The following is a 57,671-nucleotide window of genomic DNA, read 5'->3' as shown; positions in this document are numbered from 1 at the left end:
TATCATTATTTACAAGCCCTAGAAACAAGATGAACTTCGCTAATAGTGTCAGAGTTGTGACGAAAGAAAAGAAGATGTTTTCCTTAAGCCAAATTAATCCGGCTTTCCAGCGACTCCCTTGTTTATTTGCTAAATAACCCGTTGGAGACGTTAAGCGTGATGGATTGAAAGCTAAGTTGTCGTCATTTTGTGTCAGAAGGCACCAATCCTCTACATGAATTTATGAAACTTTATTTTATTCGATAACTATCCGCTAAATCCTTTTTTTAGTTCTATATTGTGGATCACTTAATTGTCTAATGTTTTATTCTTACTCCATTTAAAGATGATGACATGTAAAATAGCAAAACGGGAGCCAAACGGAGGTGTTTAGACTCATATACTTCCTCCTGTTTGGCTCCCATTCTTCCATTCTCATGATTTATCCCATTAAGGTATGGGCTTGATCTTCGAAAACTGTTTTAAAATTCTCGTTCTCAATGATCTGTGTAATTAATTCTTTCTTTTCTTCCTCCGAATACTCGTAAAAAATAGGATTTAGATCCCAGTCACGGCTTGCGGGATAATACCTTAAATTGGCCCTTACAGTTTTTTCATTTCCGTTGTTTTGAAAGACGAGAGTTAGAGCATAGTTGTTAAAGTTGTATTCTGGATCAAACCCTGAACCGTTAACTGTAACATCGGAAATTTCCATTCGTTTCATCCCCCCGTTAACCGACGTTTTGTCCATAGTATGTTGCTGCAACAATCTACTTATTCAAGATTTCTCTCGCCGAAAGATCAAACTTCTAAAAAATCCCCACCGTATAATTGTTTTGCAAAACTGGTACCCACTGTGTTCCAGCTTTTGCTCGGGACTCAGTTTTAAGGTTTTTCATCTCAAGTTTTGTAACATTACCGTCCATTTGAAGAATGTTGAAGCACATCCTCCTCTTTGGCTTGAACGATTCCAACGATGAAGCCAATCTCATCAGGATTTACTTTAGCAATCATTATTCCCTTCCCGGCTCGACCTTGGGGTTTAAACTCTTCGAAGGACGTTCGTTTGATAAATCCTCGTTCAGTGAGAGTTACCAGGTCGCCTTGAGGAATTTCAGGTAACATTGTTAATACTAAGGCATCGACAACCCGGTCGTTCTCATTCAAGGTGATCCCCTTGAGGCCACGAGCTTTACGCCCCATAGGATTGATATCCGCCAGTGGGTAACGAATCGCTTGCCCTTTATAGGTAGCAAGGAATAATTCCTCTTGATCAGTACTTAAAATTACCTTTACTAAAGCATCTCCTTCTTTTATTCCCATGCCTTCGGTATTACGCGCGTTAACAAAATCACTGACCGGACTCCTCATAACTAATCCATCTTTGGTTACAAAAATAAAGTAACTCTGGTCCGTTCCCTCTTTTAAAGAAACAATGGAAATAACAGTTTCTTTCGCAGGTAGTTGGAGTAAATTGTTCAGCGAGCTTCCTTTCTCTTTTGGCCCTGCTTCTGGAACTGTTTTAGCTTTTATACTGTAGAAATTTCCCGACTGAGTAAAGAAATAGAGTGTTTCCCGATCCGTGGCAGAGATTCTGGCAGCTAAACTGTCGCCATCCTTGAAAGTCAGCGAAGAAGTTGTTTTGGCTTTCTTGAGTGACAGCGGAATTCGTTTAATAAATCCTTGTTTGGTAAGCAGGACCTCAAAGGGGTGTTCAGCTTCCTCAAAGGAACTTAGGTCAAACTCTTCCCTCATTTCTTCCGGTAAAATAAGGGTCCTTCGTTCATCCCCATGCTTTTCGGCAATCTCTTTTAGTTCATTTTTAATAATTTGGTAGACCTTAGATACGTCGGCAAGTATCCCTTCTAATTCCGAAATAAGTCGTAAAGTTTCTGCGTGCTCTGCACGTATCCCCTCAAGCTCATAATTTGTGAGGGTCTGGAGCTTCATATCAAGGATTGCTTGGGCCTGAACTTCCGAGAATTCAAAACGCGTGATGAGTGCTGCTTTAGCCAATGCTGGTGTTTTACTGGAGCGAATAATGGCAATCACTTCATCGAGATGATTTATGGCAATCACTAAACCTTCAAGGAGATGGATCTTATGACGAGCCTTTTCTAAATCGAACTCTGTTCGTTTGGTAACTACTATTTTGCGATGTTCGATAAATGCTGCATTAATTTCTTTTAGCCCTAGGACTTTCGGTGTTCCATCAGCTGTGATTACAAGATTGATGATTCCAAAAGTCTCTTCCATTTGAGTGAACTTATAAAGGCTGCGCAAAATAACAAGGGGATCTACATCTTTGCGGCATTCGACAACAAGTCTGATTCCTTCACGATCCGATTCATCTCGGACCTCACTGATCCCGTTGATCTTTCCGGAATCGGCAAGAGCCTCGATCTTTGCAGCTAAGGTTGATTTATTAACTTGAAAAGGGATTTCAGTAATAATGATAGAATTTTTGCCATTTCTGCTTGGTTCAATCACTGCCTTACCACGCATCGTAACCTTTCCGCGTCCAGTTGTATAGGCGTTGACAATTCCCTCGCTGCCAATAATCAACCCACCAGTGGGGAAATCTGGTCCTTGGACCTTCTCTAAGAGGTCTTCGATGTTCACTTCAGGCCGATCAATTTGCAGAATAACACCGGCAACAACTTCTCGTAAATTATGTGGTGGGATGTTCGACATCATTCCAACGGCAATTCCTGAGCCCCCATTGATTAAAAGATTGGGGAAAGGGCTCGGAAGAACGACAGGTTCTTTCAGCCGTTGATCATAGTTGGCTTTGAAAAGAACAGTATTTTTATCAAGGTCTTGAGTCATTAGTTGAGATAAGGGAGTCATTCTCATTTCTGTATAACGCATGGCTGCTGCATTATCTCCATCAATCGAACCAAAATTTCCTTGCCCATCGACTAAAGGATATCTTATGGCCCAGGGCTGAGCCATGCGAACTGCAGAATCATAGATGGACGAGTCACCATGAGGATGGTATTTCCCCATACAATCTCCAACCAGACGAGCGGACTTGCTGTAAGGCTTGTCCGCAGTCATCCCAATTTCATCCATTGAATAGAGAATTCTGCGATGCACAGGTTTAAGCCCATCTCGAACATCCGGAACTGCCCTCTGCAAAATCACATGTTTTGAATAGCCTAAATATGCCTCAGGCAGAACTTCTTCCAATGGGCGTTGACTAATTGTTTCTTCTATCGTATTCATTGGGTGTTACTCCCCTTTTCACATCACATATCATCGTCGGTAAAGACGATATTCTCCATTAGAAAATCACGCCGAGGTTCAACTTGTTCACCCATCAGAATTCTGAGTTTGCGTTCCGCCTCTAAGGTATCGTCTATAGTTACTTGAACCATGCGTCGGTTTGCAGGATTCAGGGTTGTTTCCCAAAGTTGTTCAGGGTTCATTTCTCCAAGTCCTTTATAGCGCGAAATCTTCGCCGTTTTTCCCAATTCCTTAAGTTGTTTCTTTAACTCCTCATCATCGAAAGCGTAACGAGTAATCTTACCGCGTTCTTTTTCAACTTTGTAAAGAGGCGATTGAGCAATATAAACCCGGCCGTTTATAATTAGCGGTTTCATATAACGGTAGAAAAATGTCAACAACAGACACCGGATGTGCGCTCCATCAATATCAGCATCTGTCATGATGCAGACACGAGCATAGTTGCCCTTCTCTAAATCAAACTCTTTGCCAATCCCCGAACCCACCGCTGTAATAATACTTCGGATTTCTTCGTTTTCCAGAACCCTGTCTAATTTAGCCCGGTAGGTATTGATAACTTTCCCACGCAAAGGAAGTATGGCCTGAAAACGTCGGTCCCTACCCATTTTAGCTGAACCGCCAGCGCTGTCTCCTTCAACTAAAAAAAGTTCATTGCGGGCTTTATCTTTACCGCTGCAAGCTGCTAATTTACCGCTTAAAGCTTTAACCTCAGCATCACGGGCTTTCTTTTTAAGTTCTTTGGCCTTTTTCGCAGCAAGTCTGAGCAAGCAGGTCGTTAAGGTTCGGTTAATCACTTGTTTGGCCAGAGAGGGGTTTTGTTCCAAGAATTGACTTATCCCCTCATTGGTAAGAGATTGGACAATTCCCTCAACTTCAAGATTGGAAAGTTTTGTTTTAGTCTGCCCCTCAAATTGAGGATCTTTCACTTTCAGGGATAGTATACATGTCAAGCCATCTCGAAGGTCGTCCCCGATAAGACTCTCATCTTTTTTAAAGAGATTATTTTTTCGGCCGTAATTATTAAACGCCTTTGTTAAGGCTGTGCGAAATCCAGATTCATGAGTGCCTCCCTCGTCGGTCGGGATGTTGTTGACATAAGAGTGCAATGATTCATCCTCTCCATCATTATACTGAAGGGCACACTCCACAATGACATCCTCTTTCTCGCCCATAAAATAAATTGGTTTTTTATGGACAGATGAAACTCCGGCCTCCATGATTAAATGCTCAACAAAACCAATAATTCCCTGTTGCTGAGAAAAAGTTTCCGACTTCATCTCCCCTCGCTGATCCGTAAGGATTATCGTTAGTCCTTTATTAAGAAACGATAACTCCATCAAACGGCTTCTCAAGGTGGCATATTTAAAAATGGTAGTTTCTTTAAAAATTAAAGGATCCGGCTTAAAGACCACAGTTGTTCCAGTTCCTTTTATCTTTTTCCCTACGATTTTCAGATCAGACTTTAATTCCCCGCCATGAACATATTCCACTCGATAAAGCTTGCCATCGCGTTTAATCTCTACAGTCAAAGACTCGGACAGCGCATTGACAACGCTGGCCCCGACACCGTGCAGCCCCCCAGACGTCTTATAAGTATCTCCGTCAAACTTACCACCAGCATGGAGCGTTTCAAAGGCTAAGCGCACTGCTGAAATATTTTTTCCTGTATGAATATCCACAGGAATCCCTCGGCCATTGTCTTCAATGGCAATTGATCCGTCTCGATTTAGAGTAACAGAAATGCGATCACAAAATCCTGCTCCTGCTTCATCGATAGCATTGTCAATAATTTCATAGGCGAGATGGTGAAGCCCTTTGCTTCCGGTAGACCCTATGTACATGCCAGGACGTCGACGCACGGCCTCCAGGCCCTCTAATACTTGTATGGATGCAGCGTTATACTGATTTGAAGACAAACAATTCACCTCCGAAGTGTTTTACTCTACATTTGACATTATGTACAATATCACCTGTCTCTCCTCTTTGTCTAGTTACTAAATATAAAAATCCTCTCCAAGTGAAGCGACAGCACATTTTGCATACGCCCTCAGAGGGGATAATTTGGCATATTTTGGGGTATTCATGGACATTTATGGATACTTAAGGATATTTAATATAAATCAAAAACTTGTTACTTAACAATCATCACAGGACAGCTCGCTTTACCTAAAACCCTCTGACTGATGCTTCCAAGCAATGAGCCCGATATAGGTCCATACCCACGACTTCCCATAATAACTAGATCATAATGTCCACTCTCAAGCTCCTTTAGGATAGCAGCGGCAGGATGCCCCGGCAGTTGTTTTGGCATAATCTCTATGTTCCCAGTGTCAATTCCAGCGAGGGCTGCTGTCAAGGCTTCTCTCCCGTAGATGCTTATTTCTTCCTGGGGTACGGCAACTCCGCTTGATAACGTATAACCTAAAGCCTCTGGAGTATAAACCACGTGCAGGAGAACAATCTGAGAACCAAGCTCTTGGGCAATTTCCAGAGCTGTCATTAAGGCACGCCGGGCTGATTCGGAAGCGTCTGTCGGAACCAAAATAGTTTTGAACATACGTTCTCCTTTCTCGGTATCTAATTGGAACGTTAAAACCAATACCTGGGATAATGTCGATTGGGAGAGAGATTATTGACGAGTAATCCGATCATAACCATAGTGATTGCTCCCAAGGCAATTGGAGTCAGGATGTAAATAGGATGGGCTTTGCTTAATACGGCAAATAACGCTGTTGCACCTCCAGGTGGGTGTGTCGTTTTCGTGAGCATAATCGCCACCAAAGCCAATGCCGTACCCAAAGCCGGGGACCACCATGTTAAGCCAAACGTCATGTAGGTGGCAACCCCAATTGTGGCAGAAATTGTATGTCCGAGAATAACGTTTCGAGGCTGAGACAATGGCGCGTCAGGGACTCCATAAATTAGCACCGCTGAGGCACCAAAGGAAGCCACAATCGGCAAATCAAACTGATGGGATAATAAGACAATGGCAATTATTCCCGAAAAAGCACCTAACCAAGTAATCATCATATCCAATGGTGGAGGAGATTCCAAAGGGGTTGTTCTTTTGTAGCCTTTCATTTTAGATATGTAGCGGGTCAATAATTCCAATACCACACCCCCTGCTCTTCTTTGATACTTATTATAGGAATTCCGAAGCAGAGGCGCTGTGAAATGTATCACACTTTTCCAGGAACATCCTCAATAGATCGATAAAAACCAGTTGGAATTAATAACTGAGGCCTGATTAAATCACACCTCAGCTATTGATGCTTAAAGTTGCTGATATTTAAAGCTTATGAGACACCAAACTGTCAGCGTGAGTGATCTATTTTAAGACATGCGTCCTTTTTCTTGGGCCATACGCTTTAATTTTTCCCGACCGTTCTCAGGTGGAACCAATAAAATAGGTCGACGGGTCATAGTCATAGCGCCGCTTGGACAAGCAGAAGAACAAACTCCGCAGCCAATGCAAAGGTCAATGTTTACAATAGGCTGTTCCATTCCATTTGCTTGTTCTGTCAGAGAGATCGCCTTGATGTGACATTTATCAACACATAGGCCACATCCAATACATTCTTCTGCATTAACTATAGGCATGAAATTGCTGGGGTGAGTGGCAAAGATTTGTTGCTCATTGATTCCGCGGAGAACTTTACAGCAACAGCCACAGCAGCTGCAGATATAAGTGGGCTTATTCATAACGTTATCACAGAGGTGAACCAATCCTAGGTCTTCCGTTTGTTTTAGGATTTGCAATAAATCTTCCACACTAGCGGGTTTTCCCAGACCTTTGCGCACAATCCATTCAGCAGCTCCTCCAAGGGACATACATACTTCAAGAGGCGCATCACAAGCAGTTCCCAAATGAGAGGCCTCATGACGGCAGGCGCACATCGTAATAGCCCCGCCACCAGCTTGCTTTATGATTTCTGAGGCTCGCTCGTAATCTAAGACTTCAGTTTCCACCGCTAAGGGCAGAAGATTTTCATAAACTAGTGCACGCATGACTTTAGTGTCATAACCCGCGATCTCCTTCAGGACACCTTCACTGTGGAAATACGTTTCAAATAACTCGGCTAACTCTTTTAAGGTGAGGTGATCTCCTGTCCGCATAAAGGTGTACTCAAAGAATCCTACGAGCATAGGGGACAACATGTAGTAAATCGTATTCTTGCGGGGAATGTCCAACACTAGCCCCTTATCCGACATGCCCTCAAGAATTAGCTTGAGCTCTTGCACCTCAATTCCCGTGATCTCAGAAACTTTATCCAAGGTCATTGGCAGAGCAGGAAATTGGCTGCCCACCAGCGCTTCAGCTTCAGTGTATAGCCGATGAAGTATAGCCATTAAGTCTTCGTTAATCGGTGCACCTTCTGGTGTCCTGCTGAGTCTTTCTGCTAAAGCTTGATAGACCTCTTCTTTGGTATTGATCAAGTGTCCCATAATAACCCTCCTTTAAAAACTTACTGATGAATAGCCTCTGCATAAGCGTTGTGAATAGCATCTAAAGCTTTCCGGGGATTCACGGCATCTCCTATGATTATCAATTCCTTAACTCTTCCCTCAAGGGCTAGGTAAAGCTCGTTTCGAGATCGCGAGCCTATAGCAAAGATCACTGTGTCAGCGGGTAGTAAGTTTTGTCCCCCTGCGCCTTCCACTAAGACCCCATCTGAAGATACCTCTGCCACTTTTGTTTCATCCAAGCACTTGACTCCGTAGCGCTTCAAATCGGCTAACATTGACCAGCGAGTACTAGGACCAATATCTCGCCCAATTCCTTTGGCCATTTCTAAAATGGTTATTTTTTTATTTCCTTGGGTTAATAGGCGGTAAAGTTCTTTTTCTGATTCCGCGTGCTCCAGCATGAGGAAACGGAGGGTTTCATTGTCTAAGGTGCTTGCTTCCGCTAAGTAGAGAGCTGTCTCTACTCCAACGGCTCCGCCGCCCACGATCAGGATGTTTGATCCAGTTTTTTCATGGCCTTTAAGAACATTCCAGGCCTGAAGAATTTTAATCGTTCCCTGATTTGGAATAGAAGGGATGATGGGGTATGATCCTGTGGCAACAACAACCTTATCAAAGACTCCTTCTTCAACTGCGGTTATGATACTTTCCGGAGTAGCTGTGATTCCGTAGTGAATCGTTACTCCCAACTGCAAACAAGCCTTCTCCAAGTACTTTCCAAGATAGAGAAAATCCTTCCGTCCTGGAGGGGCTGCGGCTAGGGTCAACTGTCCTCCTGGCTCTTGTTGTTCCTCCCATATAGTGACCATATGTCCGCGCAGTGCGGCAACTCGAGCATATTCTAATCCGGAAACCCCAGCACCGATCACTAAAAGCTTTTGGGGACTTGAAGTTGGCTCAAGTGAGCCTAGCTCGACTTCTCGTCCCGCTTCAGCATTCACTAAACAGGCTACCGGTTTTAGCCGAAAGACATTGTCGAGACATCCTTGATTACAGCCGATACAAGGACGAATAGTTTCGAAATTCCCACCCATTGCTTTATTAGGGAGTTCAGGATCTGCCATGAGCTGTCGGGCCATGCCAATGAAATCTGCTTTTCCCTCTTGAAGAATTTTCTCGGCAAGCTCGGGTGTGTTGATTCGATTGCAGGCGATGACAGGAATAGAAACAACTTGCTTAATTCCAGAGGCCAAATAAGTGTAAGCTCCGAGAGGTACATTCATAGTCAGTTGAGGTACAGAAGTTTCATGCCATCCCCCTGTCACATTGAGCGCATTCACTCCAGCTTTCTCAAGGGCTTGACAAAACAGGCACGCTTCCGTATTCGTGTGACTGCCGGGCATAAAGTCATTTCCGGCTACCCGAACAATGATAGGATAATCTGGACCGACAGCACGACGAACGGCTCCAACCACTTCCAGTCCAAACGTCATCCGAGCCTGAAGGTCTCCGCCATAGCGATCTGTGCGATGGTTTGTCAAGGGGGAGAGGAACTGAGATATCAGGTAACCTGCGCTGGCTAAAATTTCAACGCCATCAAAGCCCGCTGTCTGGGCACGTTTAGCAGCACTTTCATAGGAAGCAATGATTTCAGATATTTTCTCTTCAGTCAATTCCACAGGCGTTTGACCGGTAAGTCGAGAAGGAATTGGTGAGGGAGCTACACAAGGTTGACCGGTATGCGCTGAATGGGCATATCGGCCAGCCTGGTAAAGCTGGGGAACAATTTTCGCACCTTCTGCGTGAACGGCGTCCACCAATTGACGCAGCCCTGGAATGCAGCGATCATCATCGAGTTGAGTCATGCCAAAGGCATTACCAATCTTATCAATACCGCATCCACCGACAATGATCAGCCCTACTCCTCCACGGGCCCGAGCACGATAAAACTCGATCAGTCGGTCAGTAACTTCTCCTTCAGGACTATACCCTAAATGCATAGGAGTCATAATCAAGCGATTGCGCACTCGAAGAGTGCCTATCTGGGCAGGAGAAAATAATAGGGACATCAAAATATCCTCCTCTTTGTTGTTCTTTTTCATCATTATATTTTCTTCTGACGCTTTCTCTTCGAACAGTCTAAATGATATGTTTGATTTTCTAATCTTGAAAAAGCCTTTCAAGAACGTTCTCAAAAGTAGCATACTCTTCTTCCGAAAAGCGTCCCTTTATTCCTTGATCCATTTTCTCGGCGAGGTAAGTAATCTCGGATATGTTCTCCAGAGCTTTCTGTTTCAGAAACACCAAGAGCGAGCGTCTGTCTTCGGGATCGTCCCTCCTCTCTACCAGATCCTGCCGCTCCATGCGATCCAAGATGGAGGTAAGCGTAGATCCATCCATTTCTAAACGTTTCGCAAGATCTTTAAACTTAAGTCCGTCATGTTCCCAAACTACGCTTAATACGTAGAATTGCGACGGCGTAAGTCCATAATGTGAGAGGTTGCTTTCGTAATAACGGTTGATTTTTCTCATGACACGACTGAGTTTATAACAGATATATTTAGAGGGACTAGTTTCGTTATCAGTGTACGTTTCGTCCATTCAGGCACCTCATAAATTTTATTTGTGTTCGTATTAATGGTATACAAACATTTTTAATAATAGTATATCCGAATTTCTTCTTTGTTTCAATATACATTATATTGAGAATTATAAAAAATTTCTAATCTAGGACAGATGTCAGCGACTCAGTTCAGTGGTCCCATGTATTCATCACCCATGCCTAGCCCACATAAAAGGGGGGCGTTGCAAAACGAACTAAAATAGTTCGTAAGCAACGCCCCTTTTTCCTACTAGAAACAAAACTGCAGGTCCCAAAGAACCCGCAGTTGTCGTATAATTTGAGTTATGCTAACAACCAAATTACACTCTAAAAATTATACTGAATTAAGTGGACACTATCAATTAGTTCTACCATTTAATTTTGATGTGTTAATACCGGAGGATGACTCAGTTCGACTGCTAAGCCACATTTTGGAGGGATTGAATTACGAAGCGTTGTATCAGGCCTACTCTTCCACTGGAAGAAAACCTGTAGTCGAACCCAAAATCCTGTTCAAAGTAGTAGCCTATGCCTATATGAACAACATTTACTCAAGCCGCAAGATTGAAGTTGCTTGTAAAAGAGACATTAACTTCATGTGGTTGTTGGAAGGATGCAAGGCACCAGACCACAGCACCCTTGCTCGATTTCGGAAGAACTATTTAAAGGAATCCATAGAAGACCTCTTTTTCCAAATGGTGACGTATTTACACAAGCTTGGGGAAGTAGAGTTTAAGAACCTTTTTGTCGATGGAACAAAAATTGAAGCCAATGCTAACCGTTATACGTTTGTCTGGAAGAAAGTCGTTACTAAGAATGAGACCAAAATGTTCTTGAAAATTCAATCCTGTCTTGAGGAGATCAATTTGACCTATCTAAAGGACTTCAAGGCAACCAAAGAAACGTTACTTAAGGACCTTAAGGCGGCCCTCTCCTACCTAGAAGAAAAACGTCAGCAAGAGCAGATTGAATTTGTCCATGGTATTGGAAAACGGAAATCAAAGCTACAAAAGTTTACAGAAGACCTGAAGGAATTCTATACCCGTCAAGAAAAGTACAACAGACATCACCAATTCTTCGAAGGAAGAAATAGCTACTCCAAAACCGATCCTGATGCGACCTTCATGCATATGAAAGATGACCATATGCGCAACGCTCAGTTAAAGCCGGCTTACAATGTTCAGATTGGCGTGGAAAGTGAATATGTAACAGGGGTTGGAATTTTCCAGGATCGTAACGACATAGCCACACTCATCCCTTTCTTAAACACGCTGGAATCTAAACTACAGGCCCATTATGAAAATGTTACTGCAGACTCTGGTTATGAGAGTGAGGAGAATTATCTTTATCTCGAAGGGAAAAAGCAGACCTGCTACATAAAGCCGCAAACCTATGAACAATGGAAAAAGAAACGCTTCAAAAAGGATATCAGCAAGCGAGAAAACATGGTTTACAATGCAGAAATGGATGAATACACCTGTCATAACGGAAAACAACTCAAACTAGTGGGAATTACCCATCGAACATCGGCAACGGGCTACCGATCTGAAATCACGATCTATGAATGTGAAGACTGCCGTGATTGTCCTTGTAAAAGTCAATGTACAAAAGCTAAAGGCAATCGAAGAATGCAAGTATCTAAAACGTTTGTGGCCAAACGCCAGGTATCGTACGGAAACATTACCACCGAAAAAGGGAGACTACTCAGAGTAAATCGATCCATACAGGTCGAAGGAGCCTTTGGGGTACTCAAAAATGACTATAACTTTAATCGCTTTTTGACACGAGGTAAAAACAGTGTAAAAACTGAATTTATGCTGCTGTGTTTTGGGTATAACGTGAATAAACTTCACGCTAAAATACAGAATGAACGAATTGGTAAACCCCTTCATCCATTAAAAACGGCTTAAAAAGGGGTCGAAAAAACAGTCTCATCTAGAAGGCTTATTTTGCTATACACAAATTTAAGTAGAAAATAGAGATTGAGCATTGCAATCAAACCACTTAATATTTTCCACAGTAAAAAGAAATGGGGAGCATCGCTTGCTACTTCAAAATAGTAGTTTTGCGACACTCCCTCATAACCGTACAATTATCTAATTATAGTTAGTCACTCTAATAATGATCCTTTATTGAACTAGGCTTTGTGCAGCCGCAATGGCCATTTGAGCAAGAGGAGTCGGGTATATCCCAATCGCCACGGTGATGATGAGAGAAAATAGCATCGTGAACTTGAGGGCTCCCTGAACCGGAATGTCGGGCAGTCCCTCTCCCTCGCCGAGAAACATCACTTTGACGACTGAGAGATAATAATACACAGACACCATACTCATGACAAAACCGATGTAAGCAATGGCTGTATAGCCTTGACCCATCACTGCGGAGAAGAGATAAAATTTCCCTACAAAACCCGCGAGAGGAGGAATCCCTGCTAAGGACAATAACGATGCAGTCATTACTACCGCTGCCAAGGGGGAGCGTCGAATCAATCCGGCGAAGTCCTTAATCTCGTCACTCCCTTGTTTCTCCGACACATGAGTTGCTACCGCAAAGGCTCCCATGTTAGCAAAGACATAAATCATGGCATAAAAGAGAACCCCTTTAACGCCCGCGAGAGACTCGGCAATGATGCCCACCATGAGATAGCCTGCTTGAGCAATACTCGAATAGGCAAGCAGTCGTTTGATATTCGTTTGCGGAATGGCCACTAAATTACCTAAAATCATTGTAAGGCAAGCCAGGACAACTAACAGGGTTTGCCCTGTTGGTGAAAAGGCTTGACTGTTCATCGTTAAGAGATAGACTCTGATCAGAGCAGCGAAGGCAGCCGCTTTAGAGGCGATCGCCAAAAATGCGGTGACCGGGGTTGGTGCCCCTTCATAGATATCTGGTGCCCAGAGATGAAATGGTACGAGAGAGATCTTAAAGCCTAACCCAGCTAAAATAAATACGGTTGCCAGGAACGAGGTTGGTGTAAGTGTAGCGCCCAGGCCACTGGCAACCTCCGAAAGCTGTGTCGATCCTGTCAGCCCGTAGATAAGGCTGATCCCATAGAGTAAAATGGCAGACGATGTTGCCCCCAGTACAAGATACTTGATCCCTGCTTCTGAGGATCGCGCGTCTTCGGACAAGTAGGCAACGAGGATGTAAAAGGAGATGGTCATCAATTCTAAACCGACATACATCGCGATCAATTCGCCGGCACCAGCCATCAGCATCATACCAAGTGTCGCTGTCAAAATTAAGGAGTAAAATTCACCGCGGTATTTCGGCAATTTCTGCACATACCCGCCTGAAGAGAGTACAACCAGAAGAGCGGCCGACAAGAAGAGAATTTTAAAATAGACAGCAAATTGATCGTGCCAGTAGAGGCCGTTCAAAAACGAGGTTTTTGGATGATAGAAAAAATCATAGAGCGTATAGCCGAGGACACCGATCAAGGAGAATGCGGTGAGAGGCATCATGCCTTTGCGCGCGCTTGGCGGAATCAGTAGTCCAATGGCCAAGAGAATCAAGGCCAATGCGGCAAGCGCAACTTCGGGTGTGAGTACTGCAGCGATATTAAACTCTACCATTAGAACAGCCCCCCATCTTCGCCTGACTCACCGTCTCAAGAACCTTCGCAAGGCCTGAGGAGGTAACACCAGAGTTTACTAGGCCAAATAAAATGTTCGGGAAGATCCCGGCGGCAAAAATAACCAAACCCAGGACGACCAAGGGAACTAATTCCGGACCCCGAATGTCCTTCAGATGATCCCATTCTGAGCGACGCGGTCCGAACATAACATTGGCAATCACCCTCAGGGTGTAAACCGCTGTAAAGATAATCCCCGCGATACCAAGAATCGCTTGTACCGGGAGAACTTTGATGGTACCCATGAAAATGGTAAATTCGGAGATAAAGTTGACCGTACTTGGCAGGCCCAGAGAAGCCATACCTGCAATAATAAAGCCAATGGCCAAACGCGGCATTTGATGGGCTAAGCCTCCTAAATCCGGGATGTTTCGGGTATGAGTTTTTTCGTAGATAAACCCAATCATCGAGAAGAATAAGGCGGACATGACCCCATGGGCGAACATCATAGCCACTGCACCATCGATAGCCGTCGGGTTCAAGGCAGCAATCGCAATGAGTACATAGCCCATATGGCTTACTGAAGAATATCCAATGACATACTTGAGATCTTTTTGTGCCAAGGCGATAAAGGCAGCATAGAGAACGTTGGCTATGGCCAAAGCTGCTATCACGGGGGCCCAGTACTTAGCACCGATGGGCAGAACGAAAACGCCGAGACGGATTAACCCGTATCCTCCGATTTTCTTTAAGACTCCGGCGTGAATCATACTAACAGCAGTCGGAGCTCCTGCGTAACCGTCTGGTGACCATGAGTGAAACGGAAACATCGATATTAGTGAACCAAAGCCAAAGAGCATTAAACCAAAGGCAATCTTTTGGAAAGGTGCACTATACAAATTCTGTCTTGCGGCTAACTGATCAAACATAAAGGTAGGGTTACCCTGTTTACCTGCCGCCAAATAAAGAGCCACCATTCCGACGAGAAGAAACGCCGATCCGATCAGAAGGTAAATGGTCAGCTTCATCCCGGCGTATTCCTTGGTGACTCGCTTGGTACTTCCCCAGATAATCACCATGATGTAGATCGGAATGACGACAATTTCATAGAAGAGGAAGAATATGAACAGATCACGGGCGATAAACGTTCCCATAACCCCAGTAATAAGGATAAGCAGCAAAATAAAGAATTCTTTGGCGCGCTTTTCCATATTCCAGGAAGCGTAAATTGACGAGAAGCCAATGAGGTTCGTGAGCAGAAGCATCGGCAAACTTATTCCATCGACTCCAAAGGCCAGATTAACTCCGAGATCAGGAACCCAAGGAATCGTCAGCGTGAACTGCATTCCGCCTGTCGTGCGATCATAGGCAAAGAAAACATAGAGCGAAAACGCCATGGCGACAAATGTCCCCAGAGCCGCTACAATTTTTATCGTTTTTGTTTCTTCTTTGGGTAAGAAGACAATAATGAACATCGCCAATAACGGCGCTAGTAAGATTAAAGGGAGTAAATAGGAGCCCCCTGTTGGCAGTGCTGACATTATTTCACACCTCCCAGCATCGCTAAGGGGTTAAGGGACGAAAGCTGACCTTCCCCAAAGGCGAAGACCATGAAAATGACCACAACTGCGATAAAGAAGACCATGGCATAGGTTTGAAGCTGCCCTGTACTCGTTCTGCGCAGTGCTTTTGCACTCCCACGTGTCAATAAAGCAATTCCATTGATGATCCCGTCCACGATATAAATGTCGAACCAATAGAGCACTTTAGCTAATCCATCCATGATATGATGAATCACCCAAAGATAAAGCTCATCAATATAGTATTTGTTATTAAGGATTCTGTAGACGACCGGAAAACGGGCGACAATACTCTCGGCTGCAATCGCTTTTTTAATGTAGATATAATAGGCTAAACCTATCCCTAATAACCCGGCGATGACCGAAATTCCAGCCAAACCCCAATTCATACCTTCTCTCTCAAATTCCCCAAAGTGAATAAAGAAGGCAAAGTTTTGCTCTGGTAAGGATACCAGGCCTCCTAAAACACTAAAGAAAGCAAGAATAATTAGGGGTATTGTCATGCTCCAGGGAGATTCATGCGGATGATTTTCGGGTTTTTCCGGTCCGCAAAAAGCGACAAAGAACAGCCGACTCATATAAAACGCGGTTAGGAAGGCCGTAAATAATCCGATGGCATAAATAATCGGATGACCATTTTGCAGGGCACCAGCCAAGATTTCGTCTTTAGACCAAAATCCTGCAAAAGGCGGAACCCCTGAAATCGCTAAAACGCCGATAAAGAACGTTGTACCTGTTATCGGCATCTTCTTCCACAGGCCACCCATGTCCCAGATGTTCTGCTTTTCATGCATTGCATGGATCACGGAACCTGCACCTAAGAACATCAAGGCTTTAAAGAAAGCATGGGTCATAAGGTGGAACATCGATCCCGAATAAGCGCCTACTCCAAGAGCAAAGATCATATAACCTAACTGGCTTAAAGTTGAATAGGCCAGAATCCGCTTAATGTCATCTTGGGCAATGGCAATCGAGGCCGCAAAGATCGCTGTAAAGGCACCAATACCTGCGACAAACTGGAGCGCTGCAGGGGAGGCTGCAAAGAGAAAATACATTTTAGCAACAAGATAAACCCCAGCAACTACCATGGTTGCTGCGTGGATTAGGGCGCTGACAGGTGTCGGACCTTCCATGGCATCGGGTAACCAAACATGGAAAGGGAACTGACCGGATTTGCCCATCGGTCCCATAAAGATCAAGAATGCCATGACGGTAATATACCCCGCAGTGCCAACGACTGCAATGTTTTGCAGATTAGTGCTTAAGGCTGCGGAAAGGGCTGTAAAATCAAGCGTACCAAATTTGTTATACAAGAATAATATTCCGAGTAATAAGCCGAAATCTCCGACGCGTGTCGTGATGAACGCTTTTTTGGCGGCCTCGCGTGCTGATACTTTGAAATACCAAAATCCAATCAGCAAATAAGAACAAAGGCCAACGAGTTCCCAAAAAATGAAGAGCTGCAGCAAGTTAGTCGCCAAAACCATTCCCAGCATAGAGGATGCAAATAACGACTGATAGGCATAGTAGCGTGACCAACCTTTATCACCATGCATATAGCCTAAGGAATAAATTTGCACCATAGAGGCAACCAAAGTAACCACAAACAACATCATACCACTTAAGGGATCTACAACCGTTCCAAAATCGATCTTTAATCCCCCAATATTTAGCCAATTCGCGCTAACGATCGCTGGATGTTCCACTAGTTCAGCTCCGGACTGAATAATGCCTAAGCCTATAGCGATTGCCAAGCCCAACGCGGTTAGAATCGCCAGAATCGACACCGTGGAAGACAGTCCTTTGGATCGTTTCGTGACAAAGGCGATGAGTAGAAACGATAGGAAGGGCAAAGCAGGAATTAACCATGCCCATCGAAAGAGATCATGCATTTCCTTGAACACCTACCTTCTCCATAGTCTCTCTTACCACTTCAACCAATTAAATTCATCCACATTTGTGGAACGACGGTTGCGATAAATTGTAATCACGAGTGCTAGTCCGACAGCGATTTCAGCAGCTGCCACGACAATGACAAAAAGTGCCGCTACGTGTCCCGTAAGAATATAGTGGATATCTACTTTTTGATTCCAGATAAACCGATTAAAGGCTACAAAGTTAATGTTAACCGCATTCAGCATTAACTCTATAGACATCAGTATGGCGATGATGTTTCTCTTTGAAAACACACCATAGAGACCCAGGCAAAAAAGCATCGCTCCCACCAGCAGATAAGTAGAAAGCCCTACACTTAAATTCATCTGCTTTCCTTCACTCCCTTCGCTAAGATCACAGCTCCGGCTAGAGCTACTGTCAGCAAGACTGCTGCTGCTTCAAAGGGAATCATAAATTGAGTAAGTAACAGTAACGACATATCCTCAGCAGAGCCGCCACTTGTCCAAGCTGTGGGTAAAATACGCCAGTCCGCATTGGTCAGGACGACCAAGGCGATAACCACGAACACTAAGACTGAAACAATCGCGCCCCGTCCCCACTTACGATTATCCGGATTACTATCACAGACCTCGCCACGCAAGGTCAGCATCACGGCAAAAACGACCATGATCGAGACTGCACCCGTGTAGACTAACAACTGAACGGCAGCAAGGAAATCTGCATTCATGAGAATGTAGAGCACGGCGACTCCGGAAAAGGAAAGTGCCAAATAAAATGCACTATGCACGATGTTCTTAGAAGTGACTACTCCCCAAGCTGCGGCAATCGCCATAATTGCGAAGATAAAGAAAACGATAGTGCCCACGCTTACCCCTCCTTTCCGCTTGGCCTGTTCAATTGCTTAGACCGCTCAATCATATCCCATAGTAATTCTTCGCGATGGTAAACCGCATTTTCATACTCTTGGGAAAGTCTAAGCGCACCGGTCGGGCAGGTTTCCGTACATAACCCACAAATAAGGCAGCGACCAATATTCATATGGTAAGTCTTTAATACTTTTTTATTGTTCTCATCCTTTTCGCTCGTGAGATTAATGACTTGATTCGGACAAACGTTTACACAAAGCCCACAAGAAATACACTTCTCGGGTTCAAGAGCCATGGAACTCCGTGTACGGGGAGAAAGCTTCGGTTTTACTTCAGGATAATACTCTGTAAGATTGGGTCCATAGAAACGTTTAAGCGTAATGCGCAAGCCTTTTATTAATCCTTTACCAAACACTCTTTTACCCTCCAATCCGCGGAATGAGCAGCTGGTAAATATAAATGCCCAGACCTGTTAAAAAGATGTTCGCCAACGATAAAGGAAGCAAGATTTTCCAAGCAAAATGCATAAGATGATCAACTCTCATCCGGACAAAGGTCCAACGGACCCACATCATTAAGAAAATCACGAGCCATATCTTGAGAATAAACCATAGCCATCCTGGCAGAAATCCAGGGCCGTACCAACCACCCAAGAACATTGAAACAGCGATTGCAGATGTAGCGACCACATTGCCGTATTCCGCGAGCATGAACAATCCCCACCTGAGTCCGGAGTACTCCGTGAAAGGTCCGGCGACAATCTCCTGCTCCCCTTGAACTTGGTCAAAAGGAGCCCTGTTAGTTTCTGCTATACCGGCTATCAAATAAATAAGAAAAGCCAAGGGTTGCAGGAATATAAAGGGAATAGTTTTCTGTGCCTCAATAATAGATGATAGGTTGAAGGTCTGAGTAATCATTACAACACCTAACAAAGAAAAGAGCAAAGGGATTTCATAACTTATCATTTGGGCAACTGCCCGCAATCCCCCTAGCAGAGAAAACTTATTATTGGATGCCCACCCGGCCATCAGCAGCGCAAGCGTTGAAATTGATGAAATTGCCAAAAAGTAGAATATTCCCAAGTCAAGATTAATTGCCACCATTCCCTTACCAAAAGGAATAACGCCAAAGGCCATCAGGGTAACCCCTACGAGCATCATTGGAGCCATTTTAAAAAGGAATTTATCTACATTGGCAGGGTAGATATCTTCCTTACCCAACATTTTCACCGCATCGGCAATAAATTGAAACCAACCGTGCGGCCCTAGTCGGTTAGGACCTGATCTCTGTGAGACCCAGTGGGCAAATTTGCGTTCCACCAAACTAAGAAACAACGCTGCGACGACCATAATCAAAAAGAGTATAATAAACACGATGATATTAATCGTCAAATCAGCCCCGATCGAGTGGGAATCCATAAACAGTCCACGTATGGCGGCCGCAATATTTACAAACACATTGTTTAAAGCGTCCATCTTCTTCTCCCTTCATTGAAAATTCCTACTTATCCACTTCACCTAAGACAAGATCCATAGATGCGAAAATAGTCACAAGGTCTTGAATCTTCCAGCCGACCACTATAGCAGGAAGCATTTGAACGTTAACAAATGCTCCGGCACGTATACGTACCCGGGCCGGTTTCGCCGTCCCATTACTAACTATGTACCAACCCATTTCTCCCTTTGGGTTCTCAACTCGATGATAAACTTTGCCGGCTGGAGGCTTAATTATCTTCGGAACCTTCGCCATCACAGGCCCTTCTGGGATGTCTCTCAGCGCCTGTCGAATAATTCTTCTGCTTTCTTGAATCTCAAGAAGCCGAATAAAGTGCCGATCATAGGTATCACAGCCATACAACACCGGGACATTAAAATCAAACCTATCGTAAATACCATAAGGTTCGGCTTTCCGTACGTCATACTGTACTCCGGAAGCCCGTAGATTCGCTCCCGTAATGAGCAGATTCTCTGCTAATTCCTTCGGGAGAATACCCACACTTTTCATACGTGATTGAGCAATCTCATTACCGAAAAAGATGCCATGGTACTCCTCAAGCATCTCAGGCATATCATCGAGAAAACTCTTGAGTGCAGGGATAAATTCGTCCGGAACATCATGGCTGACTCCACCAATTCGGAAATAATTCGGAGTCATACGATTGCCCGCTGTCATCTCAAAAAAGTCGAGAATTCGTTCGCGGTCACGGAAACAATAACTCCAGGGAGTCCAACCGCAAATATCTAGAGATCCACTCGCGATCATGACCAAATGACTAGCAATCCGACCCAATTCCGCAAAGATAACGCGGAGGTACTCTGCGCGTTCGGGGACTTCTATATCCATTAATTTTTCAACGGCTTGGACGTAACCTAAACTGTTATGCGGACCTGCCAGATAATCCAGACGGTCAGTGTACGGAATAAACTGATTATATGTACGACTTTCCGCCATTTTTTCCAGACCACGATGGAGATACCCAATTTTGGGTTCAACGTTAGTAACAACTTCTCCATCCAAATGGACCACCATACGAAACACGCCATGCGTACTCGGGTGTTGGGGGCCCATGTTCACAGAATACTCTTGAGTTCCTTTAATCGTCATAGTTTCCCCCACCTATTCTCCTTCTTTTCTTACTCGCATTACCGCTCGTTGTTCACGACTCTCAATAACATAATCTTTCCGCATTGGATGCCCTTCAAAATCGTCCCACATATAGATACGCTTCAAATTGGGATGTCCTCTGAATACAATGCCGAACATATCGAAGGCTTCACGCTCTAAAAAGTCTGCCCCCTTCCAAAGGGGAGTAGCCGAATCAATCACAGGATTTTCCCGTTCGACTCTAGCTATAATACGTAAACGCTGTGGACCGCGCAGACTGGATAACTGGTAAACAACTTCAAGGTGATCCTCTAAATCCATTCCAGCTAGGTCATGCAAGAAATCACACGGAACATCTGCGAAATCCTTAGCAACCGTCAACGCTTCTAGTGCATATGGGTAATTTACGGTTAATTCAAGTACGCCAAGGCTCTCTTCAACTTGTCCGTTAACTCTGCCTGCCAACTCGGCCACTTGTGCTCTCAAAATATTATTTAACATGCTTAATTAACCTCGCCTTAGCAGGATTTTGTATCTTCCGTTTGAGTTGCAACATCCCAAAAATCAAGGATTCCGGTCTTGGTGGGCAGCCAGGGATATAGACATCGATCGGAACAATGCTATCCGCCCCCGGTACTACGGCGTAAGAATCTGCGAACGGACCACCTGAGCAGGCACAATTCCCCATGGCAATGACCCATTTAGGCTCTGGCATTTGATCATAGATACGGCGCGCTATTGGAGCCATTTTCCGGGTCAAAGTCCCTGCCACAATCATTAAATCTGCTTGTCTCGGTGAAGCCTGGAACACCTCATAGCCGAAACGCGACAAGTCATAACGAGGACCTCCTGATGATGCCATCTCAATAGCACAACAAGCCAGACCGAAAGAGCAAGGCCAGAAAGAATGCACTCGACCCCAGTTCAAGAACTTCTCGACACTGGTAAGCAGAATATTCTTTTCAGCTGTGGCCTCAGCGTCACGCAGCGCTTTCTCCCTTTTTACGTCCACTCCAAAGCACCTTCTTTCCAAGCATACCAAAAACCAACTATGAGAATGGTCATGAAGATAAACATTTCAGCAAAAGCAAAGGTTCCAAGTTTACGGAACGTCAATGCCCATGGATACAAAAAAATTGTTTCTACATCGAAGGCGGTAAAGACAATAGCATAAAGAAAGTAGTTGCTCTTGAATCCGATCCACGCCCTGCCAATTGGCTCATTACCACATTCATAGGTTGTTAACTTTTCCTTATGTGGCTTATGGGGTGCCAATAGATGAGCAACAGCCATGACTACAATTGGTAAACCTACTGCAAACGCAAGCAACAATCCTACTGCGGCAAAATTATCTGACATTTCCTTCCCTCCTAACGTTTAATATTTAAAATATTGTGATTTGTTTCCCAAATATAGACATCATCTCACATTGACATAACTAAGACCCCTAATACCCTTACCCTTCAATAAACTGAACCATCATCAGATAATTCAGCCCCAGTTATTTCTAAACAGCCTCAGCAGCTCCAAGTCAGGGCATAGTGCATTGAGAACCTCTCTATACTTATTAAGTTTTTCGATATGAAATTACCCCTCCCCCTTTACAGCTAAGTACGAAGATACAATTCCGCTACCAACGGATACATTGTATCACCGTACTTAAGCGAAATTTGTTGGTTTCTTACGTTCCTTCATTTGATATTGCTACAATTTATTACCTTATTAAATCAATAACGACAATAATGTAGCATCAAATGACGAAAAAACCTGGCGTTATGTAGCTAATTTTTTTTCTTTATGTCAAATGGTCTGTTGTCTCTGAGAATAGCAGAAAAAAGTGATGCCAGAAATAAAAAGGCAATCAAACCTAATGATGAGATTAATTGCGTATAACTCATCACCGTCAGCGGAGAGACTTCGGCTAGGGCTACTTCTCCCGCTAAATTATATAACGTATAACAAATGGCTGATCCTACCGCAAGACAAAATCCTGTTATCGATGCTCCCTTGGCCTCGGCATAGAGTCCACTTGCGAGCACAGTTCCGCTCGTTACCATTATAAGTGCTGCGATCTGTTTCCCCTCGATCCTTATATGAAAAAATCGAACCTGGATAATACTGTAAATACAGCATAAAGATAGAGCCAAAGTACAGTTAGTTATGCGGAAGATAAAGCAAAGAGTATGCGGCTAAAATATTCGTGCCTAAGTTGCTTACCAAGCCGACCCACGGACGCTTTAAATCCTCTAGCAATTAAAATTTTCTTGCGTACAAAAAGGGAGTGTCGCAAAACTACTATTTTGAAGTAGCAAGCGATGCTCCCCATTTCTTTTTACTGTGGAAAATATTAAGTGGTTTGATTGCAATGCTCAATCTCTATTTTCTACTTAAATTTGTGTATAGCAAAATAAGCCTTCTAGATGAGACTGTTTTTTCGACCCCTTTTTAAGCCGTTTTTAATGGATGAAGGGGTTTACCAATTCGTTCATTCTGTATTTTAGCGTGAAGTTTATTCACGTTATACCCAAAACACAGCAGCATAAATTCAGTTTTTACACTGTTTTTACCTCGTGTCAAAAAGCGATTAAAGTTATAGTCATTTTTGAGTACCCCAAAGGCTCCTTCGACCTGTATGGATCGATTTACTCTGAGTAGTCTCCCTTTTTCGGTGGTAATGTTTCCGTACGATACCTGGCGTTTGGCCACAAACGTTTTAGATACTTGCATTCTTCGATTGCCTTTAGCTTTTGTACATTGACTTTTACAAGGACAATCACGGCAGTCTTCACATTCATAGATCGTGATTTCAGATCGGTAGCCCGTTGCCGATGTTCGATGGGTAATTCCCACTAGTTTGAGTTGTTTTCCGTTATGACAGGTGTATTCATCCATTTCTGCATTGTAAACCATGTTTTCTCGCTTGCTGATATCCTTTTTGAAGCGTTTCTTTTTCCATTGTTCATAGGTTTGCGGCTTTATGTAGCAGGTCTGCTTTTTCCCTTCGAGATAAAGATAATTCTCCTCACTCTCATAACCAGAGTCTGCAGTAACATTTTCATAATGGGCCTGTAGTTTAGATTCCAGCGTGTTTAAGAAAGGGATGAGTGTGGCTATGTCGTTACGATCCTGGAAAATTCCAACCCCTGTTACATATTCACTTTCCACGCCAATCTGAACATTGTAAGCCGGCTTTAACTGAGCGTTGCGCATATGGTCATCTTTCATATGCATGAAGGTCGCATCAGGATCGGTTTTGGAGTAGCTATTTCTTCCTTCGAAGAATTGGTGATGTCTGTTGTACTTTTCTTGACGGGTATAGAATTCCTTCAGGTCTTCTGTAAACTTTTGTAGCTTTGATTTCCGTTTTCCAATACCATGGACAAATTCAATCTGCTCTTGCTGACGTTTTTCTTCTAGGTAGGAGAGGGCCGCCTTAAGGTCCTTAAGTAACGTTTCTTTGGTTGCCTTGAAGTCCTTTAGATAGGTCAAATTGATCTCCTCAAGACAGGATTGAATTTTCAAGAACATTTTGGTCTCATTCTTAGTAACGACTTTCTTCCAGACAAACGTATAACGGTTAGCATTGGCTTCAATTTTTGTTCCATCGACAAAAAGGTTCTTAAACTCTACTTCCCCAAGCTTGTGTAAATACGTCACCATTTGGAAAAAGAGGTCTTCTATGGATTCCTTTAAATAGTTCTTCCGAAATCGAGCAAGGGTGCTGTGGTCTGGTGCCTTGCATCCTTCCAACAACCACATGAAGTTAATGTCTCTTTTACAAGCAACTTCAATCTTGCGGCTTGAGTAAATGTTGTTCATATAGGCATAGGCTACTACTTTGAACAGGATTTTGGGTTCGACTACAGGTTTTCTTCCAGTGGAAGAGTAGGCCTGATACAACGCTTCGTAATTCAATCCCTCCAAAATGTGGCTTAGCAGTCGAACTGAGTCATCCTCCGGTATTAACACATCAAAATTAAATGGTAGAACTAATTGATAGTGTCCACTTAATTCAGTATAATTTTTAGAGTGTAATTTGGTTGTTAGCATAACTCAAATTATACGACAACTGCGGGTTCTTTGGGACCTGCAGTTTTGTTTCTAGTAGGAAAAGGGGCGTTGCTTACGAACTATTTTAGTTCGTTTTGCAACGCCCCCTTTTCCTCCTCAATATTTAGCGGATAATCCCCCGATTGATAAAGTCCTGTTTGAGGACCTCTAATCTCTTGGTTCCATCAATACGTTTTTGTCTCATTTCCTCCTGAATCGCTTTCGTCTCTTCAATCCCTCTCACGATTGTTTGCCATGATTTTTCCAAGGTCTCAATGCTGACGGAACTTCCTGAGGCGAGTTTAGCGACCATTTTCGATTGTAGGGCTGTGTTTTCTGCGTTGCGCAGCAGCAGCTCATTGGTCTTTTCATCTAAAGCACTCATAGCTTTGGCTTGGACGGATTGTCGCTTCAACATGATTGCTTGAACTAAGCACTGTTTGAAAATCGGCATGGTAATGACGAAAGCCGAATTAATTTTGCGGACTAAATTGTAATTTCCGTATTCGATTGACTTAATGGTCGGCATACTTTGTACGGCAACATTTTCCGCCAACTGTAAATCATAGATTCGTTGCTCCATGATTTCTTGAATCTGCAATAAATTATTGACATTTATTTGGTCAAGCTGGTTTCCTGTCTGATTCGCTTTGGCCTGGGCTGTAGGGATAATATTATTTTTCAGTTCCGCCAGAACTACTTGACCTGCATAGATATATTGCCCCAACTGCTCATAATATTCTGTGTTTCTGACAAACATGTCTTCCAAATGCTTATTAGCGACATTTATCTCCGCCTCATACTTTTTTAAGGTCACAAAGACTTTATCAACTTCATCTCCCATAGAGTTATATTTATGGAACAGGGCTTCCACTGAATTTTTTGCTTTAGAAAACATTTTTCCCAGAAAACCCGGTTGCTTTTCTTCAAAATCCTTGATATCAAACTTATCCATAATCTTATTAAGTTGTAGCAACAGCTCTCCTGAGTCCTCAACTTTTGTCGTTTGCATAGAATGCAGGATCGCGTCAGAGAATCTGGAAACCTCTTCCGCAGTGTTTTTGCCAAACGACATAATCGAACCTACATCTTCGATGTTAATTTGGCGCACAATACTGCGAACTTCCGGGCTTTCTTTCACTTTAGCCATAATTTCGTTCTTAGTCTGTTCAACATTAAACTCTGGAATAGGTGCCGGAACTAAGCTTTTATCCTCTGTTAATGTTGTTGTGAAACCTTGAATCTCCATGGTACATACCCCTTTCTCTATCCCAAATTGAAGACGTATTTTTAACGTCCAGACTGCCTTGCAGTTTTCTGGGCCTAATCAAATAACCTATAATTTTCTGATTCTCACACTACACTTAGCGGCCATTAAAGAAGCGTGCCAGCAGACCCGTTTTTTTGGCCGGAGGAGAAACGATGCTATACAGAGGCGAAAGGTCAAGCTCATATTTGACCAAGGGCAGCTGATGAACATCAAATAGACTAGGGTTAATCCATTGTTCAAGCGTATTGTACTTTGTTGGCGTAAAAATGAGGATATCAAGTCCGACAAGATTAAAATAGGCCAGCAAAATTGCATCAATGTCCGAAAAGCTTTCCTTGTCGCGATCATAAACAATAATCTTAGGGATTTCTTGCGGGAAATCAAAACTTTCGATCAGCTTGATCAGAGAATCATCCATAGTCAAGATCGTCATTAAAATCTTAAGCTTCATTTTTTCATCGATCTCAAAGAGGAGCATCTTAGAAACTAAAAGCTCATTTAATTTAGCAATCAAAAAATGCTGCAAGGGCGTTCGCAGATATCCGAATTTGTAATGGGGACTTTTCATTACCTTCAGTTCATCGACATTACCTTGCTCGTTTAACAAATAATCTGCTTGATAAAGTTCTTGTCGGGTATAGCATACCCTGCTAAATGGAGCAGATTCGATCAGTCGAGTGTTCGGAGCCGTTGAAAAAGCTTTGAGGTCTTGCCAATAGGCATCGAGATCTTCATTGACACCATTAATCTTGGCAAAGAGATTGGGAATGTAAACTTTCTTGTTTTGGACTTTGAACTCAGGTCTGACTTTAGAGGGTTCGCGCCAGAGGATTTTGAGTTCGTCATACGTCGCCTTCAGCGTAATAGGTTGAGTCATGTAATTTTCGAATTGCCAAGGTTTATATAATCCAACCTCTTCACTATAGATAACTTCTTCGATTTCTTTAGAAGCACTATAGGCAATCGTGCTTCTACGGATCAATTGTTCTCCAACTGGAAAAGGGACCAAAGGTAAACTATGCAAGTTCCTGATCACTTGAGTCAGTGTATCATCTTCATCGATGCTATGAAACGATAGATCTCCTTCCAACTCTGAATGAATAAAAAGTACATCAGATCCTATTTTATGAAAGAAGTTCAGCAAGTAAATTTCATGGGGTCGGATAGAACCATAAAAGAGGACCTTAAAATGATAATTCTGACTTAATCCCTCTTCCCCATTTCTTTGAACTGGCTCCCTGCTCTCTAAAAGTTTCGGTATATAGCGATTTACCCATATCACAAGCTTTAACGAAAAGTTCAGGAGAATAGTAGACGTGAGATTGCTCTGTTTCTCGCTGAAGAGTTTCACAGTGTCAATATATGACTGTCTGACAGTGTTATTAAAGAGCGGGTCCTTCGTGCGTGGCAGAAGATTGACTTGAAGAATGTGTTCTAAGATTCCCCCTCGATTTTCAAAAGTATTATGATTAAATTGCTGAGGAATTAAGGCAATTTCCACAGGACTGGGAACTGGGATTCCTTCAAGAAACTTTAAATAGTGGCCTGAAATTTGCAGTGTTCGATCTAGGTTATAAAGGGTGTTATAGTATTCCGCTTCCCAATCGTCTGAAGAAACAGGCACTCCAATATAACGTACAAAGAACGTGGGAAAAATCGGAAACGGTCCAGAAATATAACCACTACGTTTTGGCATTGGAACAAGTATATCTTCAAGAGGAGTATCCGAGCGCTTTAATTTAATAACGATCAAGGGATCGGTGTTTTTTAGTGAGTTCAAGTTTAAAGGTTCTTGGGCTATTGATGTTTTTGGCTGAAGGGAAGGGATATCCTTTGACCGAGGCTCTATAGTTGCTCGTTTCTGGGGAAAAGCAGAGATGGGACGTTCTTTAGACATCATAATAGGAAGGGAAAATTTATTTTGTTGATCTACTTTTTTGAAGCGATCATCGAAGGAGGTATTTACCACCAATACATCGCATCCCAATTCGGACAAAAGGATAAGAAAGTATATTTCATGCGTCTTAGGGCTTCCCCAGTATAGAATTTTTGGATTATAGAGGTTTCTTTCCAGACTTTGTCGGCCATAATCTGAAAACCAGAGCAAAATTTTAGTGACGAAATTAATAGATATACTGATATTACTCGGTGGCTCATTGAGCCTATATAAATTCAGAACAATTCCAAAAGCCTCTCTGATCGTTTGATTGACCGAATGATCTGCGGTTAACGAAAAATACCCTTTTGCTTCCAGGATGTTTAAAAGGGCACCGTTGTTATAATCTTTGAGAGAGACGGGCTCTAGAACCTTTTTAGTTTTCTCGATTAAAAGTGAATCATTCGTCAAAGGGATGACCATATCAAAAAGAATGTAATTATTTAAAGAGCGAAGCTTTTCATCAAGATGTGCGATCTCAGTCAGGAACTCGTTTTGATCGTCAGAACACCCAATAATACGGTAAAAATAATTGGAAGAACTCCTTCCTCGTTCGTTCAGAGGAGACAGTAGTTCCTTAAATATCATATCAGTTTGCTTTAAGAGCTTTTCATCATTGCGGTTTGTCTCCACACTTTCTCACTCCTCAAACCAAAGCCGCCTTAGTTTCTATTCCCAAGACGACCAAACCTCAGGTTTATACCCTACTGTCGCTAGTTTACCATTGCGTACGATAGGAGTTTTATAAAGACTAGGATTATTGAATAACACTTCTTCTCTGCCACTTGACGTTATAATTCGATCCATATTTAACGTCCTGTAATCCTTAGCATCACAATTAATAAGGTCTGCCAAACCAACGGCGGATTTAACACTTTGTAATTCTCCTTTGCTTAAACTAAATTGTGTTAAATCAATAAATTGGTATTTGATTCTTCTTTCTTTAAAATAGCGTTCTGCTTTTTTAGTGTCAAAGCATTTCTTTACTCCAAATATTTGAATATTCATTTTGAATTTATTCCCCTTACCGTACTCGGTGCTTAAATTATGACATTATTCATTCCAACTAATACTTGTATTCTATATCAATCACAAAACTTGTATTCCTTACCAATGATCAATCAGTTTAAACTGATTGATCATTTCTTGTTCCTCCTGTGAAGAAACTGTGCAGTGTCATTCCAAGGATCACAAGCCCCATTCCGATGAATGATGAGATCGTGGGGCTTTTGCCGTTCAAAACAAAAATTTCTCCCAAAAGTGAAAAAATAATTTCACCGGATTGAGTTGATTCTACTGCCGCCAGTTTATGAAGATCTCCCTTAGTAAGATCTGTAGCTGTAAAAAAGAGGACAGTTGCGATGACACCGGAAGACAGTGCGACAATCAAAGATTGATTCATTTGCTGGTAACTAGGAAGTCCAGCGTTCATGAGTCCATAAATCCCCAGGATAAACCAAAAAGGCAGACTTGCCAAAGTCATTCCTAGGACTCTTTGATAAGTATCAAAGTTGCTTCCACATGCTGTCATCATTTTTCGGTTTCCTAAAGGATAGGCGAAAGCGGCTAAAACAACAGGAATAACTCCAAGTATTATCTGTTTGAGTGTCAGTTGCTGAAGTTGTTGTAATTGAATAACGGCGACTCCAGCAAGGATAAGTAAAGAGATCCACAATCCTTTAAGCGGAATTTTTGCCCGGACTTTTTTAGGCCCACTGTCAGAAGGAACTACCTCAAAAAAAAATGGGGCCAGTAAAGAACCCGCGACAATAGTGATTTGCCACATACTAGCCACTAACCAAGCTGGTCCATAAGCAGCTGCAAAACATAACGGAGCGTAAAACAAACCGAAGCCAACAGTACTCCAACCAAGCCATAATTTAGGCCTTTTTATTAGATCGTTGAGGAGTGCTTTTAGATTACCTCGAATCATAACTATTAACAGCAGAGGCGGCACCATAAACCCATAGCGAAGAACTGCGCTCCATATCCAACTGCCGCCGGAGAGATTCATTGCCCGATTAAGCACAAATGTAACGGCAAAAAAGAACGACGCTAAAATACCGAGAATAATTGCTCTCAAAGTTCTCCTCCTCTACAACTATCGGGCTATGCATAAGCAATCACTGTTGATTGAAAACATTTACATTATTGTATAACAATATTTTATAGACGACAACAATCTTCGTTAGGAGCCGTTAGAAGATAAATTCCTTAGGATCCAAGTGAACTTCATGACAAATCTCAGCTACAATATTCTTTTCTACAGGGGCAAATTCTCCATCTGCGAAACCGATAGCACAGCACAAACGAACCATCAAACGGGCTGCCTCGGGTTTGTTGGCTATTTTGCCGACCGCTCGCAATGCCTCTGCTTTTCCCAATAGTTGATCACTTTTAATTCGCTGTATATAGTAATTGAAGCGGCTATCCACCTCATTAATATTAATTCCCCGCATTTCCCGGCTGGTACGGAAATACTCCATGAGCTTTTCTCTTTCCGAAGGATCGATGATCCCATCGGCCATAGCTACGAGAGCACTGCCTGCCACTAAAGCTTCAGTAAGATCTTTCCCCATATACTTGCTCACAACATTTCGGGCATTTTCCGTTTGTTGTTGCAGCCACTGTGCGGTATTAGTGTTGCTTGCAGCGTTCCAGCGCTCGCGGCAGTTCAAACAGACAAATTCCATGTTTTTACTTCCGATAAAGCCGGCTAACACTCCTACAGGTCCTAACAGAATACCTCCTACAAAGGCCTTACCGATTCCAAATCCTTTTTTGCCAGCTGTTATCTGAGTCGAATGGCAACGAGGGCAGACTATACCTTCATGATCCCTTCTATATCCTACATTTAGGGATTGCTCATACGTTGGATAATTTGTTGTTGCGAAAGGTGCTGCTGATCTGCTTGAACTTGAATTTTCAGAACCGATATACCCTTGATCTCGATGACCATAACTAGATTGCCTTGTACTGCCATAATCTGAAGCTGCACTGTTATGATTGGTTACTGGACGTTCTTCTTCCACTTCCAAACCAAAATTTCGGCAGAGGGCGGCCAAACCGCCTTGGAAACCACTCGCTATGGCATGAAACTTCCACTCCCCTGCATGGCGATAAATTTCAGCAGCCACAATAGCTGTTTCAACGGAAAAATCCTGACCGAGATCATAGTTAAGAAGTAACTCATTCGTCTCGGCATTAACAATTCGTACGTATGAGCTTTTTATATCTCCAAAACTTTGTCGTTTTGATTGGGCTTCGTTGATAGTAATCGTGAACGCAATTCTCTCAATATAGGAAGGCACAGCGGTAAGAATTATGCGTATCTGCTCGTCATCTCCACTCCCTGAGCCTTTTTTATTGTCTCCACTATGGTTTACAGAACCTTGACCACCCGATGGGTTATTATAGAAGACAAAATCATTTTCATCATTTACCATCCCATTTGGTCCTAACAAAAAAGCTGATGCATCTAAATCATAATTATAGTTATTTGTCGAATTATTAGAGGCCCAGCCTAAACCAACGATGATCTCTCGCAACTCAGGATTACTCTTGGTTAGATCAACCTTTTGCCCTTTACTAAGTCTTACAGCCACTTATTTCCCTACTTTTCCATTACTATAGAAAAGTCTACGAATTATCGACGGATTAAGTGAAGTTTACCATATTAAGACAAGCATAAGCAAACATAATGATCTCTTCTTTTTAATGTATGTATGCAAAACAGCTCGCTAGGGAATTAACCTAGCGAGCTGTTACCATTGAGAACTTAGGCTTAGTTAAATATGACTAAAGCAAGAAATTCCAAGTTTCCGGATCCCGTGTTTTCAAGAGAGTGCTTTTCCCCATTATTAGTAATGACAACATCTCCCGGTTTGACAGCCTTTAGTTCTCCATTATCGTTTAGTTGGCCTTCTCCGCTTAGGATCACATAGGTTTCAAAATCTCCGTTATGTTGATGTAGGCCAAGTGATGCCCCTGGGAGCAAAACATTTTTGGCAAATAATCTACCCTTCCCATTAAATTCGTCACCCTCTAAAAAGTGGGTTATTTGGAGTTCACCTTTTCCTCCAAATCGTTCAAAAACGGTTTCTTTTTTCAGTGAATCTACATGCTTTAACATTTTATAGCCCTCCTTTATGTTGACTAAATTATATCATATTCACGATCTCAGACCGAGGGTTAGGGTTAAAAAATGAGCTCTGTCGACATGACATTAATCCTTTTATTTGTTAAACTCTAATTGGAATAAATTGAAAAGGAAGGACCATCATTGTGAATACACTTAACCTTGAAAAATATGCTTCGCTTATCGTCAAAACTAGTCTAAATCTTCAACCCAATCAGATTCTGGTGATAACTTCCCCTATTGAATGTACACCCTTTACGCGCTTACTCGCTCAAACCGCCTATCAAGAAGGCGCAAGGGATGTCGTTATTCAATGGCGTGATGAACTATTTTCAAAAATTCGCTTTCTTTATGCGCCTGAGGAAATATTCGAGGAATTTCCAGACTGGCAAAAGGAGTTTTATATCTCCTATGTTCGTCAGGGAGCTGCTTTTTTAAGCATTTCTGCCTCAGATCCTGAATTAATGCACGATGTCGAACCCAAGAGAATGATGAAAGCACAAAAAGCCAGCAGTACTGCTCTCAAAGAATATCGCGAGCGGCTCATGAGCAATAAAAATGTGTGGAGTGTTATCTCCATTCCTACCTCAGCTTGGGCACGAAAAGTGTTCCCTGCTCTCCAGGAAGATGAAGCTCTTGATAAATTATGGGAAACTATAGTTATGACCGTACGTGTTGATACAGACGATCCAATCAGGTCCTGGAATGAACATCGAGCCAGTCTCAGAACGAGAATAAACTTTTTAAATGGTTGTTCCTTTAAAGCTCTTCATTATAAGAACTCCATTGGCACTGATTTGACCATTGAGCTGCCGAAAAATCACCAATGGCTTGGCGGCTCCGAGAGTACACCGGACGGATTAGAATTTTTCCCCAATATGCCGACGGAAGAAGTGTTTACCTTACCTCTGAAAAGTGGAGTAAATGGCAAAGCTGTCAGTTCAAAACCATTAAATTACAACGGAAACCTTATTGATCAGTTCTCTCTGACGTTTAAACGTGGAAAAATTGTTGACTTTAGTGCAGAAAAAGGATATGAAACCCTTAAAACCCTAATTGAAACCGATGAAGGTTCCCATTATCTCGGTGAAGTTGCCTTGGTGCCGTATGATTCTCCAATATCTGCCTCTAATATTCTATTTTTCAACACTCTTTTTGACGAAAATGCTTCCTGCCATTTAGCCATAGGAAAGGCCTACCCTGTGTGTATTAAGAACGGCGATAACATGAGTCCGGAAGAATTACAGAAAATAGGAGTTAATGATTCCCTCACCCATGTTGACTTTATGATCGGAACCAGAGATTTAGAGATTATTGGAGAAACGTTGGAAGGTGAAAAAATCCTTGTCTTCAACAACGGTAATTTCGCGTTTTAAAGATATGGAGCAAAGTACAGACGATTTGTTGAAAGCATTAAACATTTCCTAAGTTGAAGGTTTCTTATCGACGATGGCCATGGTACATCTTGAAACACAAATTAATTTTCCCTCTTCATCGGAAATTTTAATATCCCATACCATCGTCGTTCGCCCTTTGTGAAGGGGAACTGCGACTGCCGTCACTATTCCATCCCTTTTCCCTCGAATATGATTTGCGTTGATCTCTAATCCCACGGTCATTTGATTTTTCTGATCGATTAAATTGAAAGTCCCAACACTCGCCACAGTTTCAGCCAGAGCTACAGAAGCCCCCCATGCAGCATTCCTGCTGGCTGTCTAGTAGCCCCATTGACAGACATAGTGGCTACAACCTTATCTGGGCTAATTTCCAACATTTTAATTCCTAAAGCTTCTATTAAAGTATCTTTCATTAAACTCTCTTCAAAACTCATTCTATCTGCCGCCTCCCTTAATGCTCCTGGAAACTTAGTCTCACACCAGATATTAAGAATCTAGAGCAATCGTTTTCGTCTTAATTTTCAGACTAAACATAATTATAATAATATTATAGAGGATGTGCTAAAAACCTTCAAGCTTATAACCTTCTGATTATTAAAGGCATTATCCAGCCAATCGAAAACGTTAAGATTGATGAAAACTTTGGCACACTCAAAAAACAGACGCTTCATGAGGTTCATGAAACGTCTGTTTTAAATTTAACACTTATCCATACTATTCAATCCAAATCTTCAGATTATCCTTATGCTCGATAATTTTCTCAGCAATTCTAGTCCCTACATAGTGGAAGTAATTCTCTCCGAAAAAATTCTGATTTTCAAAAAACTTCCCACTTGCATTAACTCGATGAAGTAAAGGAATTCGATTGATTTTTGACATGTCAAAGTTTTGAATCGCTTTACCAAATTCATCTCCTAAAATAGCATTCCCCCAATAAACAGGTCCCTTCTCAGGCTTAATTTTAAAGACACGACGCAAGAACTCATAAGGAAACGCACCGAAAGTGATAATAATTTTGGGTTTATATTCTAAGACAATTTCTCGGAACATCTCTATCTCTTCCCCTACTTCAATACCCCACCAGTTAAGCGTATTGGGAACAATTCCACTATCGACTACAGCGTTTCTAATATAAATATTCGTTGTATCAATCCTTGTTTGAATTTCTCGGTATACTTTATCCTGAATTTCTGCGAGTACTGGTGTCCAAATATGATGGCGAACAGCAGGATATTTTGGATTTACCAAGAGCCATATAGGATAGTTTTTATCTCCAGTTTCTCGTTTGGCTTTCTCAGTTTGCGATATATAATTATGGCGCATTAGGCTAGACAATTCGGACCCCACCCTTCTGAATTATAAAATATTCGAACACGCACCCTACACTTGATAACTCAAATCAACTGTAGGTGCCGGCATAATTTTTAGAGTGTGCTTGCTTTCTTATTTGAACTATTCCCACCATTGAAATTTGTGACCGATTGTAATAGGTGATAGGCGAAGGTATTTTCTGAGTTATCGTTTTCACAAGAGGCTACAAGTCGTGCCCTTTCAATATCAATTGTGCTGGTCTTGAAAAGCTCTTCCTCAGACAACGTAAACTTGCTATCCATTCCAATCTCTGTGTCAAAATTCGCTTTTAAAAGTACGGAGTTAATATCTGACCTTACTCCACAGATAATCACGTTTCCGCCAGATCTTTGGACTGATTTAACAAATACCTTCATGGCATTAAGAGATGTGACATCAATTGAAATAACATTCTCCATCTCAAGAATAAAGACATTAGCTTTCTCAACTAGGCCGTCGAGCTTTTCCTCTAGGTCATATGCTGAGCCAAAATATAAATGCCCCTCTAATTGAATTATCAGTGCGTCAATTTTGTTATCGACTACGCTGAGCTCTTGTCGGATAATCTTTGAATCTCGACCCTGTAAAGGAACAAACATTCTAATGGGAGTTTTATTTGTATCCTTGAGATAGAGGATGATGGATAATACAATCCCCGTGTAAATCGCATAATCTAGGTCCGGCATTAATATTGTCGCTAAAAAGGTTACAGACATTGCTATGGAATCGGAATTTAATTTACCTAATTTCAATACTTTTTTAATTTCCTCTTGATCAATCAAACTATAAGCTGTAACTAATATCACTCCGGCTAGACATGGATTCGGAATATATTGAGCATAAGGTGCAAAGAACAAGAGAACTAATGCAATAACGACACCAGACATAATTCCAGAAAAACGACTGACGGCACCGTTGTGATAGTTGATGGCAGAGCGTGTAAAGGAGCCTGATGAAGGAAAACATTGGAAGAATGATGATGCCATATTTGAAATACCCTGTCCGATGAATTCCTGATTAGCATCAATTCTCTGGCGTGAGGTGCTCGAAATGGATTTGGAGATCGAGATAGCTTCTACCAGTCCTATGACGGAAATAGCAATTGCACCACTGAATACTTTACTAGCTGAATTAAGATTGAATTGAACCATTTTAAAAGGAGGCAAGGATGAAGGGATATAACCAGTAAGTTTAACGCCTTTCTGATCTAAAGCAAACATGACGATAATTATGATGGGTATAACGATACCGATCAAGGCACCTGGTAAGTTCTTGTTGATTCTTTTGCAAACCAGAATAATAACAATCGTTAAAATTCCGAGCCCGAGTGCGTAGAGATTCGTTTGGTTTATGTGATTTAAAACATAGTACACTTTTTCCATAGTTGGCATTTGTGCAGAATTCTTTATTGAAATACTCAGTAATGTATTCAATTGCCCTAAGGCGATCAACACTCCAGCACCTGCAGTAAAACCTACGATAACACTATGAGATACAAAATTTATGACCTTGCCGAGTTTAACTATCCCATAAAACATTTGCAAGGCTCCCACGAGGAATGTCATGAGAAAGAGCATCTGATAAGCATTGTCAAGTCCCATGTAGTTTCTCATGCTGCCAGCTACAAGTAAACAGATAGCATTGGTTGGCCCGGTGACTAAATGCTTTGAACTTCCAAATGCTGAGCCAAGAATCGACGTAATTATCGCGGTATAGAGACCATAAACAGGATTAACTCCTGCGATCAACGCATACGCCATAGATTGAGGAATAGCTACAACGGCAACTGTTAAAGCGGCAATTAAATCTTTACTGAAATATTCCTTCTTGTAATTTTTTACCGTTCCAATAAGAGGGATATATTTAAATCGTGTAAGGTACAACGTGAATCCCACCTTTCCCTAAGCTTCAAAGACTATAAGCACAAATCCCCCAATTTTGGCAACAAAAAACTTAGGCTGATACAGTATAAGTCTAAGAGGCTATTGGTCAACATAGACTTATAACCGCCAGCGAAGGATTAAACACTTAGTAATTTTTGTTTGGGGCTTGGTTGCAGCTAACATTAAATTAACTGCAACCAAACTACTTGCTTATATCTTTCCGACCAGCATGTTTATGACAAAACTGCTGTTTTGTTTCGTGTGGATAAATCTAAAAGAGTCTGATATAATAGTTATAGTCACATTTTTTAGCGGCCTTCGAGGCTGCTTTTTTTATCTGTTTGTTTCTTGAATAATTGTCTGAGAAGACTTTTCTTGTAGTAAGGCTACCCATTTAAACATGCTCTCTCCCTCCCGTTTGTTGGTTAAAATGATCAACCAAAACGATCCCAAAAGTAGCTACGATGACGATGATTGCCATTACACCACTTACCATACCTTTCACCTCCAAATTAAATTTTTCACGATCTATGACTAAAGGGTAACATTATGTTTCTATTCTGTCTATGGGAAATCAATATGCTCACCATCGATTAATGCTATGGCTAAAATGTAAATAATTGCATATAAGACTATCCTATCCTAGTCATTAGCTCACGATTTTGATCACATAAAAACTTATTGTTCAAATAGAATTAACTAATTGCACCTAAGAAAGCTCGTAAATCTACGTATTTCTACATAATAGGTCGAAATTGATATATATGTTGACATTATTGGACTAGACTGAACAAGTGGATAGCGGTAATTAGCCAATAATTATTAACGATGCCGAATGAATGATTCAAAAAAAAATCCTGAAGAGGATTTGTTCTCTTCAGGCCTATAACCACTTATGGCTTAGAGTTATAGCAATAACTCTCTATGAATTCTTGGGGGAGTTTCTTAACTAAAAGCACAGGTATAGGAGACCTATTAAGCAGGTTATGTGCCAAACATCCAAAAATTAGACCTTTTAAGGTCGTAAGTCCTCTCGTCCCCATAATGATCAGCTTGAAGGATCTTTGAGTGGCGTAATCAATCAGTGCTTCCACGGTTTCAGAAATGCTCGGATTACAATAAATTACTTGAAAGCTAATGTTCTCCTCTCTCTCTGTAAAAATATCTTTAGTTCGGGAAAGGATTTTTTCGTACTGGCTTTTTGTGGCTTGATCTGATTGATCAACAACTCGTTTTTTCCATTCAGACGTTGGGCTAATCGGCCAATTCTCCGCCCAATTGATTTCTGGATTTACAGCACCTTCATCACTCTCTTGAACTTGTACAACCGTCAAATGCATATTAGGCATTTTATTTAGCAGAGTAGCAGTATAAACCGCCGCTGAAAAAGCTTGGTGTGATCCATCAGAATATAAAAGTACTTTAAACAGTTTATCAGTCATATCAAAACCTCTTTTCTTTGTTCTTAATTCTTACAAAATGGTTTGAAATGTAGCTGATCAAAAATTAGGAGGTGCTCTGTCTCCATGAATAAGGTCAGGTTATCAAAGTCCAATACACGTACAGCCTCGAATAGAAATATGTTGTTTCTCTTCGAGGCTGTATTAGTTACTGTCTATTCAGCCAAATAACTATCAATAAATTCTTGCGGTAGTTTTTTAATTAACATGACAGGAATCGTGGACTTGTTAAGTAAATTGTGCGCTAAACTACCAAATATTAAACCTTTTAACGTTGATAGCCCTCGAGTTCCGATAATAATTAAATCAAATGAATGTTGTTTAGCATAATCAAGAATAACATCCTCAATGTGTGAAGTATCGGAATCATTCCCAATAGTACTCTTTGAGTATAATTCGCGATGTATAACCTGGTAGTTCTGATTAAAGAAAATTCTGTTTGTTTTATTTAGAATCCTATGATACTCAAGCTCAGTTTCATGATCGGAATCTGAAAGAACGTGTTTCATCCACTCGGATGTAGGGCTTAAAGGCCAAGTATTTGCCCAATTATAGTGATTAGTCAAGGAAACTTCATCATTCTCTAAGACCCGTAAAACGGTCAAATGCATATCTGGCATGTTTTCAAGAAGAGTTGCTGTATAGACAGCCGCAGAAAAAGCCTGTTGTGAGCCATCAGAGTAAAGAAGAACTTTAAACTGAGAATCGTTCATAACATCAACCTCTCTTAAAAATAATATTACATTATATTGTAACATAATAATAGCACTTAGTCTCTAAGCGAGTTACGTTTGAATAATTATTTCGAAGAAGGGTTTGACAGAATTTTATCTCAGAATTCGCTCAATCTTGCAAAGAAAAAAGCTGAATCACCCGCTATAAAGGGATTCAGCTTTCACACTCATACACTAATCATTAACCGGCAACATGAAAAACACCTGAAGCTGCTAAAATGATAATAACAATTTCTAGGCCAACCATGATTGCATAGGGAAAATCTTTTTTTATCGTATAATTCATGAATAATGAAATATAACCTAGAACTGAAACTAATCCCAAAAAGGCTAACCCAACTAAATTCAAATAATCCGAGTGATTTATCATTGACAACCAGTTCCAGCCAGATGGAGCATGCGTCACTTTAGCATATTCATGCACTGTAAGTCCCCAGTACTGCGGCATCTGCGAGGGTGCAATAGAAGGATTGAATAAGCCTGCCATATAAAGAACAAACGTAATTACCATAATAACTATGCCGGCCCAAGAACAAACTAATAGGATAGTAGCATAACGATTCTGTTCGGGACTAACTTTCGAACTACTTTGAACATCATTAGAGGTTCCGACAACACTTTGTGGATGACTGTTAGAAACAGATGCTTGACTATTCATGATTTTTTACCCCCATCCTAATCCATCTAATAAAGATTTCAATCCAGCAAATAATAACATGAGGATCACGATGTAACGGATTGATTTTGGTTTGGTAATATTAAGGATCCTGACTCCCACTCGTGAACCTATCATGATGCCAAGAACTGAAGGAATCGTAATAATTGCAAGCACAGCTCCTTGGTTTAAATAGATCCATGCAGCCGAAGTATCAGTAATTGCTAAGAGAGACATGCTTGTGCCTACGGCGATTTTTAAAGGTGTTCCAAGAAGAAGATTCAAAACCGGAACGTTAGCCCAACCTGCACCTATTCCGAACATCCCTGCAATAATACCGATTCCACAGAAAAGTATGAGGCCTTGGGGAAGTCTCCAAACTGACCAATTAACATCTTTGCCGCTGGAAGATTCATAATAAGAGCCTCCGATATTAAAATAGCGAGCCAATGAATCAGGATGGCCGATTTTGGGGATTTCACTATTTTTTGAAAAAACAAAGACCATAGCAATTGCTGTTATCAAGACGCCTAATAGTATTTTGAGAAGGCTTTGTGGTAAAGAAAGTCCTAAATAAGCACCAAGAATACTTGAGGAAGAAGCAATCAAAGCTAGAGGAATTACTAAACGTAAACTTGCCATATTGGCTTTTAGAAGTTTAGGCCCAGCAGACAACGAACATGCCAGAGCAACAAACAAGCCAGTACCACGAATAAAATCAAAGTTAAAAGGGAAGAAACTACCGACTATGGGTACAAATAGTGTACTGCCTCCAATTCCAGCTAATGCAGACACAATACCGATTAAAAAAGTTGTTCCCAGTAAGGCCAGCGGCCATACCCACCAGGGTACTCCAGGCGTGCTGGCAGCTTTCGCCACAGCAACAGTGGTTGAAGAGAATATTGAACTAGTATGGGCGAAAAATTGTCCTATCATGTTTTGGACCTCCTATGTTAGATTATAATTTCTAGACGCCTTCGTCTTTAATCGCTTAATTTTAAAGATCTATTACTAGTTATCTTAGGCCTCCTTGCATTAGTATGTGAGTGTTCTCACAAATAAGATATCATTTGTCTTTGCTTTCTGTCTATAGCATAACAATATGTTCATAATTGATTTTCTATATGGAACATATTTACATTACGATTCAATTTAGCTTCTTGAAAATAATAAGACCTGTAGAACTACACGATCTACAGGTCTTTAGTGATTTTCCGCCCAAAGCATATTTGTGATTCCAAGGCTTTGTCCTAAAATAATTTTATTGAAACGTTACTGATTTCGTTAAAGTATGATTATTTTAGCGATTGTTATGAGGTCAATCAAAAAGAACTAGCTAATAAGTCACAAGCAATAGACTTGCCATCCGGGTTCGTTACCTCACAGTTTAATACTGCTTTCGCTCGTTCTAAATCTTTCGAAGAAAAGGCAAAAGTTTCATTCTCCGAAATAAATTTATTATCAGATCCAATATCAGTATCAAAATGTGATTTAACAAGAATTGAGTCGATGTTTGTTCTAACACCGCAAATAATTACACTTCCCCCGTTTTCTTTAACTGACCTGTTAAACGCTTTTAAGGCATTAAGTGATGTAACGTCGATACTGGATACGTGTTTCATTCGTAAGATAAATACTTTAGATTTATCTACAAGGCTTTCCAGTTTCATTTCTAGATTCTCTGCGGACCCAAAATAAAGACTACCTTCTAATTCAATAATTAAAATATCAACGTTTTCCTTTATAACGTCAATTTCCTTTTCAATAATTTTAGAATCTTCCTCTTGTGTAGGAATAAGAATTTTAATAGGCACTTTGTTCGTTTCTTTTAAATATAGCATAATTGTTAGGGCAATACCCGTATAGATGGCATACGAAAGGTTAGGTAATAAAATGGTTGCCAAGCATGTGACCCACATAGCTATTGAATCAGATTTCATTTTGCCTAAGCTTACAACTTTCTTGATCTCCTCTTTGTTCACTAAATTATACGCAGTTACCATCATGACCCCAGCAAGGCAAGCCGTTGGAATGTATTTGGCATAAGGAGCAAAAAACAGGAGAACGAGAGCCATAATTATACCCTGGAGAATTCCGGCAAATCTCGAAACTGCGCCACTATGATAATTGATGGCTGTTCGTGTAAATGAACCAGATCCAGGGAATCCTTGGAAAAACGATGACGCGATATTTGCAATACCTTGTCCAATAAATTCTTGATTTGGATCGATTTTTTGCCTTGATAACGTGGAAATGGACTTGGCACTTGAAATTGCTTCAACACATCCGATGATAGCAATGGATAACGCCCCACTAAAAACATTCTGGATAAAGCTCAGATCGAATTTCACCATCTTAAAGGGTGGTAAGGACGTAGGTATATTCCCCGTTAGCTGGACGCCATACTTATCTAATGAAAAAACAACAATGAAAATGATGGGGATAATAATTCCAATCAATGCACCAGGTAAGTTCTTGTTAATTTTTTTACAAATTAGGATAATAGCAATCGTTAATAGCCCCATTCCAAGTGCAAAAAGATTGGTTTGTTGTAAATGAGTCAGCACATAATATAGTTTTTCTGTTGTAGCCATTTGTGCTGAATTTTTAATTGGAATACTCAGTAGCGTGCTCAGTTGGCCAAGGGCAATTAAACAGCCGGCTCCAGTTGTAAAACCAATAATAACAGTATGAGATACATAAGTAATCAATTTACCAAGTTTCAGGATTCCAAAGAGTATTTTTAGAGTACCAACGAGAAATGTCAAAAGAAAAACCATTTGATAGGCATTGTCAAGTCCCATATAGTTCTTCATGACGCTAGCTACTAGTAAGGCCGATGAATTTGTAGGACCCGTAATCAAATGTTTCGAACTTCCAAAGGTTGCGCCGAAAATTGCTGATACAATCGCGGTATAGAGACCATAGACGGGATTAAGTCCAGCAATAAGCGCATAGGCCATACACTGAGGAATTGCAACGACAACTCCAGTTAACGCTGCCATGAAGTCCTTGCTTAGGTAATCAAATCTATAATTCTTGATCGTTGCGATAAAAGACAGATATTTAAATCGCGTAAGGTACAAAAGAATCCCACCTTTAAATCAATGGATTTTTCAACAAACGCCCAATATGTTAATGATGATTGTTGAAACTATGATTAATTGTGGTATGATGACGTCATTGCTTAAATCCAGATATTTAGACTATCCTTATGCTCGATAATCTTATCCGCGATTTTTGTTCCAACATAGTGAAAGTAGGTTTCGCCATCTTGCCTACCTGAATAATTGGGATCTACCGTAAACTTTGCAGTCTCTATAACTCTGCGAAGCAAGGGGATTCGATTAGTTTTAGCAATATCAAAATTCTCAATTGCTTTTCCAAATTCGTTTCCTAAATTGGAAGTACTCCAAAATTTAGGCCCTTTTTCGGGTTTAACTTGATACGCTCTTCTTAAAAACTCAAAAGGAAATGCTCCAAAGGAAATAATCATTTTTGGTTTGTGTTCTGTAACAATTTCCTTAAATAGTTCTATTTCTTCGGCCGCTTCAACGCCCCACCAATTTAAAGTATTTGGGACAAGTTCGCTGTCTTTCACAGCATTCCTAATATAGATATTTGAGGTATCAATTCTTGAATGTAACTCACGAAATACTTTATCCTGTATCTCAGCTAATACCGGGGTCCAAATATTATGACGAACTGCTGGGTGTTTGGGATTAACAAGAAGCCAAATGGGATAACCTCTTTCGCCTGTCTCTTGCTTAGGCTTCTCGACAACTGGTATATATCTTTTAAGTGTTAGGTTAGCCATATGAATCCCTCCTTTCAGGATAAAAGCTGATACGATATCAATTTTCATGGGTATAATTACTGTGATTAGCGTTACACGCATGACAACAAGCTTAGTAATAGTTCGAGATCAAATTTCTTAGCACCCCTTATTGGGAAGCTATTTTTCCTTCTAGTCTCTTTACTGTAGGTTAATTATTTTTCCATTCTCAATCCTCCCTCACTACTATGTACTTATCCTCACAATTAAAGATTATCATTGTGTTAAGATAATGTCTATAACAAGACAATATGATCGTAATCAAAATAACCTATGGAACTAATCTCCATTTTATTAAATTTGCTTCGTTTTCAAGTTGTTGTACTTTAATGTCGTTATTATTTCTAATCTCTAAACTATAAAATAATATAACGTTATGTCATGCCTTAAGATTTCAATCGTTAAAATCAAGCTTAAATAGGCTTCTAGAGGCAGGCTTTACGAAGTAATAACGTTAATGTTAATGAAAGAAGCGCTGCTACTGCTAGGTTATAAATCATCTGTGAACATCAGTGTTCACAGATAGTGCGAACTTTATTATTATTTTTTTAAATGATATAAGCTTCAGCTGTTAAATACTTTAAATAAATTCTAGCTTAAAAACAGAATTTTTGTGATAAGAACTAATTCTAAAAGCTAATTTCTTAATTATGAAGACATCGATTCGATCAATGTCCTTACGATTTTACCAAAACAAAAGCTCCGAAGAAGTTTTGTCTCCTCGGAGCAATTGATATTCTTGAAGTTGAGTTTACCCTCTACTCTATCCATATCTTGAGGTTATCTTTATTTTCAATAATTTGCTCAGCAATTTTTTTGCCTACGTATTGAAAATAATTTTCACCATAATAGTTATGATCTTCAATAAATCTGCCGCTTTTTACGACTCTGCGTAATAACGGGATACGATTTGTTTTTGTGATATCAAAATTCTCAATTGCTTTTCCAAATTCGTCCCCTAAGTTTGAAGTGCCCCAGAATTTGGGCCCTTTTTCAGGATATATTTCGTAAACTCTTCGAACGAATTCAAACGGAAAAGAGCCAAATGAGATTAATATTTTGGGCTGATATTCCACTACGATCTCCCTAAAAAGCTCGATCTCCTTAGCTAATTCAGTACCCCACCAATTCAGGGTATTAGGGATAATTCGGCTATCAGAAACAACCTTTCTGGTATAGATATTCGCGGTATCAACTCTAGTGTGCAGATCTCGATAAACCTTATCTTGAATCTCAGAAAGCACAGGTGCCCAAATATTGTGCCGCACAGCCGGATGTTTTGGATTTACTAATAGCCAAATAGGATATGATTTATCTCCCGTTTCTCTTTGCACTTCTTCAACAGATAGATCATCTTCTTTTATATTAATGGAAGACAAGTTAATCCCCTCTTTCAGTATATAAAGATTTTGTTCGTATTCATCTACATTTAAGGCTTATCCATAATTGTGATCTTGCCCTCGACCTCGTTACGTTCAAAATAATACATTAACTGGTCGACCCTCTATTATTTGGGGTATATCACTTGTGATTTCAAACGTTTCATCAGACAAATAACTATTAATAAAGTCTTGAGGGAGTTTTTTAATGAGTAGTACTGGGATTGCTGACTTATTTAGGACCTTATGAGCTAATCCTCCAAAAATTAAACCTTTTAATGTTGACAAACCGTGAGTGCCCATAATTATTAAATTAAAGGAGTTTTTTCTGGAATAATCGAGAATCATGTCTGCAGTATCTGTTATATCTGTCTTGCTAACATTGGAGCATAAGATTTGATGTTTAATGTTCGAAGTGTTTTCTTTGAAAATCTGATTTGTTTTGGAAAGAATTTGAGTATATTGATCTTTAGACTCCGACTCTGATGAAAGCATACGTTTGAACCAGTCTACCTTTGACTCTGGCGGACACGTATCCGACCAATTAACAGCTGATTCAGTTCCCCAGTAATATCTTTTATACTTTGGCCTTAGTTCAATCCAACTATATTCTGTCCCCATAAAACCTTCGTGACTTTCTTGTATTTGAAGAATTGTTAAATGCATATTGGGAATATTTCTTAATAATGTTGCTGTATATACTGCTGCAGAGAATGCCTGATGAGATCCATCGGAATAGAGCAGGACATTAAACTTAGAATCTTTCATCTAAATAGCCCCTTTCTCAAGATAACTTGTTGCTGTGAGCTAGTGATATTATGCACTTATTAATCTCTTATACGTTACTAGCTCGAACAACTGGGATTAAGCTATTTCCCTGTTGATGACTATTAAATTCTTGCCAAGACGAAACATTTCCTATTTCTTTATGGTATAATAAACATGTCAAATTTCTTAGCAGCCTTTCAAGGCTGTTTTTTTTATGCTGATTTATAAACTTCCAATGAGTAAAATTTGTTATAAAGTTCTTTGTTAGAAGATTTAAATGGATCTCAATTGCTGTAAGTTCACCCCCTATTTTCTTGTGACTTTCCTAACAAGTACAGATTAGCATTGTATTAGCGCGGTGTCTATATCTAATCAATATGTTCATAATTAATATAACTAATAACGACAAATTAACTTCTGTACATATCTTAATCAAATATAAGCTCTGCTGAGCAGATTAGCCTAAAGTATAGGGCATGAATAGGAGCGATAAAATGATCGGTTGTCACCTAAGTCTGAGATTATTAACATAATAAAAAAAATAAGCATAAATACTGTTTATGCTTAATCAAGATTCCTAATTACCAATGAAAATTTGAAGACTAATTTTGATAATAGTTTTTAGCTAACGGGAATTACTAGGTAATTTTCGATGAAGTCTTGAGGAAGTTTTTTGATTAATAATACCGGCAATTTAGATTTATCAAGAACGGCATGGGCTAAACTACCAAACATCAAACCTTTTATCGCCGAAAGGCCTCGCGTACCCATAATGATTAGTTCAAAATGATTTTTTTCAGCATAATCGAGAATCATTTTGACAGCTTCGGAAATACTCTTTGTTTCATTGAGACTAGTATTTAAGTATAGCATTTGATGCTTCACATTATGTGATCGTTTCAAATAGATTTCGTTTGTCTTCTTTAGAATTCTTGCATATTGTTCTTGAGCTTCTGAGCTTGACTCAGATTCCTTTAAAACGCCATTCATCCATTCGAAACTAGGATTAGCTGGCCAAGAATCAATCCAACTATAGTTATTCTCAGAGGTTCGACCCCAATGATAACGTTTGTATTTAGGGCGTAATTCTAACCAACTATATTCTGTTCCTTCTGATCCATCATTAGTCTCTTGAACTTGTAAGATTGTCAAGTCCATATTTGGGATCTTTCTTAAAAGCGTGGCTGTATATACTGCTGCTGAAAAGGCTTGATGGGATCCATCGGAGTAGAGAAGTACCTTAAATTTAGAATCATTCATACAAATACCTCTTTCGTTATTAATCTAGTGAGCCTCAAGGCCTATATGCTTAGGGAAATACCTAGTATCTAATATTACATGGGGTACTATGAGCGTAAGCCCCAGAGGGCATAATCTCTCTAAGGCTTATTAGTTCAAAGATTTACCAATTCAATTTTTATTAGAATAAAAGTACTCCGATTATTCCTGATGCTAGAATTAAATATGCCGGATGAATTTTTGTTTTAACCAATAAGATAAACGCTGCAACTAATAATATACTGCTTTTGATATCAATAAAATTACTTCCTCCAATGATCCCATTGCTTACAGCAAATTTTATTGCAGCGTAGGCGATTACCCCAATTATTGTAGGTCTGAGTCCATAAAAAGCTGATTTCACGATAGGATGCTCCTGAAATTTGAAAAATAGCTTTCCTACTAAAAGAATAAGCAGCAACGAAGGAAGGGTAACGCCAACACAAGCGACCACAGCTCCAAATAGTCCCGCTAATTTATCGCCCACGATCGTAGCTGTATTACTAGCGATAGGACCCGGTGCCATCGCAGATACAGCAATCATGTCTGTAAATTGGTTAATATCCAGCCAATGGTGATTCTGCATTTCTGTTTGAATCAGTGGGATCATAGCATATCCCCCTCCAAAACTCACTAGTCCGAGTTTAAAAAAGGTTATAAGCATTTCTAAATACAAACTCATAATGTTTCACCACTTGCTTTCTTTTGATCTAAGTGCTTATCTTGTAACCCTTTCACTTTCATTATCACGATACCTATAAAAGCACCTAAAAAGATTACTAAGATTAAGTTAAGATTTTTGAAAACCAACAATGATAGAATACAAATGCTACAAATTGCTACACAGATTTTATCAACTAAGGAAACACGCCCCATCTTAAAGGCAGCGGATGCTATCAGAGCTACTACAATTGGCCTAATTCCCTCCAAAGCGGCCTGGACATGTATATTATGCTGAAACGAACCAAGTAAAGCCCCTAGTATAACAATAATGACGAAAGTTGGGATTATGATACCGAATAAAGCTGCCAGTGCCCCTGGGACACCTCCAATCTGGTATCCGACAAAAGTAGCAGAGTTAACCGCGATGGCACCTGGTAACGACTGTGAAACTGCAAAGATGTCGATTAAGTTTTCCTTAGCCATCCATTTCTTCTTATGAACGATATCTTCTTCCATGATTGGAATCATAGCAAATCCGCCACCAAACGTAATCGGAGAAATCTTGAAAAAAATCATAAATATCTCAAATAGAAATTTGAAAGAAATTTTGCTCTTCTTCACGTTAAACACCTCCCATTGCAATCAGCAATTTTGACAAGTTTTTAATAAGTTATTAAGTAATTTGTTTTAAGCATTTATGCTATGGTAAAACCCTCCCATCTATGCTCAGAGTGTTATTCTTTTAAATAAAAGCTTGTGAAATATTTAATAATCGATTGTAATAGCAATAATTTTCACTTAATCTCCAAAGGGTAAACAGTTAAGCTAACTAAACTATAAGGAGTATGTTTTTCTCTTCTTCAATCGCATAAATTGATTACGAACGAACAGCCTTTGTAGCGGTTTTTGGCAAAAACAGACTTTATTAGTTCGAAATTTGCGGACTCATAAACTCTGTAAATCCTGTTATTAAGGGACTTCTAGAAATTTCAACGTTGATTTATGATTTAAGATTATCACCGGGATTATTTCTAGTCAATATGGTCGTAATTAATATATGTAATGGCACCTTGATTTTATATTAATTCTTTATAATTCTCTATGAGATAAATCCGCCATAATTATTGTCTAATTTCTAAATTAAGCCTCCAATATAGTTCCAATATACTCTTTTAATGTATTGACAACCGTTCTAATTCGCCTAACGAGCGTTTTTTAACTCGTTTGAAGATATAATTATTTCTCAAATCCTTCTTGCCGGGAATTTTGTAGGTATTTCACAATGCGCAAATATTATGGCATATAAAATTGTTGAGTTATTACCGAGTTGTATGTTATTATTTTGTGTGCAAAATAATAGTAGCTTTATAATATGAAAAGGACGAGTATGAACTCTTCAATACGAAAAGTTATACTCGTCCCCTATATTTATCCATTTATGGATAATAATTAGTAGTTTTTACAAACTGTTTCTTAGAATTTAACGTCAAACATATCGATGACTGGGCGTTTGAAGACAGACCATTCGTTGGTTTCAGGATCCCACTTCATGTTAACAAAACAATGCCAGTTTTCTTCGTCAAGAGCTGGTATGTCTGTTCTGATATAGTATCCAGGCCAACGGGTTTCTTCACGGAAGCTTACGGCACGAAGATGCGATTCAGCTTGCCACATTCTGTGTTTGTTTTCCCAAACTCTTAACAGTTCATAAATGTCCTTAGCAGCCAGTTTCTCGGAGTCTTCTTTGAGGAATACGAAGAGTTCTGAGGCTCTTTCTAAGGAGGCTTTGTTCATGCAGAAATAAACGTTTGCTCCACCGACATACTCATCCATCAGCTTTTGTAAACGGAACATAAATTGTTTAGGAAGAATATAGTTCGGGTTTACAGTTGGATCGGTACTGAAGTCTTTATATTGTTCGTAGACTTCCAGTGGTTTGTAAGTCATAGCTTTCATTTCTTCAATAACTTTCGCATCCACTTCGAGCAGCGTATTGTTCTCTATGATATATTTACAAGCCGATTTAGCCGCAATACGTCCTTCAGCATGGGTTCCTGAGGAGAATTTGTGTGGGCAGTTTCCTGAAGCGTCTCCAGCAGCAAAGAGAGCAGGAACGGTTGTCATGCTGGCATAACCCCAGAAGTAGTCTGTTCCGGCAGAGAGGTCTTCTGGACCAGAGATCCAAGCGCCTGATGAACCAGAGTGCGAGCTGATGAAGTATGGCTCTGCTGCAGCAATTTCGGAAGATCTTTCTTCTGGTTGTACGTTGGTTGCGGCCCAAAGTAAGGCTTGTGCAATTGTCATATCCAGGAAGTCTTCCCAAGCTTCATTCTCCAATGATTTCATTTTCTTTTTGAAGGCTTTGTCGTCTCCTTCATACGCTTTTGCCAGATTGGCGATCGCTTCCTCTGTGCGCATGAAGAGAGGTCCTTTGCCCTCTTGTACATCTAACAAACCGAGATGGTTACGGAGGTTTGCAGGAATCGGTTTAATGGAACCGTATACGCCCCAGTTTTTCAACTCATCGGCGCGGGTTTCCATGTAGTTCTCGCCCAAAGCATTGGTTGCACGGGATTTGAAGAGTAAGAACCAAGCTCCAACCGGACCATAAGCATCTTTGAACCGAATCGGTACAAAGCGTACTTCTTGGCTGCTCATCTCTGCTCCGGCCTTCATGGTGAAGTAAGCAGAAGATCCTGTGGAGAATGGAGGATACCAAGAACGTCCGGCACCTTCACCTGTGGATTTAGGTTTGAAGACTCCAACCGTTCCACCCATGGCACACAGTGTTGCTTTTGCTTTGAAAACATAGAATTTGTTTTCACGGACACTGAAACCAACAGCTCCTACGCATTTGCCGTCTTTTAAGAGTGGCTCGGTGATGAAAACTCTCTCATAAATGTTTTCTTCACCTAAAGCAGTCTTAGCTGCTTCAGCAACGATGACTTTATAGGATTCACCGCTGATCATTAGTTGCCATTTACCTTCGTGAACATAGTTGCCTTCTTCGTCTTTCCATAATGGAAGGCCCCATTTTTCAAACATATGCACGGAGCTGTCTACGTGACGGGCAATGTTGGCGACTAAGTCGTCACGGGAAATTCCCATCATATCCCCTTTAACGTAGCGGACATAATCTTGAACCGTGGCTCGGCCTTCAGCAAGACCAACATACAGGTTGATCGCGGACAAGCCCATTCCGACTGCCCCAGAACGTGGCATGGATGCTTTATCAACTAAGGTTACTTTAAGTCCGTGTTTTTTGGCCCAGTGAGCTGCTTCTACAGCTGCGCCACAGGCTCCCATTCCGCCTCCGATGATCAGAAGGTCGGTTGTTACTTCTACTGTTTCAAAGTTCATTGGCATTGATTTTAACCTCCCTATTTTATTCCTTATTGCAAGTACTTATTTCTTATAAGTCCAGATTGGCATTTTCATGGATGAAGGCTCGGTGAAGAGTTCGATGCTGTTGATATCGGTATTTTCTTCAACATAACCGCCATCGGGAACAGCGGAGCCTTCTTCAGTTGTACGGATGGGGAACTTGAAGCGTTTGGTCATGCCATTACGGAATTTAACCGTCCACATGATGCTGTCAGAACCACGGAGAGGTACACAAGAAGCTCCGAGTGGAACGAAGTCAGCATAACCACGAAGGTCCATTGCTTGTTGCGGGCAAGCTTTTACGCAGCAGAGGCATTCCCAACATTGGCTAGGATCAAGGTTTACAGCTTTCATTCTTTCTTTGTCTAACAACATCAGGTCATTTGGGCACGCATACATGCAAGCTGTTTTATCTTGCCCTTTGCATCCGTCACACTTTTCTGCAATTACAAAACTTGGCATTTGTTTAACCTCCATCATTCTTATATTTTTGAAACTAAACTTAAGAAATTAAATCTTTCGTTTAATTTTCAACCGAGATTTATTTATTTAATGAGCCATAATATTTGAGCAAGATTTGCAGAACTTCTGGGCGGCTGAAGTTACTAGGTGGTACTTCTCCAGCTCCTAACATTGCTCTTAATTTAGTACCACTGATTTTCAGGTGATCTTCTTTTCCGTGTGGGCAGGTTTTTTCTGTGGTCATACCTCCGCATTTGTTACAATACATAGCTGCGGTTACTTTAATAGGTTGGCAGAGAATTTCACCGGGTTTGAATTGATCAAAGATTTCTTGAGCTTGATAAGCAGTGTAATAGTCGCCTACACCAGCATGGTCACGGCCTACCAGGATATGGCTGCAACCAAAGTTTTGGCGGAAAATAGCGTGAAGAATTGCTTCACTAGGACCTGCATAACGCATTTCCATCGGATAAACTTTCATTACGACGTTTTTCTCATTGAAATAATTCTTTAAGAGAACTTCGTAGCACTCTAAACGCACTTCGGCAGGAATATCCCCAGATTTAAGTTTTCCTACGATTGGATGAATTAAGAGTCCATCACAAACTTCATTTCCCATCTTGCAGAGAAACTCATGGGAACGATGCAGTGGGTTACGCGTTTGGAAAGCAGCAACGGTTGCCCAGCCTTTTTCATCAAAGATTTTTCTGGTTTGTTCTGGAGTAGCATAGTATTCACCGTATTTGGAAGCATATCCCAATTGGCTGAAGGTTACTAGCGAACCACCGACATTGATATCTCCTTGGGCCATTACTTTTTTAACACCATCGTGTTCAGCATCATCGGTGAAGAATACAGCTTTGCACTCTTTAACTTTGTCATACTCATACATGTCACTGATTGTCAAGATTCCGACATAGGTATCAGTTTCATCATCAACGACTGCAACTTCTTGGCCAATTTTAAGGGATCCAGCTTGTTCTTTGGTAACAGAAAGAGTGATTGGAAGAGGCCAAGCTAAACCGTTGGTTAAGTGTTTAGTTTCTACGACACTTTCATAGTTAGCTTTATCCATGAATCCTGTTAAAGGACTGAAAGCACCCATACCAATCATCAAAACGTCTGATGTTTCTCTTGACGTCATACGAATCACTGGTAATGTTTTGGCCTTTGCCAGAGCCTCAGCACGTTGGGAATCAGGAAGTAATACCGGGGTTAATTTTCCGCCATGGGGTTGTACTAACTTTGACATTATTAAGTCCTCCTCTATCTATTTTCTTAATTGGGTCTACTACAAAATTGGTTTTTAAAATTTTCCAGAGTCCACAATAAATTTGCTGTCCGTTACAGCATCGAAGGATTTCCGGCATCCCCCCCTTCGAATACTATGTCATAGAGAACACTATCACTAAGCCTAGCCTTAATCCGGCAGATCTTAGGAACCATCTCCTAATTTATTTACAGGATATTAAGGCTTGCTAGCGGAACAAAGGAGTTCAGACATTTCCATGACTTCCAGGACATCTTTCTTTTCCAAACCAGCACAGGCATCGTCCAGCATCAAAATGCAGTAAGGACATGCCGTGACCAGAATATCGGCTTGTTTCTCTACGGCATCCGTAATCCGGAACTCGCCAAACCGCTGCCCCATCGGGACTTCAGCCCAGACTCGTCCGCCGCCGCCGGCGCAGCATAGGCTCTTACTCTTATTGCGTTCCAGTTCTACCAGCTCTACACCCGGGATCGCTTGGATCAGCTCCCGTGGAGCATCGTATACTTCATTATGTCTTCCTAAATAACAGGGATCGTGGAATGTGACTTTCTTCCCCAATTCCTCTTTAAAGGTCAGCTTCCCTTCCTTTAACAGCTCGCTTAGAACTTCGGAATAATGCATCACTTCATACTCTCCGCCGTATTCCGGATAATCCTTCTTAAAGGCGTACAAGCAGTGCGGGGATGTCGTAATAATCTTTTTGACACCTTTGCTGTTAAACAGCTTAATGTTGGATTCGGCTAGTTTTTGGAACAGTTCTTCGTCTCCGAGTTTCCGGACAGTCTCTCCACAGCAATTCTCTTCTGCGGTCAACACTCCAAAGTTTACCCCCGCCTGTTTTAAGAGGGTTACGATACTTTTGGCAATCTTCTTGCTTCGGGTATCATAACAAGACGTACAACAGACATACAGCAAATATTCCGTGTCTTCCGTGAAGGCCGGAATATCCAGTCCTTCTTGCCACTCGGCGCGTTTCTCTTGTTCTCCCGACCAAGGATTTCCATTGGCATGGATGCTTCCCGCAATCGGGCGCAGATGCGCGGGTAAAAACCCTGCGCCTACGGTGGTGTTCCTCATCGAGCGCACATTGTTGATGATCTCTACTTTTCGTGGGCAATTGACCTGACACATGCCGCAGGTCGCACAGGCAAACAGCACTTCTTCTTCTTCGAAGCCTTCTAATCCCAGCTGACCCAGGCGCTGCATCTTCCGAATGTTAAATGCTTCGCTGACTTCTCCGGGGACTAAACGCCAAGGACAAAGGTTGGTACAGAGTCCGCACTGCATACACCAGCTGAGCGTCTCCGCCCCTGAAGAAACAATATAATCTTTCATCTCCAGAGATACACTTTTTATTTCTTCCATACTAATGCTCCTTTGCTATTCAAGGACTTAGAACCCTTTATAGGGGTTTGGACCCAGTTCTTCTAGTCTCTCGGCAAAGCCGTCCAAAATTCCCGGTATTTGATCGTAGTCCATAATGGATATTTGATCCATCCGTACACGTTCCGACTCCAGCGACAAGCGGTCTAAGGTTTCTGCCACTTTGGAGAGTCGGGTTTCCGCTAATTCGCTCCCTTTGATGAAGTGGCATTGATAGTCGTCGCCATGCTTACATCCCAGGAGTAATATGCCATCAATTCCTTTGGATAACGTATCCGCGATCCACACCAGGCTCATGGAACCTAAGCACCTTACGGGAATGACCCGTACCCAAGCGTTGTAATTCAGTCGATTTATGCCTGCCATATCTAAGGCCGGTATGGCATCGTTTTCACAGGCAAAGACAACAATTCTTGGCTTTTCTTCATCCTCTTCCGGTACTTCGATCGCTTTAATCATGTTCCCGATCATCGGTACGGAGTAGTTTTTGAAGGAGATGATCCGTTCTGGGCAGGCCCCCATACAAATCCCGCACCGTCGGCAACGGGTTGGATTCGGCAGTGGGTTGAATTTATCGTCTTCGTTGATCGCTCCGAAAGGACATTCTACCGTACAACGCTTACATTGGGTGCAGCGCTGCATAGCAAAACTCGGGAAGGAAAGATCCCCCACCCTAGGATGTACCGCTGAACCGAGTTCGCTCAGTTCGATACATTGGATGGCTTTCATGGCTGCCCCTGTAGCATCTTCAATGCTCGAGAGAGCATCCATCGGCGCCCTGACGCTTCCTGCCGCATAAATCCCGGTTCGACGTGTTTCATACGGGAAGCAGATAAAATGCGAATCAGAAAATCCATATTTTAACGTGGGCATCTCAGGGCCTTGTCGATAGGCCAGGTTCAAAAGATTCGAGCGAATGATGGTGTCGCCTTGAGGCTTTTCTTCTTCTTTCGCTTCTTCGCCCTCTGCCTTGGCTACGAGGCTTTCTCCAATAGCTGTGGTTGGCACCATCCCTGTGGCCAGGACGACTAAGTCTACACCTTCTGTGCTGATGGTCGAGCCTGTCAGGACATCCGCTGCTTCGATCAGCAGGTTCTTCTCATCGTCTTCCGTGATGCCTGTGACTTCTCCGCGTACGAAAATGCCTCCGTCTCTCTGGACTCGTTTGTAGAGTTTTTCATATTGACCAGGGGTTCGAATGTCTTTATGGAAAATGTAGATCGCTGCTTCCGGGTTTTGTTCTTTCAGATACGTTGCTTGTTTTAGGGATTCTATACAACAGACGGAAGAGCAATATGCCAAGTGATTAGCATCCCGTGATCCGGAACATTGCAGGAAGGCGATGCTTTGAACTTCTTTGCCGTCTCCCGGGCGTACGATTTTACCGTTTTTGGCCAGTTCTTCAAAGGCCTGACCGGTAATTACGTTGGCATAGTTGCCATATCCAAGGTGTTCCAATTTCGAGGCATCATACGGTACTGCTCCTGTGGCTAAAACCACCGACCCAATCCGTTCGTTCACAACGCTGCCGTTTTGCTCGATGCTCACATCAAACATTCCTGGTGCACCAGCAATTTCTTTGATTTCAGCACTGGTGTAGATCGTAACGTCAGGGTTAGCTTCCAATTCTTGAATCCGGACCGCAATGTCCACTTCTTCCGGATCTGTATAAGGAGCTTTTAACGGCGCTTGTTTAAATAAGCTGTTCATCCAGCCGCCGAGCACCGGACTCTTCTCGACGAGGACGGTTTTATAACCTGCTTTGGCTCCTTCCAGAGCAGCCGTGATTCCTGTCAGTCCGCCACCGACCACGAGGATGGTCTTAACCATGTTTTCCCCATGGAACCCTTCCGGTACTTCGATATGCTTCGCTTTGGCCAGGCTCATCCGCAGACTGTCTTCAGCCATCATTTGGGTATCTTCATCTTCCGCCGGATGGCACCAGATGACTTGCTCCCGCAAATTGGCCCGTTCCGTGATGATCGAGGGCCCAAAGTCAAATACATCATAATTCACGCGAGAGGAACAACCGGCGATGACCACCGCGTTTACCTCTTCGTTCTCTATATCACGTTTAATTTGGGCTGCGCCTTCTTCTCCACAGAGAAAAGCATGTGTCTTACATACTGGAACCTTGCCTTCCTTGGTGGCAACCTTGGACAGCGCCGCTATGTCTAAGGCTTCTCCAATTCCACAGCCGGTACAGATATATACCCCTGTTTTTTTATCCATTGAGCTACCTCCTCACCGTAGATTGTAGGGCTTTTAGTGCTGCAGCTGTAGCATCTTTTGCCGATGAGGCTACATCCAATGGCTTCTTCACGCTTCCAGCGCCATAGATCCCAGGTCGTTCTGATTCAGAAGCAATAAATCCGTCCTCATCATACGCTAGCTCAACCGGTACTTTTGATCCGACGGTGGAGGGTACCATGCCTGTCGCCAAGACCACCATGTCCACTCGTTCCTTCATGATTTCTCCGGTTGCTTGGTTCTCAACTTGTACGATCAAATCCTTCGTCTCGGCATCCTCGGTGATCTCTCCCACCTTGCCTTTGATCAGGTTAATGTCGTTTTGTACCTTTGTATAAAAGTCTTCATATTTCCCCATCGCCCGAACATCAATATAGAACATCGATACCTTGGCATCCGGAGTTTGTTTTAAGACGTAGGTAGCTTGTTTCAGGGATGCCATACAGCAGACACCCGAACAGTAGGACAAATGATTCTCGTCGCGGGACCCAGCACATTGAACAAACGCGATCGTCTTAACTTCTTTGCCATCCGACGGACGGACGATCTTCCCTGCTGTGGGTCCATTATGGGCAGCCATTCGCTCCATCATGACATTCGTGATGACATTTTGATGCCGTCCAAACCCGTAGTAGGATATCTTTGCAGCATCATAAGGTTCCCAGCCTGTGGCCCAGACAACCGAGCCAACGTTGAGTTTAAAGCTTTTGGGTTCCATGTCCAGCTCAATGGCTCCATAATCACAGACGCTGACACATTTTCCACATTCTGCTCCGGGACATGCCTCTCCATCGATGAGGTACTTCATCGGAAACGCAAAAGCGTGGGCCTTGTAAATGGCTTTGGTTTTATCCATACCGTAATTAAATTCGTTTGCTCTCTCTACGGGACAAACCTCTGTGCACTTCCCGCATGCTGTACAATTCTGGTTGACAAAACGCGGCTTGGCTTTCACCGTGACCGTAAAATCCCCTTCTTCTCCCTCAATCGATTCGACTTCAGCCAGGGTGAAGAACTTGATGCGGGGATTCTGCTTTATTCTGCGAAAGTTAATCTCTAACCCGCAGTTCGGGGGGCATAACTTCGGAAAATACTGATTCATCTGGGCTACTCGTCCACCTAAATAGGCGTTCTCTTCGACCAGATAAACCTCACTTCCTGCTTCGGAAGCTTCCACTGCGGCGGTAAGACCGCTGATTCCCCCTCCAACCACCAGAATACTCTTATAAGCCATCCTTTTACCTCTTTTCTTCATTTTAAAAGCAAGACTTAATTTTTAATCGTAACAAATTACACAAAGTATGTTAAAAAAAATTCACTTAATTAATTTTCTCACAAATTAGATTAGCACTGAAGTCATAATACG

General features: G+C 41.5%; 49 protein-coding genes and 1 pseudogene. 2 read left to right on the top strand and 48 right to left on the bottom strand.

Annotation, left to right across the window (positions count from 1 at the left end):
- Window positions 1-421: 421 nt before the first annotated feature.
- The 8 genes and pseudogenes from VZF35_RS25155 to VZF35_RS25120 all read right to left on the bottom strand — a co-directional run bounded on the left by VZF35_RS25155 (window position 422) and on the right by VZF35_RS25120 (window position 10,236).
- Window positions 422-703 carry a hypothetical protein gene (locus VZF35_RS25155; RefSeq protein ID WP_407309217.1) on the bottom strand — a complete coding sequence of 94 codons (282 nt, stop codon included), beginning with the start codon at window positions 701-703 and terminating at the stop codon, window positions 422-424.
- Between the two features lie 85 nt (window positions 704-788).
- Window positions 789-3,207, bottom strand: a pseudogene (gyrA, locus tag VZF35_RS25150) (DNA gyrase subunit A).
- A gap of 23 nt (window positions 3,208-3,230) precedes the next feature.
- On the bottom strand, window positions 3,231-5,144 hold the full coding sequence (locus tag VZF35_RS25145; protein ID WP_407309215.1) for a type IIA DNA topoisomerase subunit B: 1,914 nt from the start codon (window positions 5,142-5,144) through the stop codon (window positions 3,231-3,233).
- Between the two features lie 215 nt (window positions 5,145-5,359).
- Window positions 5,360-5,785 (bottom strand): universal stress protein, encoded by a 426-nt coding sequence (locus VZF35_RS25140; RefSeq protein WP_407309213.1) that lies wholly within the window; start codon window positions 5,783-5,785, stop codon window positions 5,360-5,362.
- A gap of 32 nt (window positions 5,786-5,817) precedes the next feature.
- The gene (locus VZF35_RS25135; protein WP_407314822.1) at window positions 5,818-6,309 is read right to left on the bottom strand and encodes an HPP family protein; all 492 of its coding nucleotides are present in this window, start codon (window positions 6,307-6,309) and stop codon (window positions 5,818-5,820) included.
- Window positions 6,310-6,561: 252 nt separating this feature from the next.
- Entirely contained in the window at window positions 6,562-7,674 is a 1,113-nt protein-coding gene (locus VZF35_RS25130) for a 4Fe-4S dicluster domain-containing protein (RefSeq protein WP_407309211.1), read from the bottom strand.
- A gap of 20 nt (window positions 7,675-7,694) precedes the next feature.
- On the bottom strand, window positions 7,695-9,704 hold the full coding sequence (locus VZF35_RS25125) for an FAD-dependent oxidoreductase (protein WP_407309209.1): 2,010 nt from the start codon (window positions 9,702-9,704) through the stop codon (window positions 7,695-7,697).
- 91 nt (window positions 9,705-9,795) lie between these two features.
- Window positions 9,796-10,236 (bottom strand): MarR family winged helix-turn-helix transcriptional regulator, encoded by a 441-nt coding sequence (locus tag VZF35_RS25120; protein ID WP_407309207.1) that lies wholly within the window; start codon window positions 10,234-10,236, stop codon window positions 9,796-9,798.
- Between the two features lie 306 nt (window positions 10,237-10,542).
- Between VZF35_RS25120 and VZF35_RS25115 the strand changes: the two genes are divergently transcribed.
- A complete protein-coding gene (locus tag VZF35_RS25115) occupies window positions 10,543-12,147 on the top strand; it encodes an IS1182 family transposase (protein ID WP_407307550.1) in 1,605 nt (534 codons plus the stop codon).
- Window positions 12,148-12,366: 219 nt separating this feature from the next.
- Here the strand turns inward: VZF35_RS25115 and VZF35_RS25110 are convergent, their stop codons facing one another.
- The 19 genes from VZF35_RS25110 to VZF35_RS25020 form a co-directional block, all read right to left on the bottom strand.
- On the bottom strand, window positions 12,367-13,812 hold the full coding sequence (locus VZF35_RS25110) for an NADH-quinone oxidoreductase subunit N (protein ID WP_407307670.1): 1,446 nt from the start codon (window positions 13,810-13,812) through the stop codon (window positions 12,367-12,369).
- On the bottom strand, window positions 13,799-15,352 hold the full coding sequence (locus tag VZF35_RS25105; RefSeq protein WP_407309205.1) for a NuoM family protein: 1,554 nt from the start codon (window positions 15,350-15,352) through the stop codon (window positions 13,799-13,801). Before VZF35_RS25105 ends, VZF35_RS25110 begins: the two co-directional genes overlap by 14 nt.
- Window positions 15,352-17,295, bottom strand: coding sequence for an NADH-quinone oxidoreductase subunit L (gene nuoL, locus VZF35_RS25100; RefSeq protein WP_407307666.1), 1,944 nt, complete (start codon window positions 17,293-17,295; stop codon window positions 15,352-15,354). Before nuoL ends, VZF35_RS25105 begins: the two co-directional genes overlap by 1 nt.
- Window positions 17,296-17,316: 21 nt before the next feature.
- The gene (gene nuoK / locus VZF35_RS25095) at window positions 17,317-17,652 is read right to left on the bottom strand and encodes an NADH-quinone oxidoreductase subunit NuoK (protein ID WP_407307664.1); all 336 of its coding nucleotides are present in this window, start codon (window positions 17,650-17,652) and stop codon (window positions 17,317-17,319) included.
- A complete protein-coding gene (locus VZF35_RS25090) occupies window positions 17,649-18,152 on the bottom strand; it encodes an NADH-quinone oxidoreductase subunit J (protein WP_407307662.1) in 504 nt (167 codons plus the stop codon). The genes nuoK and VZF35_RS25090 overlap by 4 nt, the downstream gene beginning before the upstream one ends.
- A gap of 2 nt (window positions 18,153-18,154) precedes the next feature.
- A complete protein-coding gene (locus VZF35_RS25085) occupies window positions 18,155-18,568 on the bottom strand; it encodes a NuoI/complex I 23 kDa subunit family protein (RefSeq protein WP_407309203.1) in 414 nt (137 codons plus the stop codon).
- A 4-nt stretch (window positions 18,569-18,572) separates the two neighbouring features.
- Window positions 18,573-19,628, bottom strand: coding sequence for an NADH-quinone oxidoreductase subunit NuoH (gene nuoH, locus VZF35_RS25080; protein WP_407309200.1), 1,056 nt, complete (start codon window positions 19,626-19,628; stop codon window positions 18,573-18,575).
- Between the two features lie 25 nt (window positions 19,629-19,653).
- Entirely contained in the window at window positions 19,654-20,757 is a 1,104-nt protein-coding gene (locus VZF35_RS25075) for an NADH-quinone oxidoreductase subunit D (RefSeq protein WP_407309198.1), read from the bottom strand.
- 12 nt (window positions 20,758-20,769) lie between these two features.
- Window positions 20,770-21,258 carry an NADH-quinone oxidoreductase subunit C gene (locus VZF35_RS25070; RefSeq protein WP_407309196.1) on the bottom strand — a complete coding sequence of 163 codons (489 nt, stop codon included), beginning with the start codon at window positions 21,256-21,258 and terminating at the stop codon, window positions 20,770-20,772.
- Complete coding sequence (locus tag VZF35_RS25065; protein WP_407309194.1) at window positions 21,248-21,769, bottom strand: NADH-quinone oxidoreductase subunit B; 522 nt, start codon at window positions 21,767-21,769, stop codon at window positions 21,248-21,250. The genes VZF35_RS25070 and VZF35_RS25065 overlap by 11 nt, the downstream gene beginning before the upstream one ends.
- Complete coding sequence (locus VZF35_RS25060; protein WP_407309192.1) at window positions 21,760-22,116, bottom strand: NADH-quinone oxidoreductase subunit A; 357 nt, start codon at window positions 22,114-22,116, stop codon at window positions 21,760-21,762. The genes VZF35_RS25065 and VZF35_RS25060 overlap by 10 nt, the downstream gene beginning before the upstream one ends.
- Before the next feature lie 422 nt (window positions 22,117-22,538).
- Window positions 22,539-22,814, bottom strand: a complete 276-nt coding sequence (locus VZF35_RS25055; RefSeq protein WP_407309190.1) for a hypothetical protein — start codon at window positions 22,812-22,814, stop codon at window positions 22,539-22,541.
- 388 nt (window positions 22,815-23,202) lie between these two features.
- Window positions 23,203-24,807: an IS1182 family transposase gene (locus VZF35_RS25050; RefSeq protein WP_407307550.1), complete on the bottom strand. Its 1,605-nt coding sequence runs from the start codon at window positions 24,805-24,807 to the stop codon at window positions 23,203-23,205.
- A 124-nt stretch (window positions 24,808-24,931) separates the two neighbouring features.
- On the bottom strand, window positions 24,932-26,056 hold the full coding sequence (locus VZF35_RS25045) for a toxic anion resistance protein (protein WP_407309188.1): 1,125 nt from the start codon (window positions 26,054-26,056) through the stop codon (window positions 24,932-24,934).
- 115 nt (window positions 26,057-26,171) lie between these two features.
- Window positions 26,172-28,646: a YceG family protein gene (locus tag VZF35_RS25040; RefSeq protein WP_407309186.1), complete on the bottom strand. Its 2,475-nt coding sequence runs from the start codon at window positions 28,644-28,646 to the stop codon at window positions 26,172-26,174.
- A 36-nt stretch (window positions 28,647-28,682) separates the two neighbouring features.
- Window positions 28,683-29,021, bottom strand: coding sequence for an arsenate reductase family protein (locus VZF35_RS25035; protein ID WP_407309184.1), 339 nt, complete (start codon window positions 29,019-29,021; stop codon window positions 28,683-28,685).
- Window positions 29,022-29,139: 118 nt separating this feature from the next.
- Window positions 29,140-30,096, bottom strand: a complete 957-nt coding sequence (locus VZF35_RS25030) for a multidrug resistance efflux transporter family protein (RefSeq protein ID WP_407309182.1) — start codon at window positions 30,094-30,096, stop codon at window positions 29,140-29,142.
- 115 nt (window positions 30,097-30,211) lie between these two features.
- Window positions 30,212-31,618: a TerD family protein gene (locus tag VZF35_RS25025; protein WP_407309180.1), complete on the bottom strand. Its 1,407-nt coding sequence runs from the start codon at window positions 31,616-31,618 to the stop codon at window positions 30,212-30,214.
- Between the two features lie 179 nt (window positions 31,619-31,797).
- Entirely contained in the window at window positions 31,798-32,145 is a 348-nt protein-coding gene (locus VZF35_RS25020) for a cupin domain-containing protein (protein WP_407309178.1), read from the bottom strand.
- A 152-nt stretch (window positions 32,146-32,297) separates the two neighbouring features.
- Here VZF35_RS25020 and VZF35_RS25015 point away from each other — a divergent pair, with 152 nt between their 5' ends.
- Window positions 32,298-33,527, top strand: a complete 1,230-nt coding sequence (locus VZF35_RS25015) for an aminopeptidase (protein ID WP_407309176.1) — start codon at window positions 32,298-32,300, stop codon at window positions 33,525-33,527.
- A 48-nt stretch (window positions 33,528-33,575) separates the two neighbouring features.
- On the opposite strand, the gene VZF35_RS25010 is transcribed toward VZF35_RS25015, so the two are convergent.
- The 21 genes from VZF35_RS25010 to VZF35_RS24910 form a co-directional block, all read right to left on the bottom strand.
- The gene (locus tag VZF35_RS25010; RefSeq protein WP_407309174.1) at window positions 33,576-33,815 is read right to left on the bottom strand and encodes a hotdog fold thioesterase; all 240 of its coding nucleotides are present in this window, start codon (window positions 33,813-33,815) and stop codon (window positions 33,576-33,578) included.
- A 14-nt stretch (window positions 33,816-33,829) separates the two neighbouring features.
- Window positions 33,830-33,982 (bottom strand): PaaI family thioesterase, encoded by a 153-nt coding sequence (locus VZF35_RS25005; RefSeq protein ID WP_407309172.1) that lies wholly within the window; start codon window positions 33,980-33,982, stop codon window positions 33,830-33,832.
- Window positions 33,983-34,262: 280 nt separating this feature from the next.
- On the bottom strand, window positions 34,263-34,883 hold the full coding sequence (locus VZF35_RS25000; protein ID WP_407309170.1) for a hypothetical protein: 621 nt from the start codon (window positions 34,881-34,883) through the stop codon (window positions 34,263-34,265).
- An 89-nt stretch (window positions 34,884-34,972) separates the two neighbouring features.
- The gene (locus VZF35_RS24995; RefSeq protein WP_407309168.1) at window positions 34,973-36,781 is read right to left on the bottom strand and encodes a SulP family inorganic anion transporter; all 1,809 of its coding nucleotides are present in this window, start codon (window positions 36,779-36,781) and stop codon (window positions 34,973-34,975) included.
- Window positions 36,782-37,674: 893 nt separating this feature from the next.
- Window positions 37,675-38,223 (bottom strand): universal stress protein, encoded by a 549-nt coding sequence (locus VZF35_RS24990; protein WP_407309166.1) that lies wholly within the window; start codon window positions 38,221-38,223, stop codon window positions 37,675-37,677.
- A gap of 173 nt (window positions 38,224-38,396) precedes the next feature.
- The gene (locus tag VZF35_RS24985; protein WP_407309164.1) at window positions 38,397-38,954 is read right to left on the bottom strand and encodes a universal stress protein; all 558 of its coding nucleotides are present in this window, start codon (window positions 38,952-38,954) and stop codon (window positions 38,397-38,399) included.
- Between the two features lie 202 nt (window positions 38,955-39,156).
- Entirely contained in the window at window positions 39,157-39,633 is a 477-nt protein-coding gene (locus tag VZF35_RS24980) for a DUF1634 domain-containing protein (RefSeq protein ID WP_407309162.1), read from the bottom strand.
- 6 nt (window positions 39,634-39,639) lie between these two features.
- Window positions 39,640-40,566, bottom strand: coding sequence for a sulfite exporter TauE/SafE family protein (locus VZF35_RS24975; protein ID WP_407309160.1), 927 nt, complete (start codon window positions 40,564-40,566; stop codon window positions 39,640-39,642).
- Window positions 40,567-40,952: 386 nt separating this feature from the next.
- Window positions 40,953-42,716 (bottom strand): SulP family inorganic anion transporter, encoded by a 1,764-nt coding sequence (locus tag VZF35_RS24970; RefSeq protein ID WP_407309158.1) that lies wholly within the window; start codon window positions 42,714-42,716, stop codon window positions 40,953-40,955.
- A 101-nt stretch (window positions 42,717-42,817) separates the two neighbouring features.
- Complete coding sequence (locus tag VZF35_RS24965; RefSeq protein WP_407314820.1) at window positions 42,818-43,447, bottom strand: hypothetical protein; 630 nt, start codon at window positions 43,445-43,447, stop codon at window positions 42,818-42,820.
- Window positions 43,448-44,223: 776 nt separating this feature from the next.
- Entirely contained in the window at window positions 44,224-44,844 is a 621-nt protein-coding gene (locus VZF35_RS24960) for a hypothetical protein (RefSeq protein WP_407309156.1), read from the bottom strand.
- A gap of 96 nt (window positions 44,845-44,940) precedes the next feature.
- A complete protein-coding gene (locus tag VZF35_RS24955) occupies window positions 44,941-45,612 on the bottom strand; it encodes a universal stress protein (protein ID WP_407309154.1) in 672 nt (223 codons plus the stop codon).
- A gap of 621 nt (window positions 45,613-46,233) precedes the next feature.
- On the bottom strand, window positions 46,234-46,872 hold the full coding sequence (locus VZF35_RS24950; RefSeq protein ID WP_407309152.1) for a universal stress protein: 639 nt from the start codon (window positions 46,870-46,872) through the stop codon (window positions 46,234-46,236).
- Window positions 46,873-47,032: 160 nt separating this feature from the next.
- On the bottom strand, window positions 47,033-47,554 hold the full coding sequence (locus VZF35_RS24945; protein ID WP_407314818.1) for a chromate transporter: 522 nt from the start codon (window positions 47,552-47,554) through the stop codon (window positions 47,033-47,035).
- Between the two features lie 14 nt (window positions 47,555-47,568).
- A complete protein-coding gene (locus VZF35_RS24940) occupies window positions 47,569-48,174 on the bottom strand; it encodes a chromate transporter (RefSeq protein ID WP_407309150.1) in 606 nt (201 codons plus the stop codon).
- Between the two features lie 852 nt (window positions 48,175-49,026).
- Window positions 49,027-50,919, bottom strand: a complete 1,893-nt coding sequence (gene aprA / locus VZF35_RS24935; RefSeq protein ID WP_407309142.1) for an adenylyl-sulfate reductase subunit alpha — start codon at window positions 50,917-50,919, stop codon at window positions 49,027-49,029.
- 39 nt (window positions 50,920-50,958) lie between these two features.
- Window positions 50,959-51,399: an adenylyl-sulfate reductase subunit beta gene (gene aprB, locus VZF35_RS24930; RefSeq protein WP_407309140.1), complete on the bottom strand. Its 441-nt coding sequence runs from the start codon at window positions 51,397-51,399 to the stop codon at window positions 50,959-50,961.
- A 79-nt stretch (window positions 51,400-51,478) separates the two neighbouring features.
- Window positions 51,479-52,651 carry a sulfate adenylyltransferase gene (gene sat / locus VZF35_RS24925; RefSeq protein WP_407309148.1) on the bottom strand — a complete coding sequence of 391 codons (1,173 nt, stop codon included), beginning with the start codon at window positions 52,649-52,651 and terminating at the stop codon, window positions 51,479-51,481.
- Window positions 52,652-52,867: 216 nt separating this feature from the next.
- Window positions 52,868-54,037 (bottom strand): (Fe-S)-binding protein, encoded by a 1,170-nt coding sequence (locus VZF35_RS24920; RefSeq protein WP_407309132.1) that lies wholly within the window; start codon window positions 54,035-54,037, stop codon window positions 52,868-52,870.
- A 27-nt stretch (window positions 54,038-54,064) separates the two neighbouring features.
- On the bottom strand, window positions 54,065-56,287 hold the full coding sequence (locus tag VZF35_RS24915; RefSeq protein WP_407309146.1) for a hydrogenase iron-sulfur subunit: 2,223 nt from the start codon (window positions 56,285-56,287) through the stop codon (window positions 54,065-54,067).
- Between the two features lie 4 nt (window positions 56,288-56,291).
- Window positions 56,292-57,539, bottom strand: a complete 1,248-nt coding sequence (locus tag VZF35_RS24910; protein ID WP_407309130.1) for an FAD-dependent oxidoreductase — start codon at window positions 57,537-57,539, stop codon at window positions 56,292-56,294.
- Window positions 57,540-57,671: the final 132 nt, after the last annotated feature.

Origin of the sequence: Desulfosporosinus paludis, from assembly GCF_045689965.1 — a bacterium.
Taxonomy (GTDB): Bacteria; Bacillota; Desulfitobacteriia; order Desulfitobacteriales; family Desulfitobacteriaceae; genus Desulfosporosinus; species Desulfosporosinus paludis.
This window is presented reverse-complemented; position numbering and strand designations above follow the sequence as displayed.

Coding starts and splice junctions, on each gene's coding strand:
- VZF35_RS25155 (WP_407309217.1), bottom strand. CDS start 703: ATGAAACGAATGGAAATTTCCGATGTTACAGTTAACGGTTCAGGGTTT.
- VZF35_RS25140 (WP_407309213.1), bottom strand. CDS start 5,785: ATGTTCAAAACTATTTTGGTTCCGACAGACGCTTCCGAATCAGCCCGG.
- VZF35_RS25135 (WP_407314822.1), bottom strand. CDS start 6,309: ATGAAAGGCTACAAAAGAACAACCCCTTTGGAATCTCCTCCACCATTG.
- VZF35_RS25130 (WP_407309211.1), bottom strand. CDS start 7,674: ATGGGACACTTGATCAATACCAAAGAAGAGGTCTATCAAGCTTTAGCA.
- VZF35_RS25125 (WP_407309209.1), bottom strand. CDS start 9,704: ATGTCCCTATTATTTTCTCCTGCCCAGATAGGCACTCTTCGAGTGCGC.
- VZF35_RS25120 (WP_407309207.1), bottom strand. CDS start 10,236: ATGGACGAAACGTACACTGATAACGAAACTAGTCCCTCTAAATATATC.
- VZF35_RS25115 (WP_407307550.1), top strand. CDS start 10,543: ATGCTAACAACCAAATTACACTCTAAAAATTATACTGAATTAAGTGGA.
- VZF35_RS25110 (WP_407307670.1), bottom strand. CDS start 13,812: ATGGTAGAGTTTAATATCGCTGCAGTACTCACACCCGAAGTTGCGCTT.
- VZF35_RS25105 (WP_407309205.1), bottom strand. CDS start 15,352: ATGTCAGCACTGCCAACAGGGGGCTCCTATTTACTCCCTTTAATCTTA.
- nuoK (WP_407307664.1), bottom strand. CDS start 17,652: ATGAATTTAAGTGTAGGGCTTTCTACTTATCTGCTGGTGGGAGCGATG.
- nuoH (WP_407309200.1), bottom strand. CDS start 19,628: ATGGACGCTTTAAACAATGTGTTTGTAAATATTGCGGCCGCCATACGT.
- VZF35_RS25075 (WP_407309198.1), bottom strand. CDS start 20,757: ATGACGATTAAAGGAACTCAAGAGTATTCTGTGAACATGGGCCCCCAA.
- VZF35_RS25070 (WP_407309196.1), bottom strand. CDS start 21,258: ATGTTAAATAATATTTTGAGAGCACAAGTGGCCGAGTTGGCAGGCAGA.
- VZF35_RS25060 (WP_407309192.1), bottom strand. CDS start 22,116: ATGTCAGATAATTTTGCCGCAGTAGGATTGTTGCTTGCGTTTGCAGTA.
- VZF35_RS25055 (WP_407309190.1), bottom strand. CDS start 22,814: ATGGTAACGAGCGGAACTGTGCTCGCAAGTGGACTCTATGCCGAGGCC.
- VZF35_RS25050 (WP_407307550.1), bottom strand. CDS start 24,807: ATGCTAACAACCAAATTACACTCTAAAAATTATACTGAATTAAGTGGA.
- VZF35_RS25045 (WP_407309188.1), bottom strand. CDS start 26,056: ATGGAGATTCAAGGTTTCACAACAACATTAACAGAGGATAAAAGCTTA.
- VZF35_RS25035 (WP_407309184.1), bottom strand. CDS start 29,021: ATGAATATTCAAATATTTGGAGTAAAGAAATGCTTTGACACTAAAAAA.
- VZF35_RS25020 (WP_407309178.1), bottom strand. CDS start 32,145: ATGTTAAAGCATGTAGATTCACTGAAAAAAGAAACCGTTTTTGAACGA.
- VZF35_RS25005 (WP_407309172.1), bottom strand. CDS start 33,982: ATGAGTTTTGAAGAGAGTTTAATGAAAGATACTTTAATAGAAGCTTTA.
- VZF35_RS24990 (WP_407309166.1), bottom strand. CDS start 38,223: ATGACTGATAAACTGTTTAAAGTACTTTTATATTCTGATGGATCACAC.
- VZF35_RS24985 (WP_407309164.1), bottom strand. CDS start 38,954: ATGAACGATTCTCAGTTTAAAGTTCTTCTTTACTCTGATGGCTCACAA.
- VZF35_RS24980 (WP_407309162.1), bottom strand. CDS start 39,633: ATGAATAGTCAAGCATCTGTTTCTAACAGTCATCCACAAAGTGTTGTC.
- VZF35_RS24975 (WP_407309160.1), bottom strand. CDS start 40,566: ATGATAGGACAATTTTTCGCCCATACTAGTTCAATATTCTCTTCAACC.
- VZF35_RS24965 (WP_407314820.1), bottom strand. CDS start 43,447: ATGGCTAACCTAACACTTAAAAGATATATACCAGTTGTCGAGAAGCCT.
- VZF35_RS24955 (WP_407309154.1), bottom strand. CDS start 45,612: ATGAAAGATTCTAAGTTTAATGTCCTGCTCTATTCCGATGGATCTCAT.
- VZF35_RS24950 (WP_407309152.1), bottom strand. CDS start 46,872: ATGAATGATTCTAAATTTAAGGTACTTCTCTACTCCGATGGATCCCAT.
- VZF35_RS24945 (WP_407314818.1), bottom strand. CDS start 47,554: ATGCTTATAACCTTTTTTAAACTCGGACTAGTGAGTTTTGGAGGGGGA.
- aprA (WP_407309142.1), bottom strand. CDS start 50,919: ATGCCAATGAACTTTGAAACAGTAGAAGTAACAACCGACCTTCTGATC.
- aprB (WP_407309140.1), bottom strand. CDS start 51,399: ATGCCAAGTTTTGTAATTGCAGAAAAGTGTGACGGATGCAAAGGGCAA.
- sat (WP_407309148.1), bottom strand. CDS start 52,651: ATGTCAAAGTTAGTACAACCCCATGGCGGAAAATTAACCCCGGTATTA.
- VZF35_RS24920 (WP_407309132.1), bottom strand. CDS start 54,037: ATGGAAGAAATAAAAAGTGTATCTCTGGAGATGAAAGATTATATTGTT.
- VZF35_RS24915 (WP_407309146.1), bottom strand. CDS start 56,287: ATGGATAAAAAAACAGGGGTATATATCTGTACCGGCTGTGGAATTGGA.
- VZF35_RS24910 (WP_407309130.1), bottom strand. CDS start 57,539: ATGGCTTATAAGAGTATTCTGGTGGTTGGAGGGGGAATCAGCGGTCTT.